This is a genomic window from Burkholderia sp. Ac-20365 (assembly GCF_017104715.1).
Lineage (GTDB): Bacteria > Pseudomonadota > Gammaproteobacteria > Burkholderiales > Burkholderiaceae > Paraburkholderia.
On the sequence record NZ_JAAGPI010000005.1, the window covers coordinates 288,232 to 345,141 of the forward strand.

General features: G+C 58.2%; 53 protein-coding genes and 1 pseudogene (2 of these 54 cut by a window edge). 25 read left to right on the forward strand and 29 right to left on the reverse strand.

Translation table 11 applies throughout. From position 1 onward, the window contains the following. On the forward strand, window positions 1–221 hold the 3' portion of the coding sequence (locus G3O01_RS12410) for a hypothetical protein (protein WP_205804955.1). Its footprint begins 133 nt before the window's first position; the window shows 221 of its 354 coding nt (coding positions 134–354); its start codon lies off the left edge, out of view; it ends in the stop codon at window positions 219–221. Window positions 222–232: 11 nt separating this feature from the next. Here G3O01_RS12410 and mgrA read toward each other — a convergent pair whose 3' ends face one another. Further along, complete coding sequence (mgrA, locus tag G3O01_RS12415) at window positions 233–1,264, reverse strand: L-glyceraldehyde 3-phosphate reductase (protein WP_205804957.1); 1,032 nt, start codon at window positions 1,262–1,264, stop codon at window positions 233–235. A gap of 250 nt (window positions 1,265–1,514) precedes the next feature. On the opposite strand from mgrA, the gene G3O01_RS12420 reads away from it, so the two are divergent. The 5 genes from G3O01_RS12420 (at window position 1,515) to G3O01_RS12440 (ending at window position 5,041) form a co-directional block, all read left to right on the forward strand. Next, a complete protein-coding gene (locus tag G3O01_RS12420; protein WP_205804958.1) occupies window positions 1,515–2,243 on the forward strand; it encodes an enoyl-CoA hydratase/isomerase family protein in 729 nt (242 codons plus the stop codon). A gap of 224 nt (window positions 2,244–2,467) precedes the next feature. Beyond that, a complete protein-coding gene (locus tag G3O01_RS12425) occupies window positions 2,468–2,764 on the forward strand; it encodes a DUF4148 domain-containing protein (RefSeq protein WP_205804959.1) in 297 nt (98 codons plus the stop codon). A 387-nt stretch (window positions 2,765–3,151) separates the two neighbouring features. Beyond that, a complete protein-coding gene (locus G3O01_RS12430; RefSeq protein ID WP_205804960.1) occupies window positions 3,152–4,168 on the forward strand; it encodes an aldo/keto reductase in 1,017 nt (338 codons plus the stop codon). Window positions 4,169–4,177: 9 nt separating this feature from the next. Continuing rightward, window positions 4,178–4,600 carry an SRPBCC family protein gene (locus G3O01_RS12435; RefSeq protein ID WP_205804961.1) on the forward strand — a complete coding sequence of 141 codons (423 nt, stop codon included), beginning with the start codon at window positions 4,178–4,180 and terminating at the stop codon, window positions 4,598–4,600. 117 nt (window positions 4,601–4,717) lie between these two features. Next, on the forward strand, window positions 4,718–5,041 hold the full coding sequence (locus tag G3O01_RS12440; RefSeq protein WP_205804962.1) for an adenylate cyclase: 324 nt from the start codon (window positions 4,718–4,720) through the stop codon (window positions 5,039–5,041). Between the two features lie 32 nt (window positions 5,042–5,073). Here G3O01_RS12440 and G3O01_RS12445 read toward each other — a convergent pair whose 3' ends face one another. Continuing rightward, window positions 5,074–5,412, reverse strand: a complete 339-nt coding sequence (locus G3O01_RS12445; RefSeq protein ID WP_205804963.1) for a type II toxin-antitoxin system RelE/ParE family toxin — start codon at window positions 5,410–5,412, stop codon at window positions 5,074–5,076. Beyond that, window positions 5,412–5,696: a type II toxin-antitoxin system Phd/YefM family antitoxin gene (locus G3O01_RS12450; protein WP_205804965.1), complete on the reverse strand. Its 285-nt coding sequence runs from the start codon at window positions 5,694–5,696 to the stop codon at window positions 5,412–5,414. Before G3O01_RS12450 ends, G3O01_RS12445 begins: the two co-directional genes overlap by 1 nt. A gap of 235 nt (window positions 5,697–5,931) precedes the next feature. On the opposite strand from G3O01_RS12450, the gene G3O01_RS12455 reads away from it, so the two are divergent. Continuing rightward, window positions 5,932–8,823 (forward strand): winged helix-turn-helix domain-containing protein, encoded by a 2,892-nt coding sequence (locus G3O01_RS12455; protein ID WP_205804966.1) that lies wholly within the window; start codon window positions 5,932–5,934, stop codon window positions 8,821–8,823. Window positions 8,824–8,879: 56 nt separating this feature from the next. Here G3O01_RS12455 and G3O01_RS12460 read toward each other — a convergent pair whose 3' ends face one another. From G3O01_RS12460 to G3O01_RS12470, 3 genes are all read right to left on the reverse strand, one after another. After that, window positions 8,880–9,995, reverse strand: a complete 1,116-nt coding sequence (locus G3O01_RS12460; protein WP_205804967.1) for an alkene reductase — start codon at window positions 9,993–9,995, stop codon at window positions 8,880–8,882. A 63-nt stretch (window positions 9,996–10,058) separates the two neighbouring features. Continuing rightward, a complete protein-coding gene (locus G3O01_RS12465; RefSeq protein ID WP_205804968.1) occupies window positions 10,059–11,462 on the reverse strand; it encodes an NAD-dependent succinate-semialdehyde dehydrogenase in 1,404 nt (467 codons plus the stop codon). A gap of 95 nt (window positions 11,463–11,557) precedes the next feature. After that, window positions 11,558–12,367, reverse strand: a complete 810-nt coding sequence (locus G3O01_RS12470) for a helix-turn-helix transcriptional regulator (RefSeq protein WP_205804969.1) — start codon at window positions 12,365–12,367, stop codon at window positions 11,558–11,560. A 218-nt stretch (window positions 12,368–12,585) separates the two neighbouring features. Here G3O01_RS12470 and G3O01_RS12475 point away from each other — a divergent pair, with 218 nt between their 5' ends. Next, window positions 12,586–13,914, forward strand: a complete 1,329-nt coding sequence (locus G3O01_RS12475; protein ID WP_205804970.1) for an MFS transporter — start codon at window positions 12,586–12,588, stop codon at window positions 13,912–13,914. 50 nt (window positions 13,915–13,964) lie between these two features. Here the strand turns inward: G3O01_RS12475 and G3O01_RS12480 are convergent, their stop codons facing one another. Next, complete coding sequence (locus tag G3O01_RS12480) at window positions 13,965–14,378, reverse strand: GFA family protein (RefSeq protein ID WP_205804971.1); 414 nt, start codon at window positions 14,376–14,378, stop codon at window positions 13,965–13,967. A 393-nt stretch (window positions 14,379–14,771) separates the two neighbouring features. On the opposite strand from G3O01_RS12480, the gene G3O01_RS12485 reads away from it, so the two are divergent. Next, window positions 14,772–15,614, forward strand: a complete 843-nt coding sequence (locus G3O01_RS12485) for an SDR family oxidoreductase (protein ID WP_205804972.1) — start codon at window positions 14,772–14,774, stop codon at window positions 15,612–15,614. Window positions 15,615–15,661: 47 nt separating this feature from the next. Then, window positions 15,662–16,345 carry a type 1 glutamine amidotransferase domain-containing protein gene (locus tag G3O01_RS12490; protein ID WP_205804973.1) on the forward strand — a complete coding sequence of 228 codons (684 nt, stop codon included), beginning with the start codon at window positions 15,662–15,664 and terminating at the stop codon, window positions 16,343–16,345. A 71-nt stretch (window positions 16,346–16,416) separates the two neighbouring features. On the opposite strand, the gene G3O01_RS12495 is transcribed toward G3O01_RS12490, so the two are convergent. The 3 genes from G3O01_RS12495 to G3O01_RS12505 all read right to left on the reverse strand — a co-directional run bounded on the left by G3O01_RS12495 (window position 16,417) and on the right by G3O01_RS12505 (window position 19,573). Further along, window positions 16,417–17,169: an Asp/Glu racemase gene (locus G3O01_RS12495; protein WP_277403023.1), complete on the reverse strand. Its 753-nt coding sequence runs from the start codon at window positions 17,167–17,169 to the stop codon at window positions 16,417–16,419. A 25-nt stretch (window positions 17,170–17,194) separates the two neighbouring features. Further along, window positions 17,195–18,403 (reverse strand): MFS transporter, encoded by a 1,209-nt coding sequence (locus G3O01_RS12500; protein WP_241023882.1) that lies wholly within the window; start codon window positions 18,401–18,403, stop codon window positions 17,195–17,197. A 258-nt stretch (window positions 18,404–18,661) separates the two neighbouring features. Continuing rightward, the gene (locus G3O01_RS12505; protein ID WP_205804975.1) at window positions 18,662–19,573 is read right to left on the reverse strand and encodes a LysR substrate-binding domain-containing protein; all 912 of its coding nucleotides are present in this window, start codon (window positions 19,571–19,573) and stop codon (window positions 18,662–18,664) included. A 294-nt stretch (window positions 19,574–19,867) separates the two neighbouring features. Here G3O01_RS12505 and G3O01_RS12510 point away from each other — a divergent pair, with 294 nt between their 5' ends. Together G3O01_RS12510 and G3O01_RS12515 are read left to right on the forward strand one after the other, a co-directional pair. After that, window positions 19,868–21,475, forward strand: coding sequence for a methyl-accepting chemotaxis protein (locus G3O01_RS12510; RefSeq protein ID WP_277403024.1), 1,608 nt, complete (start codon window positions 19,868–19,870; stop codon window positions 21,473–21,475). 200 nt (window positions 21,476–21,675) lie between these two features. After that, on the forward strand, window positions 21,676–22,428 hold the full coding sequence (locus G3O01_RS12515) for a PhnD/SsuA/transferrin family substrate-binding protein (RefSeq protein WP_205804979.1): 753 nt from the start codon (window positions 21,676–21,678) through the stop codon (window positions 22,426–22,428). A gap of 26 nt (window positions 22,429–22,454) precedes the next feature. Here the strand turns inward: G3O01_RS12515 and G3O01_RS12520 are convergent, their stop codons facing one another. After that, complete coding sequence (locus G3O01_RS12520) at window positions 22,455–23,357, reverse strand: LysR family transcriptional regulator (RefSeq protein ID WP_205804980.1); 903 nt, start codon at window positions 23,355–23,357, stop codon at window positions 22,455–22,457. 124 nt (window positions 23,358–23,481) lie between these two features. Between G3O01_RS12520 and G3O01_RS12525 the strand changes: the two genes are divergently transcribed. Further along, complete coding sequence (locus tag G3O01_RS12525) at window positions 23,482–24,159, forward strand: type 1 glutamine amidotransferase domain-containing protein (protein ID WP_205804981.1); 678 nt, start codon at window positions 23,482–23,484, stop codon at window positions 24,157–24,159. Further along, window positions 24,159–24,455 (forward strand): putative quinol monooxygenase, encoded by a 297-nt coding sequence (locus tag G3O01_RS12530; protein ID WP_205804982.1) that lies wholly within the window; start codon window positions 24,159–24,161, stop codon window positions 24,453–24,455. The genes G3O01_RS12525 and G3O01_RS12530 overlap by 1 nt, the downstream gene beginning before the upstream one ends. A 123-nt stretch (window positions 24,456–24,578) precedes the next feature. Here the strand turns inward: G3O01_RS12530 and G3O01_RS12535 are convergent, their stop codons facing one another. The 6 genes and pseudogenes from G3O01_RS12535 to G3O01_RS12555 all read right to left on the reverse strand — a co-directional run bounded on the left by G3O01_RS12535 (window position 24,579) and on the right by G3O01_RS12555 (window position 29,855). After that, entirely contained in the window at window positions 24,579–25,514 is a 936-nt protein-coding gene (locus G3O01_RS12535; RefSeq protein ID WP_205804983.1) for a TIGR03571 family LLM class oxidoreductase, read from the reverse strand. A 191-nt stretch (window positions 25,515–25,705) separates the two neighbouring features. Beyond that, on the reverse strand, window positions 25,706–26,866 hold the full coding sequence (locus tag G3O01_RS12540; protein WP_205804984.1) for an NAD-dependent formate dehydrogenase: 1,161 nt from the start codon (window positions 26,864–26,866) through the stop codon (window positions 25,706–25,708). 221 nt (window positions 26,867–27,087) lie between these two features. Next, window positions 27,088–27,510, reverse strand: coding sequence for an SRPBCC family protein (locus G3O01_RS12545; RefSeq protein ID WP_205804985.1), 423 nt, complete (start codon window positions 27,508–27,510; stop codon window positions 27,088–27,090). A 9-nt stretch (window positions 27,511–27,519) separates the two neighbouring features. Then, window positions 27,520–28,536: an aldo/keto reductase gene (locus G3O01_RS12550; protein ID WP_205804986.1), complete on the reverse strand. Its 1,017-nt coding sequence runs from the start codon at window positions 28,534–28,536 to the stop codon at window positions 27,520–27,522. 317 nt (window positions 28,537–28,853) lie between these two features. After that, a pseudogene (locus G3O01_RS45290) lies at window positions 28,854–28,979 on the reverse strand (porin); the annotation flags it as partial. A 135-nt stretch (window positions 28,980–29,114) separates the two neighbouring features. Further along, window positions 29,115–29,855, reverse strand: coding sequence for an enoyl-CoA hydratase/isomerase family protein (locus tag G3O01_RS12555; RefSeq protein ID WP_205804987.1), 741 nt, complete (start codon window positions 29,853–29,855; stop codon window positions 29,115–29,117). Between the two features lie 461 nt (window positions 29,856–30,316). Between G3O01_RS12555 and G3O01_RS45295 the strand changes: the two genes are divergently transcribed. The 4 genes from G3O01_RS45295 (at window position 30,317) to G3O01_RS12575 (ending at window position 36,185) form a co-directional block, all read left to right on the forward strand. Beyond that, a complete protein-coding gene (locus tag G3O01_RS45295) occupies window positions 30,317–32,182 on the forward strand; it encodes an ABC transporter permease subunit (protein WP_241023884.1) in 1,866 nt (621 codons plus the stop codon). Window positions 32,183–32,211: 29 nt separating this feature from the next. Continuing rightward, complete coding sequence (locus tag G3O01_RS12565) at window positions 32,212–33,549, forward strand: sugar ABC transporter substrate-binding protein (RefSeq protein ID WP_241023886.1); 1,338 nt, start codon at window positions 32,212–32,214, stop codon at window positions 33,547–33,549. A 49-nt stretch (window positions 33,550–33,598) separates the two neighbouring features. Then, entirely contained in the window at window positions 33,599–35,035 is a 1,437-nt protein-coding gene (locus G3O01_RS12570; RefSeq protein ID WP_277403025.1) for an alpha-glucosidase/alpha-galactosidase, read from the forward strand. A gap of 70 nt (window positions 35,036–35,105) precedes the next feature. Further along, window positions 35,106–36,185, forward strand: a complete 1,080-nt coding sequence (locus G3O01_RS12575) for a LacI family DNA-binding transcriptional regulator (protein ID WP_205804988.1) — start codon at window positions 35,106–35,108, stop codon at window positions 36,183–36,185. 15 nt (window positions 36,186–36,200) lie between these two features. Here the strand turns inward: G3O01_RS12575 and G3O01_RS12580 are convergent, their stop codons facing one another. Further along, window positions 36,201–37,271, reverse strand: coding sequence for an ornithine cyclodeaminase (locus G3O01_RS12580; protein ID WP_205804990.1), 1,071 nt, complete (start codon window positions 37,269–37,271; stop codon window positions 36,201–36,203). 240 nt (window positions 37,272–37,511) lie between these two features. Here G3O01_RS12580 and G3O01_RS12585 point away from each other — a divergent pair, with 240 nt between their 5' ends. Both G3O01_RS12585 and G3O01_RS12590 read left to right on the forward strand, forming a co-directional pair. Then, window positions 37,512–38,003 carry an Lrp/AsnC family transcriptional regulator gene (locus G3O01_RS12585; protein ID WP_205804991.1) on the forward strand — a complete coding sequence of 164 codons (492 nt, stop codon included), beginning with the start codon at window positions 37,512–37,514 and terminating at the stop codon, window positions 38,001–38,003. Window positions 38,004–38,132: 129 nt separating this feature from the next. Next, entirely contained in the window at window positions 38,133–39,461 is a 1,329-nt protein-coding gene (locus G3O01_RS12590) for a leucine-rich repeat-containing protein kinase family protein (RefSeq protein ID WP_346779176.1), read from the forward strand. Between the two features lie 75 nt (window positions 39,462–39,536). Here G3O01_RS12590 and G3O01_RS12595 read toward each other — a convergent pair whose 3' ends face one another. Both G3O01_RS12595 and G3O01_RS12600 read right to left on the reverse strand, forming a co-directional pair. After that, window positions 39,537–39,983 (reverse strand): type II 3-dehydroquinate dehydratase, encoded by a 447-nt coding sequence (locus G3O01_RS12595; RefSeq protein ID WP_205804993.1) that lies wholly within the window; start codon window positions 39,981–39,983, stop codon window positions 39,537–39,539. A 4-nt stretch (window positions 39,984–39,987) separates the two neighbouring features. Beyond that, window positions 39,988–41,271 carry an MFS transporter gene (locus G3O01_RS12600; RefSeq protein WP_205805176.1) on the reverse strand — a complete coding sequence of 428 codons (1,284 nt, stop codon included), beginning with the start codon at window positions 41,269–41,271 and terminating at the stop codon, window positions 39,988–39,990. Between the two features lie 185 nt (window positions 41,272–41,456). Here G3O01_RS12600 and G3O01_RS12605 point away from each other — a divergent pair, with 185 nt between their 5' ends. After that, on the forward strand, window positions 41,457–42,242 hold the full coding sequence (locus tag G3O01_RS12605; protein WP_205804995.1) for an IclR family transcriptional regulator: 786 nt from the start codon (window positions 41,457–41,459) through the stop codon (window positions 42,240–42,242). An 89-nt stretch (window positions 42,243–42,331) separates the two neighbouring features. On the opposite strand, the gene G3O01_RS12610 is transcribed toward G3O01_RS12605, so the two are convergent. From G3O01_RS12610 to G3O01_RS12625, 4 genes are all read right to left on the reverse strand, one after another. Continuing rightward, a complete protein-coding gene (locus G3O01_RS12610; protein ID WP_205804996.1) occupies window positions 42,332–43,576 on the reverse strand; it encodes a citrate synthase in 1,245 nt (414 codons plus the stop codon). A gap of 104 nt (window positions 43,577–43,680) precedes the next feature. After that, on the reverse strand, window positions 43,681–44,073 hold the full coding sequence (locus G3O01_RS12615) for a VOC family protein (protein WP_205804997.1): 393 nt from the start codon (window positions 44,071–44,073) through the stop codon (window positions 43,681–43,683). 25 nt (window positions 44,074–44,098) lie between these two features. Then, window positions 44,099–45,421: an MFS transporter gene (locus tag G3O01_RS12620; protein ID WP_205804998.1), complete on the reverse strand. Its 1,323-nt coding sequence runs from the start codon at window positions 45,419–45,421 to the stop codon at window positions 44,099–44,101. A gap of 57 nt (window positions 45,422–45,478) precedes the next feature. Further along, window positions 45,479–46,237 (reverse strand): SDR family oxidoreductase, encoded by a 759-nt coding sequence (locus G3O01_RS12625; RefSeq protein ID WP_205804999.1) that lies wholly within the window; start codon window positions 46,235–46,237, stop codon window positions 45,479–45,481. 288 nt (window positions 46,238–46,525) lie between these two features. On the opposite strand from G3O01_RS12625, the gene G3O01_RS12630 reads away from it, so the two are divergent. Continuing rightward, entirely contained in the window at window positions 46,526–47,488 is a 963-nt protein-coding gene (locus tag G3O01_RS12630) for a D-glycerate dehydrogenase (RefSeq protein WP_205805000.1), read from the forward strand. Between the two features lie 73 nt (window positions 47,489–47,561). Here the strand turns inward: G3O01_RS12630 and G3O01_RS12635 are convergent, their stop codons facing one another. Together G3O01_RS12635 and kdgD are read right to left on the reverse strand one after the other, a co-directional pair. Then, on the reverse strand, window positions 47,562–48,908 hold the full coding sequence (locus G3O01_RS12635; RefSeq protein WP_205805001.1) for an MFS transporter: 1,347 nt from the start codon (window positions 48,906–48,908) through the stop codon (window positions 47,562–47,564). A gap of 91 nt (window positions 48,909–48,999) precedes the next feature. After that, window positions 49,000–49,917, reverse strand: coding sequence for a 5-dehydro-4-deoxyglucarate dehydratase (kdgD, locus tag G3O01_RS12640; protein ID WP_205805002.1), 918 nt, complete (start codon window positions 49,915–49,917; stop codon window positions 49,000–49,002). Between the two features lie 209 nt (window positions 49,918–50,126). Between kdgD and garD the strand changes: the two genes are divergently transcribed. Next, the gene (gene garD, locus G3O01_RS12645) at window positions 50,127–51,713 is read left to right on the forward strand and encodes a galactarate dehydratase (protein ID WP_205805003.1); all 1,587 of its coding nucleotides are present in this window, start codon (window positions 50,127–50,129) and stop codon (window positions 51,711–51,713) included. A 73-nt stretch (window positions 51,714–51,786) separates the two neighbouring features. On the opposite strand, the gene argC is transcribed toward garD, so the two are convergent. Further along, a complete protein-coding gene (gene argC, locus G3O01_RS12650; RefSeq protein ID WP_205805005.1) occupies window positions 51,787–52,716 on the reverse strand; it encodes an N-acetyl-gamma-glutamyl-phosphate reductase in 930 nt (309 codons plus the stop codon). 129 nt (window positions 52,717–52,845) lie between these two features. Here argC and G3O01_RS12655 point away from each other — a divergent pair, with 129 nt between their 5' ends. Then, entirely contained in the window at window positions 52,846–53,730 is an 885-nt protein-coding gene (locus G3O01_RS12655; protein ID WP_205805007.1) for a LysR family transcriptional regulator, read from the forward strand. Window positions 53,731–53,835: 105 nt separating this feature from the next. Here the strand turns inward: G3O01_RS12655 and G3O01_RS12660 are convergent, their stop codons facing one another. Both G3O01_RS12660 and G3O01_RS12665 read right to left on the reverse strand, forming a co-directional pair. Next, on the reverse strand, window positions 53,836–54,558 hold the full coding sequence (locus G3O01_RS12660; RefSeq protein WP_205805009.1) for an enoyl-CoA hydratase/isomerase family protein: 723 nt from the start codon (window positions 54,556–54,558) through the stop codon (window positions 53,836–53,838). Window positions 54,559–54,862: 304 nt separating this feature from the next. After that, on the reverse strand, window positions 54,863–56,023 hold the full coding sequence (locus G3O01_RS12665; RefSeq protein WP_205805012.1) for an MFS transporter: 1,161 nt from the start codon (window positions 56,021–56,023) through the stop codon (window positions 54,863–54,865). A gap of 251 nt (window positions 56,024–56,274) precedes the next feature. On the opposite strand from G3O01_RS12665, the gene G3O01_RS12670 reads away from it, so the two are divergent. After that, a protein-coding gene (locus tag G3O01_RS12670) for a LysR family transcriptional regulator (RefSeq protein ID WP_205805015.1) crosses the window boundary here: on the forward strand, window positions 56,275–56,910 show its 5' portion. It continues 240 nt past the right edge of the window; the window shows 636 of its 876 coding nt (coding positions 1–636); it begins with the start codon at window positions 56,275–56,277; its stop codon lies beyond the right edge, outside the window.

A 56,910-nucleotide genomic window follows, 5' to 3' on the forward strand; every position in this document is an offset into this window, starting at 1 on the left:
TCAAAGGCGGTCGGGACGACTGGCTTGAGCGAATAAAAATAAGCGGCAGAGCGCGAGCGGTAGCGGAGAACCTTGCCGCATTTGTTCCATTGACGCTGACATGTCGCGGTGCAGTCGAGTTGTTTGCCGTTATCCCACGACTGGACTTTCGCGAACCCTATGTCCGCACTGTCTATCGATACTGCGTCGACTACATCGTCGATATGCAGACGACCATTTGAGCGAGCAGTGGTCAGAGCTTCGAAATTTCCCGCCAAAGGTCGATGCCGCCTTCCTTCGCAAACTGGTCGATCTCGTACAGCTCTTCGGCGCTGAAATGGAGGTTCTTCAAAGCGTCGAGCGAGTCGTCGAGTTGTTCGACGGTGCGTGCTCCAATGAGAGCGCTGGTGACGCGCGGATCGCGAAGTACCCACGCAATCGCCATTTGCGCGAGTGACTGGCCGCGTTGCCTCGCGATCGCCGCTAGCGCGCTGACGTTGTTCAGGTTCTCGTCGGAGAGAAATTCGGGCATGAAGCTTCCGCCGCGATTGAGTGAACGTCCACCGGGCGCGTCGCCACTAATATAGCGATCCGTCAACAGACCCTGTGCCAGCGCAGAAAACCCAATGCAGCCGATACCGAGTTCATCGAGCGTATCCAGCAAGCCGGTCTCTATGTGTCGGTTCAACATCGAATACGAAGGCTGATGGATCAGCAGGCGCACACCTTCGCTTTTGAGTAACGCATGCGCCTCGCGAGTGCGTTCGGGACTGTAGGACGACACGCCGACATACAACGCCTTACCTTGCCTGACGATCTGCGCTAACGCACTCATCGTCTCTTCCATGGGCACGTTCGGCCACGGACGATGCGCGTAGAAGATGTCGACGTAGTCGACCCCGAGTCTCTTGAGCGTCTGATCGATCGATGCGATCAGATATTTCTTCGATGCACCCGCGCCATATGGACCTGGCCACATGTCGTAACCGGCCTTGGAGGAGATGATCAGTTCGTTGCGCAGCATTCCCGGAAAGTCTTTGCGCAGAATCTCGCCAAAGTTGTCCTCGGCGCTGCCGGGAGGCGGGCCGTACATGTTCGCCAGATCAAAGTGCGTAACGCCTCGGTCGAATGCCCGCCGCACCACAGCTCGCGACGTTTCGAATACGTTCACTCCGCCGAAGTTCTGCCAGGTTCCCAATGAGATCGGCGGCAACACGAGGCCACTCTGGCCGCATTGGCGATAGACCGCGCTTTCGTACCGGTTTTCATCAGGTGTATAGGTCATGACTGTCCTCTGCGATCGGTTCGATCCCGGGACGTAGTCTATGCAAACACTAGCCTGAGCCCGCGCATGGCGTGCGCGACGGGAGACCGTGCGAAGTCGAAAGGTCGCTAGCGGGTAAACCCTTCCTTGCTCTTCTTCAACTTAGTTAATAACGTTTCATTTAAATTGAAACGAATTTCATCAATCGCGATTTGATACGACGAATGACTGTCGTGGAAAGTAACGTCCGCCGACGCAAACAGAGGACCCTATGGCACAGGCTGTCTATCGAGCCGCTAGCGCGCTGGCCGATCTCGATGGTTTTCGGGTTGAGTTTGCCGAGCAGGGTGCACGTGCCGATATCGTTCTCGATCGACCGCCGTTCAATCTCATCTCCGCCAATCAGTGTGCACAGATGTGTGCGGCCTTCGAAACGCTGGACCTCGATCCAGCTGTGCGCGTCATCGTGGTGCGGGCGTCGGGCGAACATTTTTCTCGCGGCGGCGATCGCGAGGAACTGACCGATATGTCGCGCGAGGACGCGTGCAAGCGCGCGTGGGATCTCGGTGCGCCGTCACGGTGCAGCAAGCCGGTAATTGCCGCAAATCACGGATATTGCTTCGGGGCGGCCTTTGAGCTTTCGCTGGCATGCGATTTCAGAATCGTCACCGACACCACTCTCTATGCACTGACAGCCCAAAAAATGGGGCAAGTGCCTGGTTACGAATGCGCAGTGCGTCTCCAGAGACTAGTGGGCTTTGCGCGACTGAAGGATGTCGTGATGCGCTCCCGGATAATCCGTGGCGTACAGGCCTACGATTGGGGGATGGTGACCGAGTTTGTCGTGGACAGCGACCTCGAACGCGCGACGACCGAACTGGCCCGTGAGCTACTGGCAATTTCGGCTCGTCCGCAGCGCGCAGCGAAGAAGCTGCTGAACGATACTGAAGACATGCCGATCGCAGCCGGATTCGACATCGAGCGTTTCAGCTTTAGATGACGTCCGGCGCCCGCATGGCATCGATCTTAGAGCTGGCAGCGGGTAAAAAAATCTGTCGATCATCTCCGGGTAGAACGGACAAAAGCAATCATTCTGGAAAGCCGCGATGCAGTGACCGCCACAGAATGACGGAGAGTGGCTTTTTGCGAGCGCAACGTCGCCGGCAAAAGTGTCATTGCCGAAGCACTCGAAGCGTCAACCGACGCATATCCGGAGAACAGCACATGCATATCCTCAGAAAACTGAACGTGCTCCTCGTATCGACCTCGCTTGGGATCGGCGCGGTGGGGCCAACATTTGCGCAGACCGACGCAGCGGCAGGCGCGATGGCATCGTCACCCGAGCCGACGAAGGCGCAGCGCAAGCAGGCACGTAAAGAGGCACGCGCCAAAAAGAACGCTGAACTGAAGAAGCTTGAAGACGCGGGCTATCAGCCCGGACGTGCAAGTGACCCGAACTACCCGCAGGATATACAGAACGCCGAGAAGAAAGCGGGTATCGGGCAAGGCACCAATCAATAAAGCCATTTCCGTTACGCATGCGTACGCGGGCACAGTCCGCGTACGGTTCCATGCTCCGCCGCTAACGAATAGCGCGCCACGCAAGCAATTGCATCACATACAAAAGTATAGGTCGGTGCATTTCATCGATAACACGCAAACCCTTTGTAGGTCTTGTTCGCATCCCATCGCAAGCATATCTTGAGTCGGCCGCAGTGCTTACGGATTCTTTGCAGCATGAGAGAAACCGGAGCGTTCGGGAGGCTGTGGCAATGGTCAATTCATGTGTGCATTGCACATATGCGTATCCGGAAACGGCTTTCCATAACGAGGAGGCCACTGCCGGAAAGGCTACGGTTCAGTCTCTTAACCGGATTTTTTAGGGTCGTCACGACCCAGGAGCTAGCGATGAGCGTCAGAAGCAGCTTGCTGAATGGTCCATTGGGCTTTGGGGCAGCGCCATTGGGAAACATGTTCCGCAACATCCCGCAGGAAGAGGCGCTGGAAACGGTCGAAGAAGCGTGGAAGCAGGGCGTGCGCTACTACGACACGGCGCCGTTCTACGGGGCCGGGCTGTCGGAACTGCGCGTCGGCGAAGCGTTGTCCAGGCACAAGCGCGATGAGTACATTCTGAGCACGAAGGTCGGCCGCATCATTCTGGATGAACTGGAGACAGGCAGCCGCGATTTCGGCGAGAAAGGTGGCCTTTTCGAATTCGGGCGGAAGAACAAGATTCTCTATGACTATTCGGAAAGCGGAACCTTGAAATCGATCGAAGACAGTTTGAAGCGGCTCAAGGTCGATCACATCGATTTCGTATGGGTTCACGATATTGCGCAGGACTTTCACGGCGACGCGTGGATCACGCAGTTCGATATCGCCCGTAAAGGCGCGTTTCCAACCTTGATGCGTTTGCAGGAGCAGGGCGTCATCAAAGGATGGGGACTGGGCGTGAATCGCGTCGAACCGATCGAACTGACATTGGCGCTATCGGATGCGAAGCCGAACGGCATGCTGGTAGCGGGACGCTATTCGCTGCTCGATCACGAACTCGCGTTGCAACGTCTGATGCCGGCGGCGCTGGAAAAGAAGGTCGATATCGTGATTGGTGGCCCGTATAGTTCGGGTGTGCTCGCCGGTGGTACGCATTTCGAGTATCAAAAGGCGCAGCCGGAGATCATCGAGAAAGTTGCACGTATCAAGGCGCTAACGGAGAAGCACAAGATTCCGATCAAGGCGGCTGCGCTGCAATTCTCTCTTGCGCATCCGGCGACGGCTGCTGTCATTCCTGGTGCGAGTCATCCCAGCCGCATTGCTGAAGATGTCGCCGCGTTGAGTGTGAAGATTCCCGATGACTTCTGGCGGGAAATGCGCGAGCAGCGCCTGGTGTCGCCGCTTGCACCCTTGCCTGTCGACCGGAAATAGGGAGGCGTCATGGCTGAAGCATCTTCAAGTATCGACATCGCACTGTCGGCGGATCAGGTGTGGCAACTGATTGGCGGCTTTGGCTCGCTACCGGACTGGTTGCCCTACATTCCGAAGAGCGAACTGAGCGAAGGCGGTCGTGTGCGGCATCTCGCGAATCCGAGCGGCGAGGCGATCGTCGAGAGGCTGATTGCATTCGACAATGCGGCACGCAGCTATAGCTATGCAATCCTGCAAGCGCCGTTTCCCGTCAAAGATTATCTATCGACGCTAAAGGTCGTCGATAAGGGCGGCACTTCGTGCCGTGTCGAATGGTCTGGCCGGTTCACGCCTACCACGGTTAGCGATCAGGAAGCGTCGAAGCTGTTTCAGGGGATTTACGACGATGGCCTGAAAGCGCTAGTCGAAGAATTGGCGAAGAAGAACAAATAACGATTCAGCGTGTAGAAATGGGGGCGCTCCAGACTGCCCGATGAGCGTTGGTTTCCGAACCAGCCGGGGAAGTCTGGAGCACGTTAAAGCCATGTGAATTTTCGCGAATTCTGACCAATGAACACGACCATCGAGATCGCTCCATTTGCCGGGAAAACATTCGAAGTACGCTATGCAGGACTCACTGCGCTGAATGCCTATGCTACTGACGGCGTCAATATGCGCTATGAAATTACGGAAGGTCCGTACAAAGGCGCTGCAGGCGAAGTGAAGTACGCGTGGCGACAGATCGCGCCAGGCATATTCGCTATTTCGTGGCAGGAAGCGGATCGTTCTACCGTCGTGCACATCGATGACTTTTATGAAGGCACGTCTTGTTCGTTCTTCACCACCGCGCAGCTTGAATTACATCGTCTGGAAGGGACGTTGCGGCAGGTTTGATCGGATTATGCGAAATGCGCGCGCGACCACTTTCAGATCAATCGAAGCACGATTCGATGAAGAAGCGCCTGCAGGTCGCGCCGCGTGTCGACCACGAGATGAATAAACACAATGTCGTCGCGCACCTGATAAATGATCCGGTTCTTGCCGGAGAGCGCTTGCATGAAGTTGTCTTCGATAAAACCTTCAAGCTCGGCGGGCAGATGTCCGCTTTCGGGAAACTGGCGAATGTGCGCAATGGTTTGCTGAATCTGCACGGACGTCTGGCGCCATGTCTCCCAACCGAATGTGCGAACGATGTAACTTCTCAACTCTTCGATGCCGATACGCGCAGTCGGCAGGATGCGATACGGAAGCAGCGGAGCCGGCATCAGCGAAGCTTTTCCTGACGGTCGAGTTCATCGAGTTCGGCGAAAAATTCGTCGCCGTCGACGTGGTCCCCGCGTTCGATCTGCTTCTGGCCGATTGCCAGGATTTTCAACAGGGCAATGGTCTGTTGTGTGGCTTCGTAGGTGCGCACATCCTGCACGACGAGTTTCGCTTCGCCGTTCTGCGTGATGATGAGCGGCTCGCCGGAGTCGGTCAGATCCTTGACGATTTGCGCCGCTTCGCTCTTGAGATAGCTGATCGGCTTCACGTGGTCGGCGATATGCATCGTGCGCTCCATTGCGGGCTTGTATCGGACTAAATATAGACTAAAATCGGTCCGACTGCAATAGTTACCACGTTTGCGCAGGCTTTTGCAGCCGCGTCGCCATGCGGCGTCGCTGCGCTCGTTCACGGCGTCCGCGCGGCCGCCTTTCGAACGGGATTGCGGTTAATTAACGTATATATCCCTCAGGTATATTTTATGTATATTTACCCGAAATCATTATCTCAGGTTATTCGTCGTGCCCAATCAGTCGGCTGATACAGGCCTTGTATTTCGCTTTGGTTCATTTCGGCTCATTCCATCGCAGCACACACTGCTCGATGGGGACGTACGCGTCCAGATTGGCGGCCGCGCGCTGGATCTGCTGACCGCGCTCGTCGAACGTCGTGGAGAGCTCGTCAGCAAGAAAGAGCTCATGGCGCATGCGTGGCCGCGTACCGTGGTCGAGGAAAGCAATCTCAAGGTGCACATCGCGGCGCTGCGCAAAGCGCTTGGCGAAGGACCGCAGGACCAGCGTTTTGTTGCCACGGTGGTGGGACGCGGCTATCAGTTCGTCGCGCGCGTCGAGCGTGAAGCGACGCCAGCAGCGGCATCGTCGTCGCCTGGACATGCCGGCGTGTCACACAACATTCCCGCAGCGTTGACCCGGCCGATCGGGCGTGCCGGCACGATCAGCGATCTGTTGACTCGACTCTCGCGCGTGCGGCTCCTGACGGTAGCGGGCCCCGGAGGAATTGGCAAAACGACGGTTGCATTGACCGTTGCCCACGAGATGGTGCAGAGCGGGCACGACGTCTGGTTCGTGAATCTGTCCCAACTATCGGACGCGAGCTTCGTGCCTCATGCCGTCGCCAATGCGATCGGTCTTGCCGTGCATTCGGACAACATACCGCAGGCGCTGGCCAGCTATTTCCGGCTTCGCAATCGACCGCAACTCGTCGTGCTGGACAGCTGCGAGCACGTGATAGAAGCAGCCGCGACTATCGCGGAGCATATGACGGCGGCGGCGCCGGAGATGCGTGTTCTCGCGACCAGCCGTGAGCCGTTGGAGGCAGTCGGTGAACACGTCTACCGGCTCGAACCGCTTGAAAGTCCGCCCAACTCGACGTGCACGACGATGGACGAAGCACTCCAGTATCCCGCCGTCGAACTGTTTGTCGAGCGTGCCGTTGCCGCTCGCGGCGATATCGCATTGTCCGATGAAGATGCATCCGTGGTGGCGCAAATCTGCCGCCGGCTCGATGGGATTGCACTGGCAATCGAACTTGCTGCTACGCGCCTGAACGCATTTGGCGCTCATGAGTTGCTCCAGCTACTCGACGACCGGTTTTCCGCGCTCGCGCTGGGGCGTCGCACGGCGCCTGAGCGGCAGAGAACGCTGCTGGCGACGCTCGACTGGAGCCATCAGCTGCTGCCCGACGTTGAGCGGGTTGTGCTGCGTCGTTTAGGCGTATTTCCCGGCGTGTTTTCGTTGGCCTCGGCGGCCGCCGTCGCGGGAGACGAGAACCTGCCGTACGCGAGCCTGATCGATGCAGTCGCGAGCCTTGTGGCCAAGTCCATGCTGTCGGCGAATGTTGGCAGCGACACCATGCGATATCGTCTGCTCGACACCACGCGGGACTACGCCAGACGCAAGCTCGTGGACGCGGATGAAATGGACATCGTCTCGAGGCGGCATGCCCTGCATTTCCGTGACATGTACGCGGCAGTGGAAGACTTCTGGATCAGACCGCCCGACACGCGTTGGCTGGACGGCCACATACATACGATCGACGATGTGCGGGCCGCGTTGAACTGGGCGTTTTCCGGGCGCGGCGACGCGTCGCTTGGCATCGCACTTACCGTGTCGGCGATACCCGCGTGGATCAGGCTTTCTTCGCTCGAAGAGTGCCGCAGTCGCGTTGCGCAGGCGCTTCATCAGACAGAAGCGGGTACGCCAGCACCCGACAGTCAGCAGATGAAGCTCTATACTGCGCTGGCTGCGTCGGCGCTGTACACGCGCGGGATGGTTTCGGAAGTCGACACTGCATGGACCAAGGCGCTGGAAATCGCAGAACAGCTGGGCGACAGGGAATATCAATTGCGTTCGATGTTCGTCGCCTGTTGCGGTTTCGTCTACGCAGGAAAGCATCGTGCCGCCGACGATCTGTTGAAGAAGTTCCGCGCCATTGCTAACGCGTCACGCGACGAGATTTCGATCTCGGAGGGCAGTCGCCTGACAGCGTTTGCGTGGCACCACATGGGGAAGCAGGCCGAGGCCAGGCATTTGCTCGAAGGTGTGCTGGCGTGGTACGCGGAACCTGGCCATCGGTCGCAACTCTCCGATAACCACGTCAAGGGACGCGAAGGTACGCGATCGTTGATGGCGAGTGTGCTGTGGTCAATGGGTCTTGCGGACCAGGCACTCGAGGAGGCGCGACTGGCGCGACACGATGCCGAGGAAAGCGGTCATACGCTAACCATCGGATATGTGCTCGTGTTTGCCTTCATTCCCATCGCGCTCTACGCGGGCGATATCGATGCGGCTGAGGAAGCCCTGGTCACGTTGCAGGAGAGTGTCGCGAAGCATGGGTTGGTGCTGTTCGATGCAATGGCGCGGGGCTTGCATGGCGCTTTACTGGTCGAGAAAAAGGACGCGGCGGGACTGGCGATTCTTCGCGACGCATTGGCGCAACTCAGGCGCGAGCACATCGGCATGCGCTATTCGATGTTCGCGGGCATGTACGCGCAAGGCCTGCTTTCGTTCGGACGTCACGCGCAAGCGCGAGCAACGATCGAGGATGCATTGGAGTGGTCACAGTTGCACGACGAACTCTGGTTCATACCCGAATTGATGCGGATCAAAGGCGAGATACTCGCTGCATCCGAAGGGCTCGACGCGCAAGGCGTATCTGAAGCGCTTTACACGCATGCTATCGAGATCGCGCAACAGCAAGGCGCGCTATTCCTCGAGCTACGCGCGGCCAGGAGTCTCGCTCGCCTCAAACACAGACAACACAAAACAGAGCAGGCGAAGTCCGTGCTTGCGGCGGTCTACGACAAGTTCACGGAAGGTTTCGCAATCGCTGATCTGAAAGAAACGCGAGCGTTGCTTGAGAGCTTTCATGCGGCGTGCAGGGGAATTGGATAACGGCGCGCTGTGATGCACCGCGCTGCGAGGCCGCAATGTGCCTCGCAGCGACAAGATCACACTTCGACGGCGATCCGGCCGTTTAACCCGGGCCAATCGGAATAGCCCGTGGAGTCGCCACCGTACCAGTATTCCTTGGGCGCTTCGGCCAAAGGCGCGCCGACGCGAAGCCGTTCGATCAGATCGGGATTCGCAATGAACGGTCGGCCGATGCTGAACAGGTCGGCGCTGCCTTCAGCCAACGTCTTCTCTGCAAGACCAAGCGTGTACTGGTTATTGGCGATATACGCGCCCTTGAAGCGTTCGCGCAGCGCCTCATAGCGAATGCCGTTCGAGGCCTCGCGACTCAACTGCGTCACGCCTTCGATGTCGTGCACATACAGCAGACCGAGATCCGACAGTGCATCCAGATAAGCACCGAATGTCTCCATCGTGTTGCTGTCGAGCGGAGTCTCGCCCGGTGCCGTCGTCACTGGCGAGATGCGAATGCCGACCCGATCCGCGCCCCAGACATCCACAACGGCTTTGACGACATCAAGAGGGAAGCGCAGACGGTTCTCGATCGAACCACCGTATTGGTCGGTACGGTGGTTCGTACTATCGCGGACAAACTGCTCCAGCAGATAGTTGTTCGCCGAGTGCACTTCGACGCCGTCGAAGCCAGCACGCTTCGCGTTTTCGGCGGCGCGGCGATAGTCTTCGACGATCAGCGCAATCTCGTGAGTTTCCAGTGCGCGCGGCGTGACAAAGTCCTTCATGCCGTCATGTACGCGAATCTGGCCACCCGGTTTGATCGCTGACGGTGCAACTGGCAGCGCGCCATCGTGCATGTCGGGATGGGAAATCCGACCAGTGTGCCAGAGCTGCAGGAATATCTTCCCTTCTTGCCGATGCACCGCTTCCGTCACCTTCTTCCAGGCGGTGATCTGGTCCTCGGTCCAGATTCCCGGCGTACGCGGATAGCCGCGCGCCTGCGAGGAAATGTTGGTCGCTTCCGTGACGATCAGCCCAGCGCCGGCACGCTGCGCATAGTAGTCGGCGGCGTACTCAGGGGGAACGCCCGCTTCGTTGGAGCGGCTGCGCGTCATCGGCGCCATGACCACGCGATTCTTCAGATGCAGTCCGCCGATGGTGACCGGTTGCAAAACCGGGCTGGAAATATTCTTCGACATGATATGTATTCCTTATAGAACAATTCAATCGATGTTCATTCAAACGGCAAGTGGTGGAATCGATCAATCGACGGTTTTGGCCCAGACGGTCTGCGGGTTGGTGAATTCACGCAAACCGAAATGCGACAGTTCCCGTCCGTAGCCGCTTTTCTTCACACCACCCACGGGCACGCGCGCATTCGATGCCGAGAAGCCGTTGATGAATACACCGCCGGTTTCCAGGCGGCGCGCAATGCGTTGCGCCCGCGCGATGTCGCTTGTCCAGAGGTTGCCGCTCAGTCCGTACTCGCTGGTATTGGCGAGTTGAATGGCATGCTCTTCGTTATCGGCAACGGTAATCGCCGCGACGGGGCCGAACGTTTCCTCGTCGAAGGCAGGCATGCCCGGCTCGACGTTGATCAGCACCGTCGGTTCATAGAAGTTGCCCGGTCCTTCCACCTTGTTGCCGCCGAGAACCAGCGTGGCGCCTGCCGCGATCGTGCGTTCGACCTGGCCGTGCAGTTCGTCGCGCAAATCGTGACGCGCCATCGGCCCGATAGTGGTCGATGCGTCAAGCGGATCACCGGCTTTTACCAGCTTTGCGGCGGCGACGAACTTGCGTGTGAACTCGTCGGCGATGGACTTTTCGATGATGAAGCGCTTGGCGGCAAGGCAGACTTGCCCTGCGTTCTGGAAACGAGCCTCGATCCCGGCCTTCACTGCCAGATCGATGTTTGCATCGGCCAGTACGATGAATGCGTCATTGCCACCCAGTTCCAGCAGGCTCTTCTTGAGCGCCTTGCCAGCGAGTGCCGCTACGGCGGAACCTGCGCGCATGCTGCCCGTCAGCGTGATGGCCGCAATACGGGGGTCTTCGATCACGCGTGCGACCGTTTCGTTGTCGGCGTTCAGATTGATGAACAGGCCCGTCGGAAAGCCAGCCTCTTCGTAGATCTTCTGCAATGCGTACGCTGAGCCCATGACGTTGGGCGCATGCTTCAGAACGAATCCGTTGCCCGACAGCATGATCGGCCCCGAAGCGCGAATCACTTGCCACAACGGAAAATTCCACGGCATGACGGCGAGAATGCTCCCAATGGGCAGATACGAAACGTGTACCTGATCGTTACCCTCAACGGCTACTTTCTCGTCGGCAAGGATAGCGGGGCCGTTCTCTGCAATCCAGTCGATGGTGGCGGCACATTTCTCGACCTCGCCGCGTGCTGCCTGGATCGTCTTGCCCATTTCGGACGTGATCAATGCGGCCAGAGGCTCGGACGCCTGCCGCAACAACGCGGAAAGGCGACGATATGTCGCAACGCGTTCGGTCATCGGTGTGGCGCGCCACAACCGGTATGCTGCCGTGTTGTCGTCCAGCAGGCGATCGACTTCATCCCCCGTCTGGAACGCATAGGTTGCGATGACTTCGCCGGTCGCGGGATTGCGGGAGATAGCGCCGCTGCCGGGGTTCGGATTCAGGTTGGACATGATTGCCTCCGTGACGGTTGAGAGCGGTATGCATGAATCTGCTCTGACGGTCACTTTAGGCAAATCGGAACATCTGAATAAGGCGTCTTGTGATCCTATGACTGCCGGTCACTGGCAGCGGGTCGGGGAATGTAGGTGACCAGCGAAAGGTCCGGCCGCCCAACGGGCGTCAACGCGACGTACGTGAACTCGATCTGACCCGCCGTGGGGTGCCGAAGGCATTTGTCGCCCTCGTCGAATCCCTTTACATCCGTGTCCTGCCACCAGTCGTGAAACTCGGGACTCAGATCTGACAATTCATCGACCAGGCTATCGAACGGCGCTTTGTCCTGCGCTTGCGCGCGGGCCGCGCGAAACGTGGAGATCATGCCCCGCGCCATCTGTTCCCAGTCGAAAATCAGCGAACGATAGGGCTTGTAGAGGAAGAGCAGACGCAGCGTATTGCGCTCGTGCGCCTGCAGCGAACCGTAGTCGACGAACAGATCGGCAATCGCGTCATTCCATGCGAGGATGTCGAGCCGGGTGTTGCGGACGTAGGCAGGGACTTCGATCGCGCGAACCAGCATCTCGAGGCCGTCGCTGATACGGCCGTCGGTCACCGCGGCAGGTGAGGCTTCGCGGGCGGACAACGCAAACAGATGAGCAGACTCGACGCGATCGAGCTTCAGAACCTTGGCGATTCTGCGGAGTGCATCGGCAGAGGGTTGGATGTCGCGCCCCTGTTCGAGCCAGGTGTACCAGCTGACACTGACGCCCGCGAGCATCGCCACCTCTTCGCGGCGCAGGCCCGGTGTGCGCCGCGGCCCTTCAGGCAGGCCGAATTCAGCGGGCTGCAAACGCGCGCGCCGGCTGGAGAGAAACGAACCTAGTTCGCGGCGTTGATCGGGAGAAGGTCTTCTCGGCATAGGACGTGTCAGCAAGGCTGCTGGCAGAGGAGGCGATGACGTTGACTATCTGTCCATTCTAGCCTAAGGAAATAGCCTTCATGCGAGCGCCCGCTTCGTTTGAGATACTGCGAGACGTCGCGCATGAGTGAACGCTGCGGCGGCCCAGGTCAATTTCGGCGGCTTATATTCATGGAAAATGCACGCTTCGACGAGGAGCCCATGCTTCGGAGTGAGAGATGACCAGATCATTGCTGGCCGATCCAGCGACCGCCAATCATTGGCCCGTCAACGACGATTCGCTGCTTCGAAAAATTGCATGGCGCATCGTGCCTTTCCTGTTCTTCTGTTTTGTCGTTCTGTTTCTTGAACGTATCAACATCGGCTTTGCGCAGTTGCAGATGAAACATGACCTCGGTTTTACCGATGCGATGTATGGACTCGGTGCAGCGGTGTTCTATGTCGGCTACGTTATCTGCGAGGTGCCCAGCAATTTGCTGCTCGCGCGCTTTGGTGCACGCAAGACCTTTTCGCGCATCATGTTGCTGTGCGGGGTTACCTCGATGGGCATGATGTTTGTGTCGACGCCTTCGGCCTACTACACGCTGCGGCTGATGCTTGGCATCTTCGAAGCAGGCTTGTTTCCGGGAATTATCCTGTACATCACCTACTGGTTTCCCGAACATCGCCGCGCGGCCATCATGTCGATGTTCATTGCGGGGGTTGCGGTTGCGGGCATCGTCGGCGGGCTGTTCTCCGGGTGGATCATGCGTGACATGAACGGCGTGCTCGGGTTGTTTGGCTGGCAATGGATGTTTGCACTGGAAGGTTTGCCGGCTGTTGCGCTCGGCCTCTTTGGGTGGTTGCGTCTCGTTGATACGCCAGCGCAGGCGAAATGGCTTTCGGATTCAGAACGGATGCGTTTGAGCGAACTGCTCGACAGTTCCAGGCCGCATCAAAAGGAAAGCGAGACCACGCGGGCTGTTGCTGCAAATCCGAAGGTCTATCTGCTGTCGTTCATCTATTTCACGCTGACATGTGCTTCGCTGACCTTGAATTTCTGGCTGCCGCTGATCATTCGTGATTTCGGCGTTCGTGATGTCGCGAATGTCAGCCTGCTCTCGGTCATTCCCAATGTGATCGGCATAGTGGGTTTGATCGTCATCGCAAAACATTCTGATCGAACCAAAGAGCGCCGCTGGCATTTTGCCTTCTGCACGCTAGGCGGTGCTGTTGCGCTCGGAGCATTGACGCTGCATGTGCAGAGTCTTTGGTTGATGCTCGGCATCCTGTCGGTTGCGTGCGTGATGATCTACGCGGCACTGCCGATCTTTTGGGCTGTGCCGCCCACCCAGTTTCCAAAGCATCACGCGCCAACCGGCATTTCGCTCATCAGCAGCATCGGCATTACCAGTGGCGTGATCAGCCCCTGGGCGATTGGCGTTGTGCGCACGCGTACGGGAAGCATCGACGATGCCGTGTACGTCGTCGCGTTGTTGCTGGTTTCGAGCGGTGCGGCATTGTTATTCGGCATACGCTCGCGGGGCAATGCGACCGCCGTAGAGTGAGCTGACGCGGGCTTCGCGTCAGCGGTGAAGAGTCGCTGGCGCAAAGCGATTCAGCTTGGCATATCCGTGAACTGAGGTACATCGGGATGCTTGATCCACGTGTGGCGGCGCTTGGTGAAAATCTCGAGTTTGGGTGCAACGAAATCAGGATCGTCGAGACTGCCAAGCATCACGAATACCATGCCTGGAAACGCGCCCAGATTGCTCGTGAAAAGGCGTGATCCGCATTCCGGACAGAAATTTCGATCAAGCGTCATGCCGGAATCGGCGGTATAGCGGAAAGATTTTGGCTGACCGCTAGTCAGTGTGAAGTCGTCGGCTGGAACGCCGAACCATGTGGCCATCACACCGCCGCTCGCCTTCTGGCAATCCAGACAATAACAGTCTGCGATAAAGTCCGGCGTCGTATCGAACCCGAATTTGACGCTGCCGCAGGCACATCTGCCAGTATGTTTCTTCGCCATGGTTTGTTACCTCATCGGTATGAGAAGGACTTCGTCCCCTTTCGAAGTGCCGAAGCGTGCTGCTTTCTTCGCACCATCTGTTTCATGAAGCCTACAGGCGATCAGAGGTCAGGAACCGATGTCCGTGCGTTCTCGCAACCGATGAGAATAGAAAATCGAACATGACTAATTTGAAAGAGCCATGTTCGAAACGGTAAATAACAGTGTTTCTTGAAACCGGAGAACCGTTTCATCGCCCAGAATGAATGTCAGCCCAGCTTTCAATTGACTGTGGCCTCGGTGAGATGTCGAGTCATTGCGTCGCGCAACGGCGGCGTATCGCACATCGATCGATTCTGTGAATACCGCGGCAGTGCGTGCGCGTATTGTCCGCTTGATCTCAAAGGACACGCTATGCAAGACTTCAACGGCAAGGTGGTTGTCATCACGGGAGGCGCAACGGGCATCGGCTTTGCGCTCGCGAAACAGTTTGCGCAGCAAGGCGCGCGGCTCGTTATCGCGGGCATTCAGAAGAACCGGCTGGAAGAGGCCGCAAAGGCGCTGTCTTCGATCGCTGAACAGGTCGAGATCACGGAATGCGACGTGACCGATCGCGCGCAGGTCGAGGCGCTCGCCGGGTTCGCGTGGGAGAAATATGGGCGTGTCGACGTGATCGTGAACAATGCGGGCGTCGGACCAATTCCTTCGACGGTGATCGATTCCAGGCCGGAGGACGTGCAAAGCGTGCTTGCAGTGAACCTGTTTGGTGTGTGGAACGGCGTGTCTATTTTTGGGCGTCGCTTTATCGAACAGGGTACGCCGGCGGCGATCTACAATGTTGGTTCAGAGAACTCTTTCTTCAATGCCATTCCGGAAGGCGCGGGGTACGTTCTCAGCAAGCACGCAGTGCTCGCAATGACGGTTGCGCTTCGGGAAGAACTGCCCAAACACATCGACGTCGCGCTGATTTGCCCGGGCCTGGTGCTGTCCGAACTGGCGAAAGAAACGCAGGAAGGCATGGATACCGATACCTACGCCGCATTGGTCATGAAGCAGATCAAGGCCGGCGAGTTCTACATCGTGTCGCACGCATTCAATATGGTGCGGATCAAGGCGCGCTGGAACGAGATTGAAGCGGCCTTCAGCAAATATGCGCCGCGCTACGAGGGTGACGTCGAGTTCGATGTGCGCACGCTCGGTGCGAAAAACAACTGGTATCCCCGTTATCCCAACGCCTCTGCGGATATCCCCGTCTGAAGTCCGATTACCCGACTTACGATGCTCAAAGAGCAAAGGAGATAGGCATGAAGATTCTGATCGTTTTGACCTCGCACGACCAACTGGGCAACACGGGTCGCAAAACGGGTTTCTGGCTGGAAGAACTGGCCGCGCCCTACTATGTGTTCAAGGATGCTGGCGTAGAGATGGTCCTCGTGTCGCCAAAGGGCGGCCAGCCGCCGTTGGATCCGAAAAGCAACGAGCCTTCATTCCAGACGGATCTGACGCGCCGTTTTGAAGCCGATGCTGAAGCGAATGCTGTTTTGGCAAATACGGGGAAACTCGCTGACGTCACGCAAGACGGTTTCGATTCCGTCTTCTATCCAGGCGGACATGGTCCGATGTGGGATCTCGCTGAAGATCCTGATTCCGCGCGTTTCCTGGAGAGCATGGTTGCGGCGGGCAAGCCGGTCGCGCTCGTGTGTCATGCGCCCGGTGCGTTGCGCCATGTGAAGGGTCCCGACGGCGAGTATCTGGTCAAGGGCAAGAAGGTGACGGGGTTCTCGAATAGCGAGGAAGAAGGCGTCGGGCTCACGAAAGTGGTGCCGTTTCTTGTCGAGGACGAACTCAAGGCGAAGGGCGGGATCTTTAGCAAAGGCCCCGACTGGCAGCCCTATGTGCTTGAAGATGGATTGCTGATTACGGGGCAGAATCCGGCGTCGTCAGGACCGGGTGCCAAAGCGCTGCTGGAGAAGTTGAACAGGAAATAAGACTGTTCAACCATCGCGTCTGATACAGCCCGCCAACGAGGCGGGCTGTCCACGGCGATTCGAAGTGCTGCTCAGTACTTGCCCGACAACAGCGCGCCTGCGTTAGGCACGCGCGCTTCGAGACCCAGCGTCTTGAGGATGCGATACACGGTCGACGTTGCGGCCGACAGCACGGGCTTGCCAAGACGGTCTTCGACGGCCTGGATCGCCGGCAGCGACGGCATCTGCACGCAGGCCGACAGGACGACGGCATCTGCCTTGCTGATGTCGAGGCGGTCTGCGTGACCGAGCAGATTCATCGGGTCGAGGCGGCCAACAGCGAGGTTGTCCGACACTTCCAGGCTCATCGAATCCGTGACTTCAATGTCTTCGCTCTGGATGTAGTCGACCACCTGCTGCGTCAGCGGCTTCATATACGGTGTGATGATCGCGACGCGCTTGAAGCCCATCGTCTTCACGCCTTCCACCAGCGCGCCAGCGGAACTGATGATGGGTGTGGGTGCGTTATTGGATTCGACCGTCTGCTTCAGGCGCGATTCCGACACGCGGTGGTAGCCCGCGCCCTGGCACATGATCGCGACGAGGCATGCGTAAGCGAGCACATCACAACGCGCGTCGCTGAGTTCGAGCGCGCAGCGGTCGCTGTCGACGTCCATCTTCTTCAGTTCTTCCGGCGTCACGTGCATCATGCGCATCCGTGCCGAGTGGAAGGTAAAGCGCTCGTCAGGGAACAGTTCATAACGCGAGGTCAACATGGCCGGAATTTCCGTTTCCATCGTCGTATTCGAGCTTGGAACGATCTGGCCGATTCGATAGGTCTTCATGATCTGTCAGGTAAGAGTGGATAAATCAGTTTCCGCTTGTGAGTTGGACGCCTTGCGTTTCCCGCAGCGTAAAGACGAGAATCGCGGCTGCGATATAGGCAATGGAAGCGATGCAATAGGTCATGGTGAAGCCGATCAGCGGAATCAGCGCGGGCACGAGCTTGATTCCTGCAATTGCACCGACACGCCCGAAGTTGAAACAGAAGCCAGCGGCTGTCGAACGGATACTGGTCGGGAAGAGTTCCGCGTACCATGCGCCGAAACCGCTGAAGTAGCCGGTGAAAAAGCCGAGCACGGCCGAAAGCACGCCAATCAGCACGACGTTCTGAAAGTTGAATTCGAACTTGCCATTGGTCAACGGGATCATCGTTGCGCCATAGGCGAAAGCGGGTACAGCAATCGCGATGCCGATGAAAAAGCCTGCAAATGCCGCTCGCCGTCCGAACCGTTCAGCCAGCCAGCCGTAGGCGAGATAACCCAGCGTCGCGCCGATCCCCGTCCATACGAGAAAAACAGGCGCCTGGTCGATGCGCACATGCAGGATGCTCTGCAGATACGTAGGCGAAAACGTCGTGATGATCCAGTACCCGTACATGCCGAGGATCGAAATGGTCAGCGCGAGCAGCGTCGTGCGCCGATACTCTGGCCTGAAAATCTGCAACAGGTTGCCCTTGCTGGCATTGCGCTTCAGGAACTCACGATTCGCGAGCCAGACGGGTGATTCCTTGACGAACAGCAGGATAAAGACCGCGATGCAGTACGCCGGCACGCTCGACAGGATGAACAGGCGCCGCCATGAATCCGGGTTCGACGCATCGAGCAGCACCCACGCGAAGATCGCAGCCAGCAGGCTGCCGCCGGACCAGCCCGTTTGCAGGACGGCAATGGCCTTCGCGCGGCCGGACGGTTCCCAGATTTCACCGATCAGCGCGACAGCGGCGGACCAGAGTCCACCTACGCCGATTCCCACGGCAAAGCGGTACAGATTGAGTTCGGCGATGCCATGAGCGAATCCGCACAACAGGGTGCCCGTTGCGTAGATCAGCACGGAGATCAACAGCGTGCGTTTGCGCCCGATCTTGTCCGAAATATTTCCGAGGAAGAATCCGCCGATGCCTGTTGCGAGCAGGAACCACGCAACAGTGGACACGACGTCGGAGAGCGTCGCCGAGAACGTGTGCGAAACGGCGAGAATGACAAAGCCGAATATGGTTGCATCGAGTGCATCGAACAACCACGCTCCCCAGGAACCGCCAAGGGTAGCGTAGCGTTGTGCGCGCGACATCTGGTTTGAGGCAGCGCTGTGCGCCGTCCGTGTTGTCTCCACTGCTCCAGTGCTATTCATTTTTAATCCATTGACGACCGTGCTGGCCGTGTTGATTCAGAATCGCGAAGGCGCGGCCGCCGTGTGCGGGCGCTTCGATAACTTGCATGCTATGGAGCACGCCAGGCGCTGTATACAAGCGATTGACGAGCCTGCCATCGCGGATCGTTATGGCAGCGCGATTGGCTCCGAAGCTTCGTCGCGTGCGAGGAGGTAGTCGAAGAACAGGCGTGCGACGGGAGAAAGCGCGTCGCGGCGACGCACGCCGACCACCAGTTCGCGGGTCGCCCACGGCTCGTCCAGCTTCAATGTTCGCGTACCCGGCAGCCGGTACAGTTCGGCGTTGCCAGCAGGCAGAATGCCGATGCCCAGTCCCACCTGGACCATGCGGCACAAGGCGTCGTACGACGACACTTCAACCTTTGCGCGCAGCGGTCTGCCCGCCGCGCTTGCCGCCGTCAGCATCTGGAAATGCAGGTGCGTGCCGGGCCGCAGAACGACATATTCGTACGCGAGCGTTTCCGCGTATCCGACCCGGCGGCGATTGGCCAGCGGGTGGTGCGCGGGAACCAGAACCTTGAGTTCGTCGGTGCGGAACGGATGGACTTCGATCGCCGCGCTATGCGGCAGGCGAGTGAATACACCGATCTCCGCGATGTTTTCGGCGACGCTCTCGGTAATCGCGAGACTGTCGCGCTCAATCAGGGAAATGTTGATGTCGGGATAGCGTTCGCTGAACGATCTGACGATCGGCGGCATAAAGGTGGAAATTGCCGAGATATTCACGAGCACGCGCACCGACCCGCGCAGGCCGTCCGAATAAGCCTTCATTTGCAGGACGATATTGCGCATATCGTCGAGTACGTCGCGCGCGAGCACTGACAGTCTGGCGCCCGCCGCCGTCGGGCTGATGCCTTTGTTCGTGCGTGTGATCAGCGGCGTGCCGAACAGCTCTTCGAGCTCTCTAAGCCGCTTGCTGACTGCGGGTGCAGCAATGTGTTCCAGTTCCGCCGCGCTCGCGATCGTGCCTTCTTCAACCACGCGTACAAAGAGTTTGAGCGACAGGGGATCGAGCTTCACGCGTTTATCTCCGTCCCCGCCGGACTGGGTAATGACTGGCGTCATGTATGAGCAGTGCTTGCATGGCTTCCGGTTGCCGCGCTTGTCCACGAATGGAAAACGGTAGTGTGCCGCAAGGTGTCGATTTTTGCTGGAAGCCTGCCAGTCGGTGCAGAGCGGGGGGATTACCCTGGCTCCGGCCGTAAAAAGGGGCGCGTGTGCCATCGCGTTTGGTGATGGCGGGTTAATCGATTGTTAATGTACAGACCCTTTCGGCTTTCCTAGCATACCGTCCGCGTTTCTCCGTCTGCGGACATGCCGGTGCGGTGTTTCACCGTTGCATGGTCGCGCCATACCTCTTGTCCTTGGGTTCAAGCGTTCGTGATTGCAAGTTTTTCGATCAAAACCCGCATTGCCATTGCAATGACTGTGCTGTCTTTTCTTCTTCTGGTTGTCGGCGTGCTTGGTCTCGTCGGCATGACGTCGAGCAATGAAGTCGGGCGTGTCAGCTATGGCGAGCGCTTGCCCGGCGCCATCGCGATTGGTGACACGATGACGTATGTGTTGCGGCAACGCGTGACGCTGGATCGCGCGATGCTGCTCGACGATGAACAGAAGGTGACAAGTCTGCTGGGCCTGGCTGGGCAGATGAAGACGCACGCGCATGATTCGTGGGGACGCTATGCGTCACTGCCGAAATCATCAGAAGAGAGTCAGCTTGCTGATGCGGTTGCGTCGAAGATGACAGCTGTGGAAGAGATCTACGATAAGCTCGCGGCGGCTATTGCAGCCAAAGATAAACAACAAACCATCGACATATCGGACGCCGGCTTTCGGATGTTCGTGGAGTTTCAGAAGAGTTGCGATCAACTCAACGACTACCGCACGCAATCGACGTCGAATGAATATCAGCATTCGGAGAGTGTATTTTCGACATTTCGGGTCGTGACCGTTCTCGCGTTGGTTGCCGGCCTTGGCTCGGCGTTGCTGGCATACGTCAACATCAGGCGCGCAATCGGTGCGCCGTTGAATGCGGCACTCGAGCAGATCGGTAAGGTGGCGCGCGGCGATCTGTCGCAACGGATTGAAATGAAATCGCGCGACGAGATGGGGCTCTTGCTGCAAGGTCTGGAAGACATGCGTCAGGGTCTGGTCGAGACCGTCAAGGCGGTACGTAGCGGCAGCGAGGCCATTGAGGTCGCAGCACGTGAGATCTCGGCCGGGAACACCAATCTCTCCGCGCGCACGGAAGAGCAGGCCGCCTCCCTGCAGGAGACGGCCGCGGGCATGGGCGAGATATCGGGTGGCGTGAAGCTCAATGCCGACAGCGCGCACGAGGCAAGCCAGGTGGCGAATATCGCCATGACGTCCGCTGAGAATGGTCAGCAGACGATGCGCGGCGTAACGACCATCATGGCGGATATACGCGTGCGCTCCGAGAGCATGGCAGACATCATCGCCATCATAGAAGGCATCGCATTCCAGACGAACATTCTCGCGCTCAACGCGGCGGTCGAAGCCGCGCGGGCGGGCGAGCAGGGCAAGGGGTTCGCGGTGGTTGCGGGGGAAGTGCGCACCCTGGCGCAACGTTCATCGAGTGCGGCCAAAGAAATCAAGGACTTGATCGAATCCTCGGGCCAACTGGTTCGCGAAGGCTCCGAACTGGTGTCGAAGGCAGGCGGCAGCATGTCCAATATGTTCTCCGATGTGCGCCGCGTGACGGAGTTTGTCGGAGAGATAGCGAAGGCATCGCGGGAGCAATCGTCGAACATTGGTGAGATTACACAGGCCGTCTCGCAGATCGACGAGGTTACCCAGCAAAATGCGGCCCTTGTCGAGCAGGTTGCGGCAGCCGCGCAAGCCCTCGAAGATCAGACGCGGCAGTTGCAGTACTCCGTGTCGGCATTCCGTCTGCCAGCGTAACGGACTTGAGGGACGGCCAGATCGTGGGCTTCGACAAAACGCCGGTATTTTTCGCGATCCCCGCTTTGTCGATGAGCATAAGATGACAAGTCCCTGATCCGGGCGGAAGACACCGTGTCGGCGTGAAATGCAATGTCCCTTTGCTTATCAGGTCGCGCTACGTGTCGGTCTTATGTCCTCATGTCGAGAAGGCGGTACTCATGGAAAATCAGAATCTGACATTTCTTCTGAATAAGAATCTGGATTTCCCCGTCACCGATGAACCTTGGACAAGCCTCCTCTCCGAGGCAGGCATGAACGCCGAGGCGACGACGGACATTCCAAAGATGAACCAGCTGCTCGCGGAGGGCGTCCCGGATATGGCGTATGTTCCGGGCGCGGGTTTCTGCGTGATGATGAGAAAAGGTAATCCGCACTATCGCGGCCTTGTTATCGCAACGTCGAAATTCTCTGGTCAGCCCGCGCAACGAACGCTTCTCGTGGTTCGTCACGATGATCCGGCAAATAGCCTGGACGATCTGGAAGGGTCGACGTATGGATACCTGAACCGGTCCTGTTCTTCCAGCTTTTTCCCGCCCGCGATCATACTGAATGAGAGAGGAAAGAAGCTTGAAACCTTCTTTGAACTCATGCAGGTTGCTGGATGGCAGGACCGGGTGGATGCTGTTGTCGCGAGGACCATTCGCGCAACAATGATTCTGGAAGACGTATGGAAGATGACACCCGGGAATGCACAGGTGACAAAAGTTGTCGGCGAATATGACACGTGCGTGCCTGCCGTGCTGATCGTGCGCAAGGATCTAAGCCCTGACGTCGTCACAACATTTCGGGAACATCTCTTGAGCTATATGCCGGACTGGAAAAATGTCTACGGAGCGTTTCGCCCATTTTATTTTGCCGATATCCAGACCTTTTATCATCAGCTTTGCCAACTGCCGGACGATGAAGTATGAATAGCGTCAGCAAGTCGAAGCACAACTCACGCGCTACTACCGTGCGCATGTTCGAGCAGAAAATCTCGCAATAGCTTCGCGCTCGGCCCGATTCGCTTCGAATGGACCAGAAAGATATCTAGCGGCGCCGTCTCGACTTCCGGCAAGACACGCACGAGCTCGCCGGATGCGATCAGCGACGCAGCGTCATACGCCGGCAACCTGGCCATACCGTCGCCCGCGAGCACGAAAGCGAGTCTCGATGTGGCGCTGTCCGTGACGACGTCTCCCTGCACGGGAATCTCGATGTTCTTGCCGTCCGAACGCACGACGGTAGTCTGCTGGTTGGGCGGATAGATCACCCAGCGGTGCTGGGCAAGTTCGTCGATCGAAGCGGGCGCCCGATGCGTGCGCAGATACGCGGGCGACGCGCACAGCATGGTGGCTTCGCGCAACAGGGGACGCGCAAGCAGCGACGAATCGGCAAGCGGGCCGGCGCGCACGGCCAGTTCAACGCCGTGCTGCACGATATCCACGTTGGTATCGGACATCGCGACGTGGAGACGCACGGCCGGATAGCGCCGCCGGAATTCAACCAGCGCGGGCAGAATCCACCTGGTGCCGAAATGATGCGAGCAGGTCAGCCGCACTTCGCCACGCGGTTCGTCGCGCAGCAACGCCATGCTGCGAAGACCGTCGACAGCCTCGTCGACCATCCGTTCGCAATGCACGCGGAACGCCTGCCCCGCCGGCGTGAGGCTGAAGCTGCGCGTGCTGCGCTGCGCGAGCGGCACGCCCACGCTGGCTTCGAGCAGGCGAATGTGGTGGCTAACCACGGCGCGCGTGAGCCCCAGCGAGCGGGCCGCCGCCGCGAAGCTGCCGCAGCGCACGACGGCGGCGAAAATCGCCATTCCGCGCAGTTCATCGAGAATCGAGCTTGTCGTATCCATCCGTGGATTGTCTAATTTTTTGAGCCAATGCGTCAACATGACGATGGCTACTCGTGCCTGATGAGAAGTCTTAAAGTTCATTCAACCGCAACACACGCGGAACTGGAAACGAAAGGAGCTCATCATGACTGTCAAGCACGTACTGTTTATTTTGACAAACGCCGCCGAGATTGGTCCGAACAAGCGCGCCACGGGCTATTACTACCCTGAAGTGGCGCACCCCTTCGAGGTGCTCGACGCAGCGGGTATCGCGGTGGAATACGCATCGCCGCAGGGCGGCAACCCGCCGTTCGACGGTTACGACGCAGAGGATGACGTACAGCGCACGTTCAGCGAAAGCGCCGCCGTCCGTCGTATGGCGCGCAGCCGGAAGCTGTCGGAAGTCGATGTGCTCGACTACGATGCGATCTTCTTCCCGGGCGGCCTCGGGCCGATGGTGGACATCGCCAGTGACCCTGATGTCAAGCGTGCAGTCCAGCGCGCATGGAATGGCGGCAAGATCGTCGCCGCCGTGTGCCACGGTCCGGTCGCGCTGCTCGGCGTCAACCTTGAGGACGGTACGCCGCTCGTCAAGGGACGGCAACTGACGTCCTTCTCGAACGCCGAGGAGGAGGGTTATGCCAAGGCCGACGTCCCGTTCATGCTGGAAGATGCGTTGCGCGAGGCGGGCGCCCAGTACGCTTCGACGGACCCCTGGCAGGCCAAGGTCGTTGTCGACGGACGCCTGATTACCGGCCAGAACCCGGCATCGGGCGGCGCGGTTGGCGAGGCGATTGTCGCTGCCCTTAAGGAGAGCAACTGATGGACGCGTCCGGGCAGATTGTCGTCGTCGCGCGCTGGCAGGTCGCCGAGGGGCGCGTGGCGGATGTGCTCGGGCTTGTCGGGGTGCTGCGGGAGAAGTCGCTGACCGAGCCGGGCTGTCTTGGTTACGAAGCGTTCCGTAGCACCGACGATCCCGGCGTGATACTGCTGATCGAGCGCTATCGCGACAGCGCAGCGATCGACGAGCATCGCAACTCGCCTCACTATCAGCAACTGGTTGTCGAGCGCATCATTCCGATGCTGTCGGCGAGGCAGGTCGAATTGCTGCGGGCGTGACCTTCGAGTGTCGCGGGATGATTCCGGCACGTAAGTGCCGGTGCGACGGATGCACAGAGCGCGCTCGACCTCGCGCTCGATCGAGTTGATTGCATCCGTCGATCTCATATACAGATGCCAGAATTACGATAAGTGCATCAACGTCTGATCGTTCGAATGGAAGTGTGGAAGGACCTCGCTGCCGAGTTCCTGCAGCGTTTCCTTAATGGGCCGGTGATTCCGTCTGAAATGCAGTGAGAGGTGTTGCACGCCGGCGGCGCGCATCGCCATCAACTCCGCGATCAAGGCTTCGTGCCCCGCGCGGACGCCAAATCGATGCCGGGCGAGTGGTTCGTACGGGTTCTCAGCAAGATCCAGATGGAGAACGCTTATATACGGTTTGTTTCCAGCTACCGCACGCCACGCGGCGCTGCGGCGTCGATGATCATCAGCGGTACCCGGGTAGGCGAGGCAACCATCCATGTGTTCACCCAGCCATGAGAGTTGCTGCTGCGCGAGACCTGCGACCAGAAGCGGCAACGGGCGGTTCAACTCCGGTAACACTTCTATTCCGCGAGGTAAGTAATTGCGACCGCTGCTTCGCAGCACCGCAATCTGCTCCCGAAAATTCTCACCACGCAGATCGTACTCGCGTCGGAAAATAGGGTATTCGACTGGCCGGTCACCGCTTGCTACACCTAAAAGCACTCTGTCATTGCTAAGTCTTTGTATTGTTGCAGCCGACTTGAGTGTGAGCAAAGGTTCACGCAACGGTAATACAATGGCCGCCGTTCCAAGCAGGATTCGACGGGTGATTGCGGCCAGGTAGCCTAAATAGGTGAATGCGTCGTAGGTCTGACCTGCATCGCCGAATGACGGATCGAAGAGCGGTACGTCGCGTACCCACATGGCACGGAAGCCTAGCCTGTCGACGAGTTGAGCCAGTTCCGCGTGATGGCTCATATCCGGGATGCCCGGACGTTTTCCATGTAGGGAAGCTGTCACCCAGTCATTGTCGAGCGGTAGTTCTACCCCAAGGCTGAAGCCACCAGAGACGAGGTAATCGAGTGCGTTGTCCATAATGGGCTACCTTCGAAGTGGTAATGGAACGACGAAGCATGTCAGTCGCGGCGCGATCGCTGTCATGACTGGAGCTTGCCGAAATACCTGTGTGCCGCTTCGTGTCGAAAGCATTGCGTCCAGCCGACAGCCAGACGCAATGCAGGAGGCGCTGCACCGAGCGAGATCAGATTCGTACGGTGCACGCCGGCTCAGGTCAATGCGTACGAACGGGCCCCCGTTCCCGCAAGATTCCCGCCATCGACAATCAGATACTCTGGCCGGATCGGTCTCCCTTCGAAGAAGCATTGAAGGATTTCGAGGGTGCCGGCGGCGTATCGTGCCTGTCCCGACAGCGAACTGCCCGACATGTGCGGCGTCATGCCGTTGTACGGCATGGTGCGCCACGGATGGTCCACGGGCGCTGGCTGCGGATACCAGACGTCGCCCGCATACCCTGCCAGATGCCCTGATTGCAGAGCCTTTACTATCGCGTCCCGATCGCACAACGCGCCTCGTGCCGTGTTGATAAGGTAAAAGCCACGCTTGGCTAGCCCGATCATCTCTTCGTTGAAAAAGCCTTCGGTCGAAGGGTAGAGCGGCATCTGAAGATTGATGATGTCGCAGACCTTGACGAGATCTTCGGGCGTATCGTGATGAATCAGGCCGAGTTCCGCCTCGACGTCCGAGGGGAGGCGATGGCGCTGGTAATAGTGCAGCTTGACATCGAATGGCTTCAGGCGGCGCAGTACCGCGAGTCCAATTCGCCCTGCACCAAGCGTACCGAAATGCATCCCCTCGACGTCATAGCTGCGACTCACGCAATCTGCGATGTTCCATCCACCGTTTGCCGCGTACTGGTGGGCAGGAAGGTAATTGCGAACGAGTCCGAGCACCATCATCACGACATGCTCTGCGACGCTGATGCTGTTCGAGAATGTCTCTTCAGCGACGGTGATGCCGCGCGCGGCCGCAGCCTTCAGATCCACGTGATCCGAGCCGATACCCGCGGTGAGTGCGAGCTTCAGATTCTTCGCCTTTGCGATACGCTCCGCTGTCAGGTACGCAGGCCAGAACGGCTGCGAAATCACGACATCCGCGTCAACCAGATGTTTATCGAAGGTCGAGTCAACACCGTCCTTGTCGCTGGTCACGACGAGTTCGTGACCATTCTTCTCGAGATAGCTGCGCAGCCCCAACTCTCCAGATACGCAACCTACCAATTCACCCGGCTTGAACCCGAGTGGACCATTGGGCGAGGGTACAGTTTGCCCATTGGGGTAATGAGTGATAGTCGGGATGTCGTCGCGTACATACGCGGGTGGATATCCAGTTACCGGGTCAGGGTAAAGAACACAAAGAATCTTGGCCATGTCTGCTCCGTTTGCAAGAGTTGGAACCAGCAGGTTGAATACGATTCGTACTACGATGCAAGATTAAGAGAGTGATTTTTTTTGATTTAATTTAAAACGAACTGGCTGCGGAATGACGTGTCATGTTCACGTTCGAACGGTGAGCGAATCCGGTCACGCCGGAAGGTTGAGTTGAAGCTCGACCAGGAGGGAGTACGCCGGTTCGCCACCGTTCGGGACACTCACTTCCCTTTCTTCTCCATTCCCTGCGCGAGTGCGTTCAACCCGTCTTCGTAGATGCCCTGGAACAGCTTGGAGGCTTCCTTGTCGCTCACGGTGGTGGGTGTGAAGCGGCCTGACCATTCCACGCGGCTCGCCTTGGTCCCCGTCTCGATGACTTTCAACGTCGAGAGATAATCCTTTACGGGGAACGGTGCCTTCAGGATCGCGTAGCTGTAACTGCGGGCTGCGTCGTCGAATGCGATTAGTCTCTCGACAATCGTCTCCCCGTTCGGATTTGCCAGGTGCCTGACGCGCCCGCCTTCGCTCAGTTCACTCTTTGGAATGTAAGGCAGCCAGTCCGGTAACGAACCAAAGCCACCGATCAATTGCCATACCTGATCAGCCGGCAACGGGATATCAATACTCGTGGATGCTTCAGCCATGACGCCTCCTTATTTCCGGTCAATTGGCAACGGTGCGAGCGGTGACACGAGGTTCAGTTTTCGCATTTCGTGCCAGAAATCATGTGGAATCGAGAACTTCAACGCGGCGATATCCTCGGCGATTCGCGAGGGATGGCTGGCGCCCGGAATGACGGCTGCCGACGCCGGATGCGCGAGCGCGAACTGCAGTGCCGCCGCTTTGACGGGCACCTTGTGGCGATCACATACCGCATTGATTTCCGCGACCTTCGCCAGGATCTCGGGCGACGCTTTCTGATACTCGAAGTGAGTGCCGCCCGCGAGTACACCCGAGCTGTATGGGCCACCAACCACGATATCGACTTTTTTCTCTTCGGCGGCAGGCATCAGACGTTGCAAGGCCAGTTCATGATCAAGCAGCGAATAGCGCCCGGCTACGAGCATTCCGTTTGGCTTTGCATCGGTCAGTCCCAGTGTCAGTTCGATCGGCTCGACCCGGTTGACACCGAGTCCCCAACCTTTGATGACACCTTCTTCCTGCAAACGCATAAGCGTCGGGAATGCACCTTTGCGAGCAGTGTCGAATTGTGTGATCCACGCATCGCCGTGAAAGTCCTGCGCGATATCGTGAATCCATACGAAGTCCAGTCGATCGACCTGAAGACGCTTTAGACTATCCTCGATAGACTTCAGCGTACCGCTCTCCGTATAGTCGTAAAGAATCTTGTTCTTTCGACCGAACTCGAACAGGCCACCTTTCTCTCCAAGGTCACGCTTGCCTGTTTCCATCTCGTCGAGAATGATCCGGCCCACCTTGGTGCTGAGGATGTATTCGTCGCGCTTGTGCCTGGAGAGTGCTTCACCTACCCGCAATTCAGACAATCCTGCTCCATAGAACGGCGCCGTATCGAAGTAGCGAACGCCCTGCTGCCATGCTGCCTCTACCGTGCCAAGTGCCTCGTCTTGTGGGATGTTGCGGAACATATTGCCTAGTGGTGCACCACCAAAACCAAGCGGACCATTCAGCAAGCTGCTTCTGATACTCATAACTGGCTCCCGGATCATGTCGACCCAAATTGCGATTGAGTAATGAATCCGAGGTCGGCGAACATCTTCGAGCGATTTCGGATTCACATACCAGACCCTTCCGTCTTTCCTCTTTCAACGTACATAAACGTATTGGCAGAGACTTGTGGGGAAGCAAGACGGCTTGGGTAATTCAATGTATTCCCGTCCTAAGCACCGGACAAGATCTACAAACGGTTACCTGCTATTTGATAACGTTAGGATAGCTATACGTGAGTATGGATGGGTGCGATTTTAGTATCAGCTGATGCTGCGTGGCGGGTGTGGCTTTTCAAGGAGTGATCCGCAGCATTGCTCGTGAAGTTAATGCCTTCGTCGATGAAGCCATATAGTGGCATGCTCGATTGAGCATGTGCGGCACACGAGAGAAGTGAGGCTGCAGTTACGGCTGCAGAACGCAGCACGTTTTGCTATTGCAGGTAGGTAGACAATATCGGTGTGATTGGAGAGTTACTAACGTCTGTGCTGCGCGTCGCGATTTTCTATTTATTTTGTCGGCGGGCGCTGTCCTTCAAATGCCAGATGCGATGTTATTCCCTTTACGCGGACATGGCCTCCAGGTTGCCTGCTGGTATGAAAGCCTCTGAACCGAATGAGGTTTCTTCCACGCCGTTCAAGAGCTTTTTCATCGCGCGCGATCCCGACGGCGAAGATGTGAACAATTCTCTAACTAACGCATCAGTGACATCTTCGAGATCATTGTCGACTGCGAATTCGGTGGCAATGCCCCAGTCATAGGCTTTCATTCCGTCTATGACACGCGATCGCATGATGATGTCCCTGGTTCTGCCCGTACCTATCATCCCATGCAGGCGCGTTACGCTATCGAATCCGAGGATTTGACCGGTGTGCTGCGCGGGCAGGGCATAGAGCGTGGTTTCGGTGGCAATCCGGAAGTCACATGCCAGCGACAACTCAAAAGCACTACCGAAGCAGTAACCGCGGTTCGCTGCAATGACTGGTTTGCTACAACGCGACGGAGCGCTTAGCGCCAAGGCAAGCATTGATGTGTTCTCTGTCGAGGCATGTCCTGACTCAACCTTGCCGATACCGCTGGAAAAGTGATCGCCCGAACTCCGAAGCACGATGACGTGGACGGCTGGATCCATATCCAAAGCTTCGATGACGGCCTGAATCTGCTGATGCTGAGAAATGGACATGGCGTTGAGCGGCGACCGGTCGAGCACGATATCGGCGCGCGAACCTGCTGCACTGATTTCAACGTAAAAACCGTCGAGATTCGTGGGAAGGGCGGAAGATCGATAGGCGAGCCGCTTCATAGATTCCTCTATTGATTTACACGTCGAGCATGGAGACATGAACTCGTTTCATCTGAAGATTGCACGCGTGACGCAGCGCAATCGAATCAATCCAACACGCACCGACACAAACCAATCTAACACGAGTTAGTAAAAATTCAATCTGAAAGTGAGAGTGCGCGGAGATGGATCGAAGTGAGGCCGATATGGCTCATGAACCCGATACTTGGGATAAAACATTTTGCGTACGAGTACATATCGGGCATTTGGTCGCTTAAGAACTTCAGCCGGATGTAATTAAATGCTGAATTGTTTTGGGTCGCTCGCATGGGTGACCTCGCTTGAATGTTTGAGGCGGATTACCTACCCTGAAAGGAGTCCGGTCGGTGGCGGGCTGGTTTTAAACACATAGAGACGCGAAAAAGCGTCTTTTTTTGAATCCGCAGCTAACGCGTGTTAGCCGGGGTGACTGCGAGATTGGTATGACTACGACTCCTGTCGACGGCGCTCAGTCGCTCATAACATCGGTGCAAACGGGTTCGCGGTTGCGCGACGGAGAGGCGTTCACCGCCTGGTTGATGATCCTGCCTTCGCTCATCGGTCTTGTCGTGTTCTATCTCGTGCCTGCAGTGAGGGCGATCGGCATCAGCATGAGCGACTGGAACCTGATGTCGCCGCCGCGCGATGTTGGCTTCGACAACTACCGCGCAATGCTCGCCGACGGCGAGTTCTGGCACGCACTCAAGCTATCCGCGTACTACGTCGCTTTCAACATTCCGATGCAAACAGCAATCGGACTGGCACTGGCGGTATTGATGGACCGCTTGAGCCGGGCGATTGTGATTCGCGCGATCGTGCTTCTGCCATTTCTTCTTTCGAACGTGCTTGTGGCGTTGTTGTGGGTGTGGCTTCTCGATCCGATGCTTGGTTGGATCAATGCAATGCTTCAATCGGTCGGCGCGGCCACTCACACATTCTTCAGCTCGCCAGTCGAGGCTCTCGCGACAGTCGCGGCCGTCAACACGTGGCGGTACACAGGCATGGTGTCGCTACTGTTTCTGGCGGGCATGCAGCGTATCCCCCGAAGTCTCTATGAGGCCGCAATACTGGATGGTGTCAGCGAGTGGAAAATGTTTCGCCGGATCACGTTGCCTCTACTGCGGCCCGTGATGTTATTCGTGCTGGTGACAAGTATTACCGGGGCCTTCCAGATATTCGACACCATCGCCGTGGCTACAAATGGAGGGCCCGCTGGTTCGACCCGCGTGATTGTCTACTACATCTACGAGAACGCTTTCAAGTATCACAAGATGGGCTACGCGAGTGCGATGTCTGTTGCATTGCTATTCGTCATGATGTTGTACACGGCCGCGCAGATGCGCCTGTTTCGCGCGAATGAGTCGGACCTTGCTTTTTTCAACGTCGATCCAGGTGAATCCAACCATATAGGTGGTGTGCCGGTGCGATCTGTAAAACGCCCTGGAGCAGGGCGTTTTCTTGCATGGAGTGTACTCGCAGTACTAGTTGCATTTACTTTGATTCCGTTCTGGATCGTATTGCGAACGGCGCTTACGCCATCCGCCGAATTGTACGCATCAATGGGAGCGTGGTTGCCGCCGGTGTTCACACTGGATAACTTTCGCCGCGCGCTTGGGTGGGTGTCGAGCGATGTCGCTCTCGCCGATGGCGGATCAGGCTCAAACGCCAATTTCCTGAGATCTCTGCTGAACTCGGTGATCTTTTCAGGGTTGGTCGTCGCGGGGCAGGTCGTCTTTAGTTCCATGGCCGCTTATGCATTCGCGCGCTTGCGTTTTCGCGGACGGGAGCCGCTATTCGCGCTGTTTCTCGTGTCCCTGATGCTGCCGAACATCATTCTTTTCATTCCCAACTTCGTTCTGGTCAAAGAACTTGGCTGGCTCAATACCTATGCTGGAATGGTCGCGCCGTTTCTTCTTGTATGGGCATTCGCGGTCTTCTACCTCCGCCAGACATTTTTGTCGATTCCTCGCGAACTCGAGGAAGCAGCGCGTCTCGACGGTGCATCGTACTGGACGATTTTCTGGCGAATCGTCGTGCCGGTTAGCGTGCCACCCATCGCGACTGTCGCGATTCTGTCCGGCGTCAACGCATGGAACGAATTCTTCTGGCCATTCATCGTGGCGAACGCGGATGATGTACAGGTGCTGACGGTCGCTCTGCAGGCGTTCAAGTCGCAGGCGCCTCAAGGTGCGCCAGACTGGACCGGTCTGATGGCCGCCGCCTGTCTGGCGATGGCGCCAATGCTTGCGTTGCTGCTTTTCTTCGGGCGTTACGTCGTCGAGTCAGTGCAGTCGATCGGCGGGAAGTAGGTTAGGGCGTGTTTATTGCGGAGATGCAAATGAGGTTCTCTCGATGCTATCGCCAGTCATATCAGATCACGCGGATAGCCACGATGGTCGCTGCGATGGCCACGACGCTGCTCGCACACGCTGGTGCGGTCGAAATCAGGTATGCGCTGTGGGACGCCAATCAACGGCCCGCTTATCAGGCATGCGCTGCTCAGTTCGAGACAGAGAACCCGGATATACATATCAAGATTTCGCAGGTCGGGTGGGTAGACTACTGGACGGTGCTTACGACGCAGTTCGTGTCGGGCACGGCGCCCGATGTGTTCACCAATCATTTGATGAAGTATCCCGAGATGATGACCAACGGACAACTCGTCGATCTCACTCCCTACATCCAGCGCGACCGGTTAGCGACCGACAGTTTCTATCCGGCACTACTCACGAACTGGTCAAGAGATGGCCATCAATATGGGTTGCCGAAGGACTGGGACACGGTTGCGCTGGTCTATAACAAGCGGATGCTGAAAGATGCCGGCATTGACCCTGCTTCGATATCGGACTGGACCTGGAATGACCGTGACGGAGGAACGTTCGAAAAAGCAATTGCGAGGCTGACAGTCGACGCCAACGGCAATCGCGGCGATTCGAAGCAATTCGATGCGCGGCACGTGGCGGTGCGCGGTTATCAGATTGCGCGGGCTGGCGGCATGATGGGTCAGACAGAATGGAGTACGTTTGCGGTCTCCGAGGGCTTCAAATATAACGACGGCCCGTGGACCACGCGCTACTACTACGACGATCCGCGTCTGGCTCGCACGCTCGAATGGTTTGTGAACCTGACGAAAAAGGGCTATTCCGCGCGCTTCGATGAGGCCAGCCGTCTTGGAAGTTCTGCGCTGTTCGCAGCAGGAAAGACCGCGATGGTGAGCGACGGTTCATGGATGGTCAACTGGTATGCGCAGAACGCGAAATTCGAAGTCGGTTATGCCGTTCTTCCCAAAGGTCCGGCCGGGCGCGTGACGATGTTCAACGGGTTAGCCGATTCGATCTGGAGCGGCAGCGAGCACAAGGAAGCGTCGTGGAAGTGGGTCAAATTTCTGGGCTCTGCCGCATGTCAGAAGATTGTCGCGCAGCGCGGCGTGGTGTTTCCTGCCATAAAGGATCTCGACAGGATGACGGTGGATGCTCATGCCAGACGCAATATCGACACGCAGGCCTTCCTCGACATGGCGAAAGCAACGACGTTCCAGCCGCCCATCGCGAAGGGAGGCGCGCAGATCGACGCGATTATGGACGCTGCCGTCGAGTCGATCTTGCTGGGGCAGGCCAACGCGGCAACCGCGCTTAAGGATGCCAATGTGAAGGTCAACGAGATCACGCGACACTAGTGAATCGGGTGATTGCGGTCGATTACGAACATACTATGGAGATCGCCTGATGTCATCGAGAAAGCCCATCAAGATTGCTTTGATCGGAGCGGGCAGCACCGTATTCGCGCGCAATCTGCTCGGCGACATTCTTGGCTACCCGGAACTCGCGAACGCCAGTATCGCCCTGCATGATATCGATGAACGTCGGCTGGAACTTTCGGCGCTTGTTGCGAGCCGGGTGGCGGGGCATCTGAAGGCGAGTCCCGAGATAGTCGCAACGACCGATCGTATACGCGCCCTCGATGGTGCCGACTACGTACTCAATCTGATTCAGGTAGGGGGCTATAAGCCGGCTACTGTGATCGACTTCGAGATTCCAAAGCGATATGGACTCGAACAGACCATAGGCGACACGATCGGCATCGGCGGGATCATGCGAGGATTGCGCACGATACCGGTGATGCTCGATTTGCTCGCCGATATGGAGCGCGTGTGTCCACATGCCCTGCATCTGAACTACGTCAATCCAATGGCGATCCTTTGCTGGGCAATGAGCCGTGCATCGTCGATCCGTACGGTTGGGCTTTGTCATAGCGTGCAGGGCACGGCCGCTGAACTTGCGAAGGACATCGGCGTGCCGCTGGACGAGATCCGCTATACGTGCGCCGGAATCAATCACATGGCCTTTTTCCTGAAGTTCGGTCGGAGGGGCGAAGATCTCTATCCCGCGCTGCATCGCGTGCGATCCGAAGGGCGTGTCCCCGAAAGAAACCGGGTCCGCTATGAGATGCTGCATCGGCTCGGGTACTTTCCGACCGAATCGAGTGAACACTTTAGTGAATATGTTCCGTGGTTCATCAAGCGCGGACGCGAAGATTTGCTCGACAGATTCAATATTCCACTCGATGAATACCTCGGGCGTTGCCAGGTTTATGAGGCGTCATGGGATTTCATCGAAAGAGAGCTTCGCGAACCGGGTTCGCAAGATCCCGAAGTCTTGCGGGCCACGTTGCTCGGTCAAGGTTTCAAGGTTATGGACAGTCGTCATGACGGTGCGGTGGCAAATTTCGAAGGTTTACGCACGATCAGGCGTTCGGTCGAATACGGCGCGACGATTATTCACTCGATAGAATCCGGCACGCGCAACGTTATCTATGGCAATGTGCCCAATACGGCGCTCATCGACAACCTGCCGCAAGGCTGTTGCGTCGAAGTGCCCTGTCTGGTGGATGGCAATGGTGTAAGTCCGACGCATATCGGCGCACTGCCGCCGCAACTCGCTGCGTTGATGCGCACGAATATCGGCGTGCAGGAGTTGACGGTGGAGGCGGCGCTGACTGGACGTCGCGACCACGTTTATCACGCGGCGATGCTTGACCCGCACACGGCCGCGGAACTGGACGTCGAACAGATTGTGGCGCTGGTCGACGATCTGCTCGACGCGCATCGCGACTGGCTTCCGGAGAGTCTGTTGCAGAGCTTGCGCGCGGAAGCCAGCATTTGATGCAGACGGTCCATGCAATGTTTGCGGATCTGATCGCGTGTGATGTTATTTCCATGTTGTGGAAACTAGAATGAGTCCGAAAACCACCACAACGCGAGTCACGAGTAGCCAGGTCGCCAAGCTTGCGGGCGTCTCGCGCACGACTGTGTCCTTCGTGCTCAACGACGTGCCGCATATGGGCATCAGCGAAGAGACGCGAGAGCGCGTGCTGAGCGCGGCGCGGCAGTTGGGCTATGTACCGAATGCCGCAGCGCGCTCGCTCGTGAGCGGTGCCACCCGAACGGTCGCGATCGTCACGCCGCATAGCGAGCATCTGAAGGTCGATGCGTTTATCCCGCGCATGCTGGCGGGCGTCAACGACACCTGTCACGCTCACGGCTACAAGGTGATATTCGAACCTATCATCGACACTGGGCGTTCGGGCGGCGGCTTCCTTGAGATGGTGGACAGCCGGCGTATCGATGGACTCATTGCGATCAACACGCCACGCTCGGACGATGTCCATCTCGCGCGTCTGGCATCCGAAGGCTTCCCGCTCGTGGTATTCGGCTCGAAACTCGTCGAGCACGCGAACATTTACAGCATCGACGTCGATATGCGGGAGGCGTCTCGCGTCGCGACGCGGCATCTGCTCTCGCTCGGACATCGCGAGGTCGCTTATCTCGGCTTTGCGTCCGATGAATACCACGGGGTCACGGAACGACTTTACGGCTATCGCGACGCCATGCGCGAATTCGGTCTCGGTGCGGAATTCGAGCGTATCGGATTCGCCGATTTCAGCGCGCAAAGCGGGTTTGATGCAATGAATGCGATGCTTGAGCGCGGACCTTCATTTACTGCGCTATTCGCGGGCAATGACACCATCGCGTTCGGTGCAATGTCGGCATTACGCAAGGCCGGCCTGCGCGTGCCCGACGACATTGCCGTCGTCGGATATGACGATATTCCGTTGGCCGCTTATGCAGCGCCGCCGTTGACGACGATGAGGACATCGCCCTACGAACAGGCGTGCGAGGCTGCCACCCTGCTGGTACGTTTGATGTCGGGAGAGCGTCCGGCGGAGCTGCATTCGCTGTTGGACGTACCGCTCATTATTCGCGAGTCGTGCGGTAGCGCGGTTGGGCATACGGCGCCTGCATCGGCCGGATGAAGAGTCATGCCAGTGCTAACTGGCAACAGCCTGAGCGAGGATTTCAGGGTTTAGCCGCTTGTCCAAACGGGCGTCCATAGCGAGTCCGTACAAGTCCTTCGGATCGGGCGGGTTCGGAATCAGGTCAAGCTGAGAGCCGATATCGCGTTCGCGTGAGATCGTATGGAGGTAACGTAATGCGGAAAAGTCCTCGATGGCAAATCCGACGGAGTCAAACACGGTAACCTGCGATTGCGATTCGCGTCCCTTTTCCTGACCTCTCACGATCCGCTGAAATTCAACAACAGGAAAATCCGGCGGGAGTTGCTGTATTTCGCCTGCTACACGTGTCTGTGGCTCGTACTCGACCACCACACGAGCGCGCCTCAGAATATCCACGTGCAGTTCGGTTTTTCCCGGACAGTCACCGCCGACAGCATTGATATGCATGCCGTCCTCGATCATTTCCGGCGTCAGGATTGTCGCGTTGGTCTTGTCGGCCGTCACGGTGGTGATGATGTCGGCGCCGCGCACGGCTTCTGCAATCGATGAGCAAGGTGTCACACGCAGACCACGCACATGTGCGAGGTTGCAAACCAGTTTGTCTCTGGCAGTTTTATCGATATCGAACACGCGAATTTCATTGATGCCGAGGAGATGGTGAAATGCGATCGCCTGAAACTCACTTTGTGCGCCGTTACCGATAAGCGCCATTGACTGGCAGTGCGGGCGTGCGAGAAAGCGCGCGAAAAGTGCTGACGTCGCCGCTGTGCGTATCGCAGTGGTCAATGTCATTTCGCTTAGCAGGAGCGGATAGCCTGTGTCGACATCGGCCAGCACGCCAAACGCCATGACCGTCATCAGATCGGCGTGGGTGTTCCCCGGATGACCATTGGCGTACTTGAATGAATAGAGTCCGCTATCGGACGTCGGTGTGAGTTCAATAACGCCGTAGGTTGAATGACTCGCGAGCCGTGCAGTCTTCTCGAACGCGTCCCAACGACGGTAGTCCTGTTCGATATAGCTCGCCATTGAAGCGATCATTCGCGGGAGACCTACTTCGCGGACAAGTCTGGAAACATCGTTTACATCGATATATCGAGTCATGTCCACAACTCCGGCTTCATTTGGATGGGGCGCGCTGGAATTCTCGGGTCACTTCTAGTTGATTCGACGCCTTGATGTAGACGGTGATTGCTGCTGCAGATGGTGAGCCTGGTTGGCTGCTGCGTCGAAAGTACCGCGTCGAAAGCAACGAACAGTCTACCCATGCGGCGTCGCAATGATTTTGCTTTTGGATGCGTGAAATCCTACACTGATAGACAGATTATCTACGGAAGGGTCTGTATGAGCACAAATCGCCCAAAAATCAATATCGATTCCGTCGATCGGTCCATGCTGCGCCTGCTCCAGGATGACGGGGCGCTCTCCAATGCGGCGCTTGGCGAGAAGCTTTCCCTCAGCGTCACTCCCTGCTGGCGACGACGCAAACACCTTGAAGATCAAGGCGTGGTAACCGGCTATCAAGCCAACATCGATCGACGCACGATTGGCCTGAGCCTGTTAGCCTTTGTGCAGATTCGCATCCATATCCACTCCGACAAGAGCGCTGACAATTTCGAATCGGTTATGCAGAGCCGGCCGGAAGTGTTGTCGTGCCACAAGATCACCGGTGACGCAGACTATATGCTTCAGGTGGTGGCATCTGATCTGGACGCTTACGGCGATTTTATTGAGCGTGTCCTGCGGAAGCAGACGGGCGTCGCGTCGATTCAATCGAGCCTCGCGCTCCGCGAGGTCAAATTTTCGTCGCGATTCCCGATACCTGATGAGGCTTGAAGCGAGCCGACTGATGGAATGCTTGATCGTGCGGTTCGCCCGATAGAATGGAGGCCAGATAAAGAGCGGCGATCAAACGATGCTGCACTGACCGTTTGCGACCTCCTGCCATTTTCCGACTTTCGACACGTGAACACTGCTACTCTCGAAGAACTGCTTGACGGGCAACTCGCCGGTGCGCGACAGCTCAAGCTCGCTTGCGGGTTGACCGAAATGCCGCGCGAGATATTCGATCTTGCCGACACCCTGGAAGTACTCGACCTGTCGGGCAATGCGCTCACATCCCTGCCTGATGACTTGCCGAAGCTGCGTCGCCTGCGCATCCTGTTCGCTTCGAATAACCAGTTCACCGAGTTGCCGGCCGTGCTCGGCGATTGCGAATCGCTGAGCATGGTCGGTTTCAAGGCGAATCGGATCCGGGACGTCTCGGGGCGCGCGCTGCCGCCCCAATTGCGCTGGCTGATCCTGACCGATAACGACATTGAAACGTTGCCCGCGGAGATCGGCGAGCGTCCGAATTTGCAGAAGCTGATGCTTGCCGGTAACCGGCTGCGGTCGCTGCCCGAGACAATGGCCGCGTGCAGCCGCCTCGAATTGCTGCGTATTTCGGCGAACCGGCTCGACGCCTTGCCCGACTGGCTGTTTCAACTGCCGCGTCTCGCGTGGCTCGCCTACGCGGGTAATTCACTGAACGCCGCGCGCGAGCACGCACTCGCCGATGCGCCGGCGCCGGAAATCGACTGGCATACGCTTGCGCTTGGACAAACGCTCGGGGAGGGCGCATCCGGCGTGACGCATCGCGCGACGCGTCTGCTGAGAGACGGGCATCCGCTCGAGGCGGTCGCCGTCAAGCTCTTCAAGGGCGCGGTGACGAGCGACGGTTTGCCGGAGCTCGAAATGGCCGCGTGTCTGCAAGCCGGCGAGCACCCGAATCTCATTCCGGTGCTCGGCAAGATCACCGGTCATCCGCTCGACGAGCATGGCCTCGTGATGAAGCTGATCCATCCGTCGTTCGGCAATCTCGCCGGGCCTCCCAGCCTAGACTCGTGTACACGGGACGTCTATGCGGCCGATGTGCTGTTCGACAGGCCGGTTGCGTTGCAGATCGCGCGCGGGATCGCATCGGCGGCGCAGCATCTGCATCGGCGCGGGATCATGCATGGCGATCTCTACGCGCACAACATCCTGCATGACGGCGCAGGGCACGTCTTGCTCGGCGACTTCGGCGCGGCGTCCCTTCACGATATCGGCGATAGCGCGCTGGCGTCGGCCCTCGAGCGGATCGAGGTGCGTGCGTTCGGCTGCCTGCTCGAGGAACTCGCGCAACGTTCGGCCGTAGAGGCCGATGATCTCGCCGCCGGGTTCCATGCGCTGATCGAAGACTGTTTCGACGAGCGCGTCGAGATGCGGCCTTCGTTCGATGCGATTGTCGAGCGGCTGTCTGCGTTGAGCGTTTGAGCGGAGCGGGCCGCACCGTAATTGAAGCGGGCTCCATCAAGGAGCCCGCGTTACTTCATTGAGTGAGCGACACGCTCAGATCTGATCGCCCCACAAATCGTCAATCGCGCGGATCGCCAGCAGATATCCGTTTGCACCTGCACCACAGATTACCGCGGTGGCCGCGACCGAGATCGTCGAGTGACGATACTCTTCCGAGCGCGCGTGTATGTTGGTGATATGAAGCTCCACTACCGGCCGCTTGACGAGCTTGACTGCGTCGAGCACAGAAATCCGACCGAACGAAAAGCCCGCCGGATTGATGATCAGCGCGGCATCCTGCAGGAACGCTTCCTGGATCCAGTCAATCAGTTCGCTTTCGCTGTTGGTCTGACGGAATACGCAGTCGAACCTGAGGGTATCGGCAAGCGTCAGACAGTTCTGTTCGATGTCCTTCAGCGTGGTACTGCCGTAAATGTGAGGCTCTCTTACGCCCAGCATGTTCAGGTTCGAGCCATTGAGGATATAGAGTTTGCGAGTCATGGTTTCAATGTGTAGAGGAGCGTTCGAGAGCGGTGCCTTTGGTTTCCCGGGATATCGCAATCATGAGGAATGAGAGCAGATTCAATGAGCCACACACAGCGACAATGGCCCACGGAGAACCGTGAAAGACATTCAGCAGCGCCACAGCAACAATTGGCATCGGGCCGCCGGTAAGCAGATTGGCACCCGAGTACGACAGCGCGGACCCGGTGTAGCGTGCCTCGGTCGGAAAGGACTCGGCGAACCATACCGGCTGGATGCCGCTCTGGAACTGTGTGAAACCGAGGAACGCGCCCATGACGGCCATGGTCATGGGAATCGAGTTCTGGTTGAGAATCGGAAAGTAGATCAGGCAGCAGACCAGCGTGCAGAACGAGCCGATCATCAGCGCGCGTTTGCGTCCAATCCGATCACTCAAATAGCCGCCCGCCAGGGCACCCGCGATGGCGCAGACATTCGCGATCATCAACAGCATGAAACCGGTCTGCTTTGTCACACCGATGTGTTTGGTCAGATAGCTGAGAGAGAACACGACGATCAGATAAAACAGTGCAGCAGGACCGCAAAAGAACAGCGTCAGACGAAGGGCAGTGCGCCAGTGATACTTCAGCACGACGCCGAGCGGATTGGAGGCGCGTACGCGCGCGCCGCTCTTGTTGAGCGCCTCGAATGCCGGTGTTTCGCTTACCTTCCTGCGGATGTAGATGCCCAGCAGCACAAGAACGAAGCTGGCGAGAAACGGAATTCGCCATCCCCAGGCATCGAAGTCATCCGTCGAAAGCAGGGCCGCGAGCGTAAAGAGCGAGAAATTCGCGAGAATCTGGCTGAGCGGTGAACAGATACCGAGCAGGCCCGAATACCAACCGCGTCGCGCTGCGGATGCATGCTCAACCGCCATGAGTTGTGCGCCAGTCGATTCCCCGCCGAGCGCGAAACCCTGGATGATCCGCAGCAAGACCAGCAACGTCGGCGCGAGAATCCCGACCTGGTGGTAAGTGGGCAGCAAGCCCATCAGGAACGACGATACGCCCATCACCGAGACGGTAATCAACATCAGTTTGCGGCGTCCCCAACGGTCGCCGAGCATCCCGCAGATCACCGCACCCAGCGGGCGCGCGGCGAGCCCGGCCCAGAAGCTTGCGAGCGACGCAAGCAGCGAAGCGGTTGGGTCGAGCGACGGGAAAAACAGTTTCGGAAAGACGGTGGCCGCGACGACGCCATACAACGCGAAGTCGAACCATTCGAGCGCGGTACCGACGGTTGCGCCGGCCACCGCGCGGCGCGCCATCTGGTGCGCCTGCGCGGACCGCTCTGCCTCGGCGAGGTCTGGGTCAGCAAAAAATGACATGGTGTCTCCTCATCTCGATGTGTTGAAACGTTCGTTTCTGGTGACGAACAAGTGCTATTGTTTGCGCTGCCAAGGAGGGGCGTTCCGCGCCGGAACTCCATTTCGTATCGTGGGAATCACAACAGATGTCGCTCAAGAACGGCCTGAGAATTCTCGATTTTCTGGCGTCGCAAGGTGAAGGCGCAGGCCTCGTAGCCATAGCCGACGCCTTGTCTCTGCCGCGCAGTTCGTGCCACCGCCTGCTGACCGAACTCGTCGCGGGCGGATACGTGAGGCAGCTGGTCGATCACAGCCGGTACATTCTGACCATGCGCATGACGTCGAACGGGCTCGAGTTCCTGAGCCTGACGGGCATCGCCGATATCGCGCAGCCGATCATCGAGCGGATCGCGGCGCAGACGGGCGAACTGGCGCGGCTGTCGCTGGTGGATGGCGAAGCCATTATCTGGGTGGGCAAGGCGGATGGGCAGCGCGTGGGCTTTCGCTACGATCCCGACATGGGCCAGGCAGCACAACTTTCTTGCACGTCGACTGGACACGCATGGCTCATGACGATGACCGACGAGCAGGCGCTCGCACTCGTCTTGAAGCAGGGCTTCGGACAGCCGAACGAGTTCGGCCCCAATGCACCGACGACGGTCAAAGCGCTGTTGGGTTTCCTGCATGCTGCGCGTGTGCGCGGTTACGCGATGATCGACGAGGTGTTTGCTCCGCGTATGTCGGCGGTGGCAACGCCCGTGATAAGTGGCTCGCGCTGCGTGGGAGTGATCAGTCTGGCCGGTCCTCGGGTGCGGCTGACCGTCGAGAAGATCCACGAGTACTCGGTCCTGCTGCGCGAGGCTGCGAATGAACTGGCGCAGTTGAGCAATATGGCGGGATTCCCAAGTCGGCCGCCGTTGGGCAAGGGGTGATGAGGAACCGGGCCAACGCTTTGCGGCCGGCGAGGAAACGCTGCTCCGGCGTGCAGCGCACGAGCGCACGCAGGAAGCAGTTCACCCAGTCAACGGACGACTGTCTTGAAGACCCGATTCTTGTCCAGTATGACCGGGTCAGGTGTCTTGCTTCCGTTCTCGCTCGACGGGTTCTGGTTGGCTTCTTCCAGCGCGGGCCCGGTGTACCGTCCCCGCGGCCTGATCACCTTGCCCACTCTAAGTTGCTCCATGCAATGCGCGAGCAGGCCAACGCTGCGCGCAGTGGCGAAAAGTGCGAAGGCAGCGTCGCGCGGAAGCTTCAGCTGTGCTGCGAGCGTGGCAAGCGCCACGTCGATATTGGGCTTCAATCCGGTAAGCGTCTCGACTTTCTCGATGAAAGCGGCGAGCTCCGGCGGCGGATCGAGCCGCATCAGCAGGCTGTGTGCGCGCGGATCGCCGTCCGGATACAGATGATGACCGAACCCGGGGATCGGAATGGCAGACTGCAGGTGGCGACTCACAACGTTGTCCGCGCCCAGCCTTTCCACGTCGTCGAATACCGCGCGCACACGGCCCGATCCATCTCCGTGCAAGGGGCCGGCGATGGTAGAAAGGCCAGTCAGCAGACATCCCGCTAACGATGCCCCTGTGGATGCGGTAATTCTGGCGGCAAACGCGGAACTGGTCAGTTCGTGGTCTGCGACCAGAACGAGTGCCCGTCGAATGAGATCGGCATCTTCGCTCGATTGACCCCAACCGAGTGCGAGCCGCTCATGCATCAGCATCGCGTTGCCGTCGCATTGCGCGCCGAATGCCTGCGATACCAGCGCAACGAGGCGGGCGGTTTCAGCGTGTAGCGCACGCTCAGTACGACCGTGAGTGGAGTGTCCATTGGCCGCGAGTGCTGCGAGCGACATGAATGCGCATTCCCTGCCACGATCATTTCCCGGCAGCGTCGCGCCTTCGGTCTCGAAGGAAACCGGCGTCGGCGTGTTCCAGAGAATGGCCGCAACGTCTTCGAGCGTCGCGGTTTCGGATAGCCGGATGCTGTCGCGGCCGCGATAGTAAGCGCGGCCCTTCGAGAATGTCGTAATACCGCTATAAATGCAGGGCTCAGAGCCAAATATCGTTCCGGCAGCGAGGGCCTCGCGTTTCCGGCCGACCTGCTTCTTTCGACAAAGTGCCGCAACATCCTCTGCGCGGTAAAGGCTCTTTCTCGGATCGTTCGGATCAGGCATGACCGCAATGCTGCCCCGGCTGACGTAGGCGTAGACGGTTTGTGGCTGAACCCCAAGTTGTCTCGTCGCTTCGGTCAAAGTGATCCAGGGGCGCATGGGATGGTGGCTTCGTGATGCAAGTGGAACGGAGCGCCGGGACGCGCGAACGGATTTGCGAGCGGCGCGAGTGCTATCAATGCGGCTTCAATATTGCGGCCATTTCAGCTAAAAGTCATCTCGGCTGGTTTGCGTTCGAGAATCTCCACGAGGATGTTGCCGGGCGACCTCACGAAGCAGGCTCTCACGCCTGCCCGGATCTGTTTTACGGGCTCGACGATATGCGCCTCACACTTCACGAGATGGTCGAACGCGGCATCGAGATCATCGACGGTAACGCCGAAATGGTCGATACCTTGCACCCGTTCACCAACGGGAACGTTCACAGCGTGTGCTTTTTCGAGCGCGGTGATAAACAGGTTGATCCCGCCGATGCGCAGATCGACTCTGCCGGGTCGACGAACAATCTCGGCGTTGAGGCAACGCGCAAACCAGGCGGCCGTCGCTTCCGCATCTGTGGAGCACAATTGAAGATGATCCCACTTGAATTCGATCATGCTGTTTTCACCGGTAAGTTTGAGTTTAGAGTTCGATACGGGAGAGCTTGCCGAGCAGGAGCGAATACGACAGCGTCCCCAGCAGGCAGATCGCACCCATCAGATTGAGAGCCCAATAAAAGTGCCCGGTGTGATGCGTGATGTAGCCGATCATGAGCGGCGTCGTGACACCCGCGATGTTGGCCGCGAGACTGGTAATGCTGCTTGTCAGACCGACGTATTGCCGGGGTGCGATCTCGGAGACGGCCGCCCACGACATGGAACCCACACCTTGTGCAAAGAACGCGATCGTCAGAATGGCAATCACCAGTTCGTTCGACTCGACGAAATTGACGAAGACGATAGTCGCGCCGAGCAATGTGCCGATGATTAACGGCGCCTTGCGCGCGGCGGAAACCGATACGCCTCGACGGATGAAGAAATCCGAAAGAGAGCCTGCTAGAAGAATGCCGAGCGTCGCTCCGATGAACGGCAATGCCTGGAAGATGCCCACCTTGATCATCGACATGTGACGCGCTTCGATCAGATAGGTCATGAACCATGTCGTGAAGAAGACCAGCAGCGTGTTGTTGCAGAACTTACCGAGGCAAATCGCCAGCACCTGCCGGTAGCCAAGCAGCTTGATCGCAATACGCCAGTTGAATTTATCGCGTGCCTTTTGCGCGGGTTTCACCTGGCCTTCGTTGATGTATTTGAGTTCCGCTGCATTGACCGCTCGATGCCGTGAAGGATCACGGTACGCACGGAACCACACCAGGCTGAACAGAATTCCGAATCCACCCGTTACGAAGAAGACCGAGCGCCAGCCATACACGCTGGAAATCCAGAGAAGCAGTCCGGTGAAAAGCGGTGTTCCAATGTATTGGCCCATCACATAGACGCTCGTCGCAAACCCGCGTTCCTGGGTTGGAAACCACAACGTCACTGCGCGGGCGTTGGACGGAAAGGCAGGCGCTTCGAGCGCGCCCATTGCGAAGCGCGAGCCGAGCAGCATGTGATAGCTGTTCGCGAGGCCCTGTGTCAGCGTCGCGCATGACCAGCCGACGAGCGACAGCGCATACGCAACGCGCGAGCCGACAATGTCCGTCAACAGCCCGCCCGGCAACAAGGCGAATGAATAGGCGAGGCCGAAGGCGGCGAACAGTTCGCCCATCTGCATCTTGTCGAGTGCCAGATCCTTCGACAGACTCGGTGCCACGATGCCAAGCGCCGACCTGTCGACATAGTTGAGAATGGTGGCGACGAGCAGCATCGAGAGCACGGTGTACCTGACTTTCGATGGCTTTGCCGTGGCCGCGTAAGAAGCCTGGTCCGGCACCGACAGCTGTTGTTCCTCTACGACTTTCATCGTTGTCTCCTGAATCAAGGGTCTGCCGGTTATCTTTTTTATCTGGCAGTAACGTGCTTATCCGCGGCCTACGAAGGGCATGGTGGTCGCCATGATGGTCATGTTCAGAATGTTCGCTTCAAGAGGCAGACTGGCCATGTGCACGATTGCGTCGGCCACGTGCGTCACGTCCATTCTTGCCTCGGGCGCCATGGTTCCGTCTGCTTGCAGGACGCCGCGCGTCATCCGCTCCGTGAGCGACGTGGCTGCGTTGCCGATATCGATCTGGCTACAGGCGATGTTGAAAGCGCGCCCGTCCAGAGCCAACGATCTGGTGATGCCCGTTACGGCATGTTTGGTCGCGGTATAAGCGATCGTATTCGGACGCGGCGAATGTGCAGAGATCGAGCCGTTGTTGATGATCCTTCCGCCCTGAGGCGACTGCGCTTTCATCAGACGCCACGCGGCTCGTGCACACAAAAAGACGCCAGTCAGGTTCGTCGCCACGACGTCGTTCCAGAAGTCGAGGCTGTACTCGTCCAGAGGGACGGCACCTGCATTGCGGCCTGCGTTATTGAAGAGCACATCCAGGCGGCCAAATTCGTGTGCGATCCGGGAAAATGCCTGTTCGACGGAGGCTTCATTCGTGACGTCGGCGGAGAACACACTCGCTGCGCCACCCGCGATGCTGATGCTCTCGCGCGTCTCCAGCAACGGGTCTTCCCTGCGTCCTATCAGCGCTACGGTAAATCCTGCGTTGGCCAAAGCTATCGCGGCAGCACGACCGATGCCGGATCCTGCGCCTGTCACGGCTGCAAACTTTTTCGATGCGGGCATTGCTTCGTCCCCTTCGTTATTGAATTGATCATGGAAGAGAATTGCACTCGTACACCGGCCAGAGCAATCTTGATTCGTTCAATCAACATCAAATAGCGCTACAGAAGGGGATTGGGCCAGGGTTTTCCTGATGCGGCAACGACGTCGCAATCGACCGCGAACACGCGGGGACACACGATGACGCGCTGACGGGAAAGTCGCGTTTCTGTTGATTGATCCAATCAACATTGACCACGCAAGGGTCCGTTTCGTAGTCTGTGTCCGCCTGCCAATTTCAAGGAAAAAGCCATGCCGGAAAGTAACCAGACCAGACTGTTGATCGCGCGACGTGTCCCGCAAGCAGTGGCCGCTCGCGCGGTATCCGAATTTCGCGCCTATGTAACCGAGTCCGATATGGACGCATGGTCCGTCGTCGACTTCTGCAAGAAGCATGAAGTGCCCGCCGTTCTGATCGGCAAGAAGTCGGGATTGCAGGCGGACCATATCGCGGCGCTTCCGCCTACCGTCAGGATCATTGCGAACGCGAGCGCCGGGGTCGATCACATGGACGTGTCATACGCGCGCGACAAAGGGATCGTCGTGACGAATGCGCCTGACGCGTTGACGGAATGCACCGCGGATTTCGCAATGCTGCTCGTGCTGGCAGCCTGCCGTCGTGCATCCGAATACGAAAAGATCATGCGCAGCGGATGGGGCAAGTCATTCGGAATGACCGAGATGCTGGGTACGCGCGTCAACGGTAAGACGCTGGGTATTGTCGGGTTCGGGCGGATCGGGCGTGCGGTCGCGAAACGTGCGCAGGGTTTTGGCATGCGGATCGTCTATACGGACATTCAGCGTGCCGTGCCGTCGTCAGAGAATGGCGCGACGTTCTTCCCGACACTTGAAGAGATGCTGCCGCATTGTCAGGTGCTGTCGCTTCACGTGCCGGGCGGCGGTCTTCCGCTGATGACGGAAAAGGAATTCGGTCTCTTGCCGAAAGGGGCGGTTTTCGTGAACGCGGCGCGTGGCGCGCTGGTGGATGAAGATGCGCTCCACGATGCGCTGACATCCGGACACCTGTTCGGTGCGGGCCTCGATGTGTACCGGAATGAGCCCAATATCGACCCCCGGTTTGCCAGCCTTGAGAACGTGTTTCTTTCGCCGCATATGGCGAGCGCGACGGTGGAGACACGTGATCAGATGGGCTTCACTGCATTGGATAACGTCGCAGCCATTCTTGAGCAGCGGCCGGTATTGAATCCTGTTTGAGCATTAGAAGTAGTAATCGCATCATATGAAAAAGCCCGCTGCAACGCGGGCTTTTCGTTTTCATCGCGCGCGTCTATGACGGACTCAATTCGACACGCAGGATATCCTTGACGATCACGAGGTAGCTGAAGATGGTTATCAGGGCGTTGATGCCGACAAACGCGAGCGCTCCGTTGAACGATCCCGACTGCGCAACCAGATAGCCAATTACGATAGGCGTGACGATGCCCGCCATGTTGCCGAACATATTGAAGATGGAGCCCGAAAGACCGATGGCCTCTTTCGGCGACGTGTCGGCGACGACAGCCCATCCCAATGCGCCGATTCCCTTGCCAAAGAACGCCAGCGACATCAGCGCGACCACGAGCCAGTCCTTGTCGACGTAGTTGCATCCGATGATGCAGGCCGACAGCAGCATGCCGCCGACAATCGGCACCTTCCGCGCAACGGTCAGTGAATGACCATGCCGGATCATCGTGTCTGACAGGACGCCGCCAAGCACGCCACCGAGAAAGCCACAGATTGCGGGCAGCGACGCCACAAGACCCGCTTGCAGGATGGTCATGCCGCGCGCCTGCACGAGGTAGATCGGGAACCAGGTGAGGAAGAAGTAGGTGAGCACGTTGATGCAGAACTGCGCGAGATAGACGCCGAGCAACATCCGGTTGGTCAGCAATTGCCGCATCACAGACGAGCGGGCAACGGCGCTACCCGAAGCTGCCGCAGTCTGGTGCCCATGAATCAGACCGCCGCCTTGCTCGATATGTTCGAGTTCGGACTGATTGACGCGCGGATGACTGGCAGGATTCTTCATCACCTTCAGCCACGTGAACGCCAGCAGGAACCCCGCGACGCCCATCACGATATACACGTGATGCCAGCCAAATGCGTGAGTGAGCCATGCCATCAATGGGGTAAAGATGACGGCCGCGAAATATTGCGCGGCGTTGAAGATGGCCGATGCCGTGCCGCGTTCCTTCGTCGGAAACCAGCTGGCGACGACCTTCGCGTTGGCAGGAAAGGCCGGTGCTTCGGCTGCGCCCATCATGAAGCGCAAGACGAACAATGCGGTGACGGCCGCCGCGCCACTGCCGAGCAAGCCGATCGTACTTTGCAGTAACGTAAAGAGCGACCACAGGAAGATACTCGCCGCATACACGCGACGCGCGCCGAAGCGGTCGAGCAACCATCCCGCCGGTATCTGTGAGAGCACGTAAGCCCAGCTGAATGCCGAGAAGATGTAGCCCATCCGGATGGCGTCGAAGCCGAACTCGGCACGCATCGCCGAGCCGGTGACTGACAGCGTCGCCCGGTCTGCGTAATTGAAGGTGGTGATCGCAAAGATCAGCAACAGGATGACGTAGCGAACGCGCGTGGGTGTCGCGACGTCCGCCGGGTTCGCTGTACGGCTTATCGCCATGATGTCTCCTCGTGAATGCGGTGCGCGAGGGCGCCGGTTGCGGCTTATGCGGCAACCGGCGAATGCTGCCTCGCGTCTCCTCCGCGAACGCTTATTGCGCGCCGAGCTTGCGGATCAATGCGTCGAGCTGCGCGTGCTCTTCTTCAGTCAAGTCAGTAAGCGGCGCGCGCACGGGGCCGGCGTCGCGGCCAACCAGTTTGGCCCCCGCCTTCACGATGCTCACCGCGTAACCCGCACGACGGTTGCGGATGGCCAGATACGGCAGGAAGAATTCGTCGAGCAGCCGGTCGGTGGTGGCGTGATCGTTAGCGGCGATCGCGCGATAGAACTGCATGGCCGTCTTCGGAATGAAGTTGAACACAGCCGAGGAATACACCGGCACGCCGAGAGCCTTGTACGCTGCCGCGTAGACTTCCGCCGTGGGCAGACCGCCGAGATAGGAGAACCGCTCGCCAAGTCGGCGGCGAATCGAAACCATGCTCTCGATGTCGCCCACGCCATCCTTGAAGCCGATCAGATTCGGGCACTTGTCCGCGAGCTGTTCCAGCGTATCGGCGTTGAGCCTGGAATTGGCGCGGTTATAGATGATCACGCCCATGTCCGGAACCGATTTGCACACCTGTTCAGCGTGCAGGGCAATGCCTTCCTGCGACGCTTCCGTCAGATAGTGCGGCATCAGCAGAATGCCGTTTGCGCCCTTGCGCTGTGCCTCCTGTGCGAAGGCAATCGCTGTGCGGGTCGGGCCGCCAGCACCGGCGAGAATAGGCACTTTGCCTTTGCAGACTTCCGTCGCCGTATGGACGACGTTCGAGTACTCGCTATGCGTGAGCGAGAAGAATTCGCCCGTGCCACCCGCGACGAACAATGCCGATGCGCCATAGGGCGCCAGCCATTCGAGGCGCTGCGCGTAAGTGTCGGCGCGGAAGTCGCCGTTTGCGTCGAAGTCGGTAACAGGGAAGGAAAGCAGGCCTTCGGAAACAATCTGCTTGAGCTCTTGCGGTGTCGTCATGATCCGGTCTGTCAGAAGTATGTTGTTAGACATCTAGGTCGAAATCGATGGAGAGATCGTACAACTACGGTCTGCCCGAATCAAACAAAATCCTCGAATTTGCGGCATTTAGAGGGTTAACACGTAGTCGCATGCCGATGTTTTGTTGTACGATGACGTCTAAAGTTGTTTGACGAAATATTGGTGTCGAACCGTTCGAGTTGAAGGCAATGAAACAGTCTCCGCTTTACATTCGTGTGCACCCCGACGACAACGTCGCGATCGTTGTCAATGACGGCGGTCTGGACAGTGGCGCCGTTTTTCCCGACGGCCTGACCCTGTGCGAGCGTGTTCCGCAGGGACACAAGGTTGCGCTTCAGGATCTGGCTGAGGGCGACGCGGTCTTGCGCTACAACGTAGTCATCGGCTATGCGCTCAAGGCGCTCCCGAAGGGCAGCTGGGTGAACGAGCACGTCATCCGGATGCCGACCCCGCCGGCGCTGGACGATCTGCCCATTGCGACGATCAAGGCTCCGGACATGCCGCCGCTCGACGGCTACACGTTCGAGGGCTATCGCAACGCCGATGGTTCAGTCGGCACGCGCAACATCCTGGCGATCACGACAACCGTGCAGTGCGTCGCCGATGTCGTTCAACACGCAGTGACCCGGATCAAGGCTGAGTTGTTGCCGAAGTATCCGAACGTGGACGATGTGGTGAGTCTTGGGCATACGTACGGATGTGGCGTCGCGATCGATGCGCCCGATGCGATGGTGCCCATTCGCACGGTGCGTAACATCAGCCTCAATCCGAACTTCGGCGGCGAAGTGATGATGGTGAGTCTGGGCTGCGAGAAGCTGCAGCCCGAGCGCCTCATGCCGCCGGGCACGATTCCGATCTCGACGGCGACGGAAGAGGTCGCGGATATCGGTGATCTTGCGACGAAGTCGGGCAACGGCGACGTGGTCACGTTGCAGGATGAAGCGCACGTCGGCTTTCAGTCGATGATCGAGTCGATCATGAAGATGGCCGACGGGCATCTGAAGCGGCTCGACAACCGGCGGCGCGAGACCTGTCCCGCGTCCGATCTCGTGATCGGCGTTCAATGCGGCGGCAGCGACGCGTTCTCCGGCCTTACCGCCAACCCTGCAGTGGGTTTCGCAACGGACCTGCTGGTGCGCGCGGGCGCCACGGTGATGTTCTCCGAAGTGACTGAAGTGCGCGACGGCGTCGGGCAACTCACGGCTCGCGCAGCCAATGCCGATGTCGCAGCGGCCATCATCCGCGAGATGCAGTGGTACGACAGTTACCTCAAGCGCGGCGGCGCGGACCGCAGCGCCAACACGACGCCCGGCAACAAGAAGGGCGGCTTGTCGAATATCGTCGAAAAGGCGATGGGTTCGATCATCAAGTCGGGCAATTCACCGATCTCCGGCGTGCTCTCGCCGGGCGAGAAGGCCACGCAAAAAGGCTTGATTTACGCAGCCACGCCTGCGAGCGATTTCATTTGCGGCACGCTGCAGGTCGCTGCCGGGATCAACCTGCATGTGTTCACCACGGGCCGCGGCACGCCTTATAGCCTCGCGGAAGTGCCTGTCATCAAGGTCGCTACGCGCTCGGATCTCGCGCGTCGCTGGTTCGACCTGATGGACATCAACGCAGGCACGATCGCAACGGGCGAAACAACCATCGAAGACGTGGGCTGGGAACTGTTCCACCTGATGCTCGAGGTTGCAAGCGGACGCAAGCAGACCTGCGCCGAAGCGCTGAAACTGCACAACGCTCTGGTTCTTTTCAATCCCGCGCCGGTGACCTGATCGAAAACGCGACGGACTCCGCTGGCAAGCCGAGGGTCACGTCGAGTATCCGGCTAGCTCGCGCTATCGGCCACTATCGCTGTCCGAGCATCAGGTTCAGGTTCTGAACGGCCGCACCTGATGCGCCTTTGCCCAGATTGTCGAAAACCGCGGACAGCAGGACGTGTCCGTGTTCGATGTTAGAAAAGACGCTTAGGCGCATGTCGTTCGTACCGTTCAGCACCTGTGGATCCAGATGTTTCAGGACGCGCGATTCGTGCAGAGGCGTGACATGTACGTGAGCCGCCTCGGCATAGTGACGTGCAAGGCATGCTTGTAGCGTCGCGCCATCCACCCCGGGTGCGAGTAGCCGCAGTTCCAGAGGTACCGTCAGCACGATGCCCTGACGGAACGCGCCATACGCAGGCAGGAAGATGGGACGCTGCGCGAGACCGGCATGCTGCTGGATCTCCGGCGCATGCTTGTGTGCGAGTTCCAGACCATATACCTGGTATGACGGCGCGTTGGCAGCACCAGGCCCCTCATATTCTTCCACGCCAGCACGCCCGCGTCCGGAGTATCCGGAGACGGCGTGAATGCTGATCGGGTAGTTGTCTGGTATCAGTCCCGCCTGCAACAGCGGACGCAGCAAGCCAATTGCACCCGTCGGATAGCAACCGGGATTAGTCACCCGGCGTGCGTTCGCAATGCGCGCAGCCTGTCCTTGGCTCATCTCCGGAAAACCGTATGTCCAGTCCGGCTGTGTGCGGTGGGCTGAACTTGCGTCGATTACGCGGACGGCAGGATTGACGATGGCGTCCACTGCTTCGCGCGCGGCCGCATCGGGCAAACAGAGAATAGCGATATCGCAGGCGTTGATGGCTTCTGCTCGGCGCCGCGAATCCTTGCGTTCGTCCGCGGCGAGCGTGAGCAGTTCAAGGTCGGTCCGGTTGCGCAGCCGTTCGTGGATTTGCAACCCGGTAGTGCCCTGGTCGCCGTCGATGAAAACAACAGGGGAATGCATACAGGAAATACTCCGGTGAACGTGGGTGATAGCGGCTGGAACAGGTCCCTATGTTCCATGCAGCGCTAGAATAGGGAAAGTTGAATTTCACAACCTTGACATTCAGTTTTTCTGAATCTGGACGCTGACATGCGAGAGATAAGCCTCGACCGCTTGCGCACTCTGGTAGCCATTGCCGATCTTGGCTCATTTGCCGATGCGGCACGCGCATTGAATCTGGCGCCGCCAACCGTCAGCCTTCACGTTGCTGAACTCGAAGAGCGCGTTGGGGCGCCACTCCTGTCGCGTAAGCGCGGACAGGTGAGGCCGTCGGCGATCGGAGAGGTACTGGTGGATCGCGCGCGTCGACTGCTCGCGGATGCGGAGCAGGCGTTGCACGATATTCAACGCCAGGTTCAGGGTCTCGAAGGGCGCGTGCGGGTCGGTGCATCGACGGGTGTGATTGCGTACCTGTTGCCGCAAGCGCTGGAGGTGCTGCGCCAGCACCATCCCGCTATCGACATTCAGGTTGCAGTGCTCACTTCGAACGAAGCGCTGGCCCGACTGGCAGACGGAACGTTGGATGTCGGGCTGGTCGCACTACCTCAGCCGCCGGTGGCAGGACTCACGATAAAGCCGTGGCGCCGCGATCCCGTGATGGCCTTCGTGCCGGCGCATTGGCGGTGCCCAAGCCGTGTCACGCCCTCATGGCTCGCCAGCCAGCCTCTCATTCTCAATGACACGACCACACATCTGTCGCGTCTGACAACGGAGTGGTTTGCGGCCGGAGGGCATCACCCCGCGCCGCGCATTCAGCTCAACTACAACGATGCGATCAAGAGTCTGGTAGCGGCGGGTTACGGCGCGGCGCTGCTGCCCCATGAAGCCACTACGCCGTTGCCCGACAAGCGCGTCGCCATGCGACCGCTCCGCCCGGCGTTGTGGCGCCGGCTCGGGATCGCACATCGTGCGGGGTACGTCGAGCGTTCGACGCAGCATGTACTCGACGTGTTGTGGGATCTCCGCTTGACCTGAGAATAGTTATTCGCCAGTCCGGTACGTAACCGGTTTTTCCGGAACACCGACAAACGACGATACAACCATTCGACGCACGCAAAGCTCAAAATTGACAAATGCGATTTATGGATCGAGCGATTCAGTCCGGGCGGGTTCAAATCCCTCGCCTAAATCACTCAACACATGTTTGATCGTACTTTGTACCGATGGGGAAAGGTCAAGAAGTTCGCGAACTGTGGCGTCGGTCATTTCCTCAAGGTCGCTGTCCACAACAAAATCTGTAGCGATGCCCCATTCAAAAGCCTGCACTCCCGGAATCAGGCGCGAGCGCATCAGCATTTCTCGCATTCGTGCACTACCGACTATTTGCAGAGCCTGCGACCATCCAAACGTTCCGCCTGGAAAATCGTCTTTCTTCACCGGAAATCCATATTGGGTCGTCTCAGTGACAATCCGCAGATCACATGCCAGCGCCAGCGCGAAACCCGTCCCAAACCAATGACCTCGATTGGCAGCGACGACAGGCTTGCTGCATCGAAGCGGCGCATTGATGTCCCAGACCAGACGGGCAGGCGGGACGCTTGCAATTTCCGGCTCGCGCTCAGCGTCTTCAAAGCGCGAGAAGTGTTTATCTTCTGCCCGAAGAACGATCACGCGCACTCTTGGGTTGCTATCCAATTGCTCAAACGTTAAACGCAATTCTGCGAATTGCCGGGGAGTCAGGCAATTGGCAGGGGGATAAGCGAGTACGACGTCGGCCCGTGTCTGCTGCTCGTCAACGTGGACATAAAACCCGTCTCGTCTCTCATGCATCAGCGAATATGGATCAACAGAAACGTAGTTCATGGTTCCACTTGTCAGGCGGTAAAAGTGATGTGAGGAATACGTTGCTTGAACTGCAATCAGCGAGCAACGCGGTCCTTCCGATAACTACTTCACGGCTCCTTTGCATGAGTACGTTTGTCGCCGACCAGATCGCTCGTAATCCGCCATGAACTGCTGTCGTCCTGCGCGCGTCGAATACACAAGCGCAATTGAAAAGACAGCTGCAACGACCAGATAGGTCGGGGCAACCAGTCTGTTGCCAGTCCATTCGGTCAGTAAATTAATGGTGAACGGCGCCATACCGCCGAATAGCGTGACGGCCACGTTATACGACAGCGACAGGCCAGTAGCTCCCGATCTGGAGGGAAAGAGGGTCGCCGGCATGTGGACCCGCAAGCACCGTCTGAAAAAGTCCGGCAACCAGCTGCATACAGAGAAGCCTGGGAACGGATGGAGCATCCACGATGAACAGGAACATGGGGAAAGCGCAAAGTGCCCACGCCATAACCACAGGAAAGAAGATTCGATAAGCACCAATCCGATCGGCGAGTAACCCGGCCACGGGAAAAAGAAGTGCGTTCAGCGCCTGAGAAAGAATGACGCCAAGCATTGCCGCAGACATCGGAAGGTTCAGGTGCAATTCGACAAATGCGGGTATATAAATGGCCCAGAGATAGTTCGAGGCGGTGGCAACCGTGACCACACCGATCGCGCACACGACACCGCCGGCATTCAAATGGACGAAGCTGGTCCACTGCTTCCAGACCGATTTATCTTCCGATACTTGCCGATGACGTGTTTGCTCAGCCCGGCTCATCTGCGTCGAATGGTATTTCAGTACCACACCCAACGGGCCAATAATGGAACCGACCAAAAATGGTAATCGCCATCCCCAACTTCTCAACGCCTCATCTGAAAGGCCGGTGACGAGAAAATAGCTGAACGTGGCAGCAAGTACGGCCGACAGCGCCTGTGCCGACATGTTGAAACTGCCGTAGAACATTCGTTTTCCGGGGGGCGCGTTTTCGATGATGATCAGCGATGAAACGCCAAACTGTGCGCCAACGGCAACGCCTTGAAGAATCCGTGCAACGACCATCAGGATCGGGGCGGCAATTCCCGCATCGCTATACGACGGACACATTCCCAGAAGTCCTGTTCCGACTCCCATCAGAATCATCAACACCGAGAGAATCCGGAAGCGGCCGAGCCGGTCGGCGTACAAAGCGAAGATGACGCCGCCCAACGGCCTTGCAACTATGCCGATAGCGAAGGTCGCAAAAGTGAGCGACAACCCGGCAGCTTCGTTATGTACCGGGAAAAAAACACCCGCAATTGTTTTCGAAAGAAATATGTAAGAAAGAAAGTCGAACCACTCAAGGCTACTTCCGACAACAGACAGGATGATGGGGCGCACCCGCACTGAGCCAACCGGCGTCTCTTGCGAGCACGTCATATGTTGAGCAGACTCTCGACGGGTTGACATGACTACCTCTTAACGAGTCCGGTTGCGCCGGCCAGGTACCCCCAGCGTGATTTGTCTCTCCCAATCCTGAAACTCATCCAGTCGACGGTTATAGTTTTTGGTGCTGCGAGCTTCTCAATCGCCTGCTTTCGTACAGTTAACGAATTTCGCATATGGCTGGGGAAAAACAAGCTATTTTTTGTTTTGCTCGCAGTAAACGAAAAGTTTAGTATTAGCCGTGAGCCTGCTGCCCTCATAGCGAGAAGGATTCGATGAGCACAATCCGCTTTCTTCGTACTTTTCTCGCGATCGAGAAATTCGGCTCAATGTCTGCCGCGGCCGACCATGTGCGGCTGACGCAGGCTGCAGTTGGGCAGCAGATGCGCGCGCTCGAAGCCGAGCTTCGGCGACCCTTGTTCGACCGGTCTGGACGAGGAACACGGATGACCGCCGCGGGTCGGGCGTTGGTACCACACGCTCGAAAAATTGTTTCGATTTACGAAGAAATGCTTAGCACGCGGCCCGACACTTCGGAACTGACCGGAACAGTGACGGTCGGGGCAATCGTCTCCGCAACGGGCTTTCTATGCAAGGCCGCATTGAATCTCAAAGACCGACATCCAGCGCTCGAACTGAAGCTTCTTCTTGGGCACGATCTGGACTTGTGTGAACGTGTCAAGGCAGGTGAAGTGGACGCGGCGGTCGTCGAGCAGAGAGAAAACATCAATGACCGGCCGGGTGTCTGGACACCGCTCTATGTCGAACCTCTGATCATGCTGGCCAATAGCAAAGCGGCTTCGCGCAATGCGAGTGCTGAAGGATTGCTGGAATCACAGCCATTCATCCGGTACGACCGTTCAACAGGGATTGGTCGCGAGATAGAACGGATTCTGCAGAAAATGCATATC

Bases quoted from the DNA above. Each gene is read 5' to 3' on its own strand.
- argC (WP_205805005.1), bottom strand. From the start codon at position 52,716: ATGCATTCCCCTGTTGTTTTCATCGACGGCGACCAGGGCACTACCGGG.
- G3O01_RS12660 (WP_205805009.1), bottom strand. From the start codon at position 54,558: ATGAACTACGTTTCTGTTGATCCATATTCGCTGATGCATGAGAGACGA.
- G3O01_RS12665 (WP_205805012.1), bottom strand. From the start codon at position 56,023: ATGTCAACCCGTCGAGAGTCTGCTCAACATATGACGTGCTCGCAAGAG.
- G3O01_RS12440 (WP_205804962.1), top strand. From the start codon at position 4,718: ATGAACACGACCATCGAGATCGCTCCATTTGCCGGGAAAACATTCGAA.
- G3O01_RS12605 (WP_205804995.1), top strand. From the start codon at position 41,457: ATGTCGCTCAAGAACGGCCTGAGAATTCTCGATTTTCTGGCGTCGCAA.
- G3O01_RS12575 (WP_205804988.1), top strand. From the start codon at position 35,106: ATGAGTCCGAAAACCACCACAACGCGAGTCACGAGTAGCCAGGTCGCC.
- kdgD (WP_205805002.1), bottom strand. From the start codon at position 49,917: ATGACGACACCGCAAGAGCTCAAGCAGATTGTTTCCGAAGGCCTGCTT.
- G3O01_RS12600 (WP_205805176.1), bottom strand. From the start codon at position 41,271: ATGGCGCGCCGCGCGGTGGCCGGCGCAACCGTCGGTACCGCGCTCGAA.
- G3O01_RS12420 (WP_205804958.1), top strand. From the start codon at position 1,515: ATGGCACAGGCTGTCTATCGAGCCGCTAGCGCGCTGGCCGATCTCGAT.
- G3O01_RS12460 (WP_205804967.1), bottom strand. From the start codon at position 9,995: ATGTCGAAGAATATTTCCAGCCCGGTTTTGCAACCGGTCACCATCGGC.
- G3O01_RS12510 (WP_277403024.1), top strand. From the start codon at position 19,868: ATGCCGGTGCGGTGTTTCACCGTTGCATGGTCGCGCCATACCTCTTGT.
- G3O01_RS12545 (WP_205804985.1), bottom strand. From the start codon at position 27,510: ATGGCTGAAGCATCCACGAGTATTGATATCCCGTTGCCGGCTGATCAG.
- G3O01_RS12525 (WP_205804981.1), top strand. From the start codon at position 23,482: ATGACTGTCAAGCACGTACTGTTTATTTTGACAAACGCCGCCGAGATT.
- G3O01_RS12615 (WP_205804997.1), bottom strand. From the start codon at position 44,073: ATGATCGAATTCAAGTGGGATCATCTTCAATTGTGCTCCACAGATGCG.
- G3O01_RS12425 (WP_205804959.1), top strand. From the start codon at position 2,468: ATGCATATCCTCAGAAAACTGAACGTGCTCCTCGTATCGACCTCGCTT.
- mgrA (WP_205804957.1), bottom strand. From the start codon at position 1,264: ATGACCTATACACCTGATGAAAACCGGTACGAAAGCGCGGTCTATCGC.
- G3O01_RS12620 (WP_205804998.1), bottom strand. From the start codon at position 45,421: ATGAAAGTCGTAGAGGAACAACAGCTGTCGGTGCCGGACCAGGCTTCT.
- G3O01_RS12450 (WP_205804965.1), bottom strand. From the start codon at position 5,696: ATGCATATCGCCGACCACGTGAAGCCGATCAGCTATCTCAAGAGCGAA.
- G3O01_RS12565 (WP_241023886.1), top strand. From the start codon at position 32,212: ATGAGGTTCTCTCGATGCTATCGCCAGTCATATCAGATCACGCGGATA.
- G3O01_RS12490 (WP_205804973.1), top strand. From the start codon at position 15,662: ATGAAGATTCTGATCGTTTTGACCTCGCACGACCAACTGGGCAACACG.
- G3O01_RS12515 (WP_205804979.1), top strand. From the start codon at position 21,676: ATGGAAAATCAGAATCTGACATTTCTTCTGAATAAGAATCTGGATTTC.
- G3O01_RS12585 (WP_205804991.1), top strand. From the start codon at position 37,512: ATGAGCACAAATCGCCCAAAAATCAATATCGATTCCGTCGATCGGTCC.
- G3O01_RS12465 (WP_205804968.1), bottom strand. From the start codon at position 11,462: ATGTCCAACCTGAATCCGAACCCCGGCAGCGGCGCTATCTCCCGCAAT.
- G3O01_RS12495 (WP_277403023.1), bottom strand. From the start codon at position 17,169: ATGAAGACCTATCGAATCGGCCAGATCGTTCCAAGCTCGAATACGACG.
- G3O01_RS12430 (WP_205804960.1), top strand. From the start codon at position 3,152: ATGAGCGTCAGAAGCAGCTTGCTGAATGGTCCATTGGGCTTTGGGGCA.
- G3O01_RS12530 (WP_205804982.1), top strand. From the start codon at position 24,159: ATGGACGCGTCCGGGCAGATTGTCGTCGTCGCGCGCTGGCAGGTCGCC.
- G3O01_RS12470 (WP_205804969.1), bottom strand. From the start codon at position 12,367: ATGCCGAGAAGACCTTCTCCCGATCAACGCCGCGAACTAGGTTCGTTT.
- G3O01_RS12445 (WP_205804963.1), bottom strand. From the start codon at position 5,412: ATGCCGGCTCCGCTGCTTCCGTATCGCATCCTGCCGACTGCGCGTATC.
- G3O01_RS12485 (WP_205804972.1), top strand. From the start codon at position 14,772: ATGCAAGACTTCAACGGCAAGGTGGTTGTCATCACGGGAGGCGCAACG.
- G3O01_RS12580 (WP_205804990.1), bottom strand. From the start codon at position 37,271: ATGACTCGATATATCGATGTAAACGATGTTTCCAGACTTGTCCGCGAA.
- G3O01_RS12550 (WP_205804986.1), bottom strand. From the start codon at position 28,536: ATGAGTATCAGAAGCAGCTTGCTGAATGGTCCGCTTGGTTTTGGTGGT.
- garD (WP_205805003.1), top strand. From the start codon at position 50,127: ATGAAACAGTCTCCGCTTTACATTCGTGTGCACCCCGACGACAACGTC.
- G3O01_RS45295 (WP_241023884.1), top strand. From the start codon at position 30,317: ATGACTACGACTCCTGTCGACGGCGCTCAGTCGCTCATAACATCGGTG.
- G3O01_RS12435 (WP_205804961.1), top strand. From the start codon at position 4,178: ATGGCTGAAGCATCTTCAAGTATCGACATCGCACTGTCGGCGGATCAG.
- G3O01_RS12555 (WP_205804987.1), bottom strand. From the start codon at position 29,855: ATGAAGCGGCTCGCCTATCGATCTTCCGCCCTTCCCACGAATCTCGAC.
- G3O01_RS12480 (WP_205804971.1), bottom strand. From the start codon at position 14,378: ATGGCGAAGAAACATACTGGCAGATGTGCCTGCGGCAGCGTCAAATTC.
- G3O01_RS12595 (WP_205804993.1), bottom strand. From the start codon at position 39,983: ATGACTCGCAAACTCTATATCCTCAATGGCTCGAACCTGAACATGCTG.
- G3O01_RS12655 (WP_205805007.1), top strand. From the start codon at position 52,846: ATGCGAGAGATAAGCCTCGACCGCTTGCGCACTCTGGTAGCCATTGCC.
- G3O01_RS12520 (WP_205804980.1), bottom strand. From the start codon at position 23,357: ATGGATACGACAAGCTCGATTCTCGATGAACTGCGCGGAATGGCGATT.
- G3O01_RS12630 (WP_205805000.1), top strand. From the start codon at position 46,526: ATGCCGGAAAGTAACCAGACCAGACTGTTGATCGCGCGACGTGTCCCG.
- G3O01_RS12610 (WP_205804996.1), bottom strand. From the start codon at position 43,576: ATGCGCCCCTGGATCACTTTGACCGAAGCGACGAGACAACTTGGGGTT.
- G3O01_RS12535 (WP_205804983.1), bottom strand. From the start codon at position 25,514: ATGGACAACGCACTCGATTACCTCGTCTCTGGTGGCTTCAGCCTTGGG.
- G3O01_RS12475 (WP_205804970.1), top strand. From the start codon at position 12,586: ATGACCAGATCATTGCTGGCCGATCCAGCGACCGCCAATCATTGGCCC.
- G3O01_RS12625 (WP_205804999.1), bottom strand. From the start codon at position 46,237: ATGCCCGCATCGAAAAAGTTTGCAGCCGTGACAGGCGCAGGATCCGGC.
- G3O01_RS12540 (WP_205804984.1), bottom strand. From the start codon at position 26,866: ATGGCCAAGATTCTTTGTGTTCTTTACCCTGACCCGGTAACTGGATAT.
- G3O01_RS12570 (WP_277403025.1), top strand. From the start codon at position 33,599: ATGTCATCGAGAAAGCCCATCAAGATTGCTTTGATCGGAGCGGGCAGC.
- G3O01_RS12635 (WP_205805001.1), bottom strand. From the start codon at position 48,908: ATGGCGATAAGCCGTACAGCGAACCCGGCGGACGTCGCGACACCCACG.